General features: G+C 60.6%; 47 protein-coding genes and 2 tRNA genes (2 of these 49 only partly in view). 24 read left to right on the top strand and 25 right to left on the bottom strand.

The genetic code is table 11. The features are described from left to right. On the top strand, nucleotides 1–190 hold the 3' portion of the coding sequence (locus BMZ35_RS13290) for a DUF982 domain-containing protein (protein WP_341350635.1). It extends 164 nt beyond the left edge of the window; only the last 190 of its 354 coding nucleotides appear in the window; the start codon falls outside the window, past its left edge; its stop codon occupies nucleotides 188–190. A 126-nt stretch (nucleotides 191–316) separates the two neighbouring features. Beyond that, complete coding sequence (locus tag BMZ35_RS13285; protein WP_093094339.1) at nucleotides 317–556, top strand: hypothetical protein; 240 nt, start codon at nucleotides 317–319, stop codon at nucleotides 554–556. Nucleotides 557–659: 103 nt separating this feature from the next. On the opposite strand, the gene trpE is transcribed toward BMZ35_RS13285, so the two are convergent. The 5 genes from trpE to fabI all read right to left on the bottom strand — a co-directional run bounded on the left by trpE (nucleotide 660) and on the right by fabI (nucleotide 6736). Further along, nucleotides 660–2171, bottom strand: a complete 1512-nt coding sequence (gene trpE / locus BMZ35_RS13280) for an anthranilate synthase component I (RefSeq protein ID WP_093094338.1) — start codon at nucleotides 2169–2171, stop codon at nucleotides 660–662. Nucleotides 2172–2187: 16 nt separating this feature from the next. Beyond that, nucleotides 2188–4029, bottom strand: coding sequence for a peptidyl-prolyl cis-trans isomerase (locus BMZ35_RS13275; RefSeq protein ID WP_093094337.1), 1842 nt, complete (start codon nucleotides 4027–4029; stop codon nucleotides 2188–2190). Nucleotides 4030–4107: 78 nt separating this feature from the next. After that, complete coding sequence (locus tag BMZ35_RS13270; protein ID WP_093094336.1) at nucleotides 4108–5283, bottom strand: aminotransferase; 1176 nt, start codon at nucleotides 5281–5283, stop codon at nucleotides 4108–4110. Nucleotides 5284–5412: 129 nt separating this feature from the next. Beyond that, nucleotides 5413–5916: a xanthine phosphoribosyltransferase gene (gene gpt / locus BMZ35_RS13265; RefSeq protein ID WP_093094335.1), complete on the bottom strand. Its 504-nt coding sequence runs from the start codon at nucleotides 5914–5916 to the stop codon at nucleotides 5413–5415. Nucleotide 5917: 1 nt separating this feature from the next. Next, on the bottom strand, nucleotides 5918–6736 hold the full coding sequence (gene fabI / locus BMZ35_RS13260) for an enoyl-ACP reductase FabI (protein WP_093094334.1): 819 nt from the start codon (nucleotides 6734–6736) through the stop codon (nucleotides 5918–5920). A gap of 116 nt (nucleotides 6737–6852) precedes the next feature. Between fabI and pdxH the strand changes: the two genes are divergently transcribed. The 6 genes from pdxH (at nucleotide 6853) to BMZ35_RS13230 (ending at nucleotide 13453) form a co-directional block, all read left to right on the top strand. Next, nucleotides 6853–7458 (top strand): pyridoxamine 5'-phosphate oxidase, encoded by a 606-nt coding sequence (gene pdxH, locus BMZ35_RS13255; protein WP_093094471.1) that lies wholly within the window; start codon nucleotides 6853–6855, stop codon nucleotides 7456–7458. Between the two features lie 102 nt (nucleotides 7459–7560). After that, nucleotides 7561–8112, top strand: coding sequence for a cold-shock protein (locus BMZ35_RS13250; RefSeq protein WP_093094333.1), 552 nt, complete (start codon nucleotides 7561–7563; stop codon nucleotides 8110–8112). Then, nucleotides 8112–8591: a DUF192 domain-containing protein gene (locus BMZ35_RS13245; protein WP_093094332.1), complete on the top strand. Its 480-nt coding sequence runs from the start codon at nucleotides 8112–8114 to the stop codon at nucleotides 8589–8591. Before BMZ35_RS13250 ends, BMZ35_RS13245 begins: the two co-directional genes overlap by 1 nt. A 123-nt stretch (nucleotides 8592–8714) precedes the next feature. Further along, nucleotides 8715–8791: transfer RNA gene (locus BMZ35_RS13240), tRNA-Pro, on the top strand. A gap of 567 nt (nucleotides 8792–9358) precedes the next feature. Next, nucleotides 9359–13042, top strand: coding sequence for a vitamin B12-dependent ribonucleotide reductase (locus tag BMZ35_RS13235; protein ID WP_093094331.1), 3684 nt, complete (start codon nucleotides 9359–9361; stop codon nucleotides 13040–13042). 12 nt (nucleotides 13043–13054) lie between these two features. Next, on the top strand, nucleotides 13055–13453 hold the full coding sequence (locus tag BMZ35_RS13230) for a hypothetical protein (RefSeq protein ID WP_093094330.1): 399 nt from the start codon (nucleotides 13055–13057) through the stop codon (nucleotides 13451–13453). A 173-nt stretch (nucleotides 13454–13626) separates the two neighbouring features. On the opposite strand, the gene BMZ35_RS13225 is transcribed toward BMZ35_RS13230, so the two are convergent. Further along, on the bottom strand, nucleotides 13627–14097 hold the full coding sequence (locus tag BMZ35_RS13225) for an RNA polymerase sigma factor (protein WP_093094329.1): 471 nt from the start codon (nucleotides 14095–14097) through the stop codon (nucleotides 13627–13629). A gap of 277 nt (nucleotides 14098–14374) precedes the next feature. Between BMZ35_RS13225 and BMZ35_RS13220 the strand changes: the two genes are divergently transcribed. Further along, the gene (locus BMZ35_RS13220) at nucleotides 14375–14620 is read left to right on the top strand and encodes an EF-hand domain-containing protein (protein ID WP_093094328.1); all 246 of its coding nucleotides are present in this window, start codon (nucleotides 14375–14377) and stop codon (nucleotides 14618–14620) included. Between the two features lie 85 nt (nucleotides 14621–14705). On the opposite strand, the gene BMZ35_RS13215 is transcribed toward BMZ35_RS13220, so the two are convergent. The 4 genes from BMZ35_RS13215 to soxR all read right to left on the bottom strand — a co-directional run bounded on the left by BMZ35_RS13215 (nucleotide 14706) and on the right by soxR (nucleotide 18819). Beyond that, nucleotides 14706–16247 carry a trimethylamine methyltransferase family protein gene (locus BMZ35_RS13215; protein WP_207502974.1) on the bottom strand — a complete coding sequence of 514 codons (1542 nt, stop codon included), beginning with the start codon at nucleotides 16245–16247 and terminating at the stop codon, nucleotides 14706–14708. Nucleotides 16248–16466: 219 nt separating this feature from the next. Further along, nucleotides 16467–17642, bottom strand: coding sequence for a pyridoxal phosphate-dependent aminotransferase (locus BMZ35_RS13210; RefSeq protein ID WP_093094326.1), 1176 nt, complete (start codon nucleotides 17640–17642; stop codon nucleotides 16467–16469). A 107-nt stretch (nucleotides 17643–17749) separates the two neighbouring features. After that, nucleotides 17750–18238, bottom strand: coding sequence for a MaoC family dehydratase (locus BMZ35_RS13205; protein ID WP_207502972.1), 489 nt, complete (start codon nucleotides 18236–18238; stop codon nucleotides 17750–17752). A gap of 104 nt (nucleotides 18239–18342) precedes the next feature. After that, nucleotides 18343–18819: a redox-sensitive transcriptional activator SoxR gene (soxR, locus tag BMZ35_RS13200; protein WP_093094325.1), complete on the bottom strand. Its 477-nt coding sequence runs from the start codon at nucleotides 18817–18819 to the stop codon at nucleotides 18343–18345. Nucleotides 18820–18897: 78 nt separating this feature from the next. On the opposite strand from soxR, the gene BMZ35_RS13195 reads away from it, so the two are divergent. After that, complete coding sequence (locus BMZ35_RS13195; RefSeq protein ID WP_093094324.1) at nucleotides 18898–19272, top strand: VOC family protein; 375 nt, start codon at nucleotides 18898–18900, stop codon at nucleotides 19270–19272. Between the two features lie 129 nt (nucleotides 19273–19401). On the opposite strand, the gene BMZ35_RS13190 is transcribed toward BMZ35_RS13195, so the two are convergent. Continuing rightward, entirely contained in the window at nucleotides 19402–19746 is a 345-nt protein-coding gene (locus BMZ35_RS13190; RefSeq protein WP_093094323.1) for an MmcQ/YjbR family DNA-binding protein, read from the bottom strand. Nucleotides 19747–19969: 223 nt separating this feature from the next. On the opposite strand from BMZ35_RS13190, the gene cysS reads away from it, so the two are divergent. The 4 genes from cysS (at nucleotide 19970) to BMZ35_RS13170 (ending at nucleotide 24606) form a co-directional block, all read left to right on the top strand. Then, the gene (gene cysS, locus BMZ35_RS13185; RefSeq protein ID WP_093094322.1) at nucleotides 19970–21400 is read left to right on the top strand and encodes a cysteine--tRNA ligase; all 1431 of its coding nucleotides are present in this window, start codon (nucleotides 19970–19972) and stop codon (nucleotides 21398–21400) included. Nucleotides 21401–21488: 88 nt separating this feature from the next. Next, nucleotides 21489–23117, top strand: a complete 1629-nt coding sequence (cimA, locus tag BMZ35_RS13180; protein WP_093094321.1) for a citramalate synthase — start codon at nucleotides 21489–21491, stop codon at nucleotides 23115–23117. Continuing rightward, the gene (locus BMZ35_RS13175) at nucleotides 23117–23827 is read left to right on the top strand and encodes a class I SAM-dependent methyltransferase (RefSeq protein WP_242654794.1); all 711 of its coding nucleotides are present in this window, start codon (nucleotides 23117–23119) and stop codon (nucleotides 23825–23827) included. Before cimA ends, BMZ35_RS13175 begins: the two co-directional genes overlap by 1 nt. Continuing rightward, entirely contained in the window at nucleotides 23824–24606 is a 783-nt protein-coding gene (locus tag BMZ35_RS13170) for a squalene/phytoene synthase family protein (protein ID WP_093094320.1), read from the top strand. The genes BMZ35_RS13175 and BMZ35_RS13170 overlap by 4 nt, the downstream gene beginning before the upstream one ends. A gap of 79 nt (nucleotides 24607–24685) precedes the next feature. Here BMZ35_RS13170 and BMZ35_RS13165 read toward each other — a convergent pair whose 3' ends face one another. After that, the gene (locus BMZ35_RS13165) at nucleotides 24686–25894 is read right to left on the bottom strand and encodes an MFS transporter (protein ID WP_093094319.1); all 1209 of its coding nucleotides are present in this window, start codon (nucleotides 25892–25894) and stop codon (nucleotides 24686–24688) included. Nucleotides 25895–25988: 94 nt separating this feature from the next. On the opposite strand from BMZ35_RS13165, the gene BMZ35_RS13160 reads away from it, so the two are divergent. From BMZ35_RS13160 to BMZ35_RS13150, 3 genes are all read left to right on the top strand, one after another. Next, nucleotides 25989–26621 (top strand): DNA-3-methyladenine glycosylase family protein, encoded by a 633-nt coding sequence (locus BMZ35_RS13160; RefSeq protein ID WP_093094318.1) that lies wholly within the window; start codon nucleotides 25989–25991, stop codon nucleotides 26619–26621. Further along, nucleotides 26618–27283, top strand: coding sequence for an alpha/beta hydrolase (locus tag BMZ35_RS13155; protein WP_093094317.1), 666 nt, complete (start codon nucleotides 26618–26620; stop codon nucleotides 27281–27283). The genes BMZ35_RS13160 and BMZ35_RS13155 overlap by 4 nt, the downstream gene beginning before the upstream one ends. A gap of 184 nt (nucleotides 27284–27467) precedes the next feature. After that, nucleotides 27468–28052: an HNH endonuclease gene (locus tag BMZ35_RS13150; RefSeq protein WP_093094316.1), complete on the top strand. Its 585-nt coding sequence runs from the start codon at nucleotides 27468–27470 to the stop codon at nucleotides 28050–28052. A 140-nt stretch (nucleotides 28053–28192) separates the two neighbouring features. Here BMZ35_RS13150 and BMZ35_RS13145 read toward each other — a convergent pair whose 3' ends face one another. Both BMZ35_RS13145 and rocF read right to left on the bottom strand, forming a co-directional pair. After that, nucleotides 28193–29239, bottom strand: a complete 1047-nt coding sequence (locus tag BMZ35_RS13145) for an ornithine cyclodeaminase (protein WP_093094315.1) — start codon at nucleotides 29237–29239, stop codon at nucleotides 28193–28195. An 18-nt stretch (nucleotides 29240–29257) separates the two neighbouring features. Further along, nucleotides 29258–30184, bottom strand: a complete 927-nt coding sequence (gene rocF / locus BMZ35_RS13140) for an arginase (RefSeq protein WP_093094314.1) — start codon at nucleotides 30182–30184, stop codon at nucleotides 29258–29260. A gap of 122 nt (nucleotides 30185–30306) precedes the next feature. Between rocF and BMZ35_RS13135 the strand changes: the two genes are divergently transcribed. Continuing rightward, nucleotides 30307–30732 carry an Lrp/AsnC family transcriptional regulator gene (locus tag BMZ35_RS13135; RefSeq protein WP_093094313.1) on the top strand — a complete coding sequence of 142 codons (426 nt, stop codon included), beginning with the start codon at nucleotides 30307–30309 and terminating at the stop codon, nucleotides 30730–30732. Here the strand turns inward: BMZ35_RS13135 and BMZ35_RS13130 are convergent. Together BMZ35_RS13130 and BMZ35_RS13125 are read right to left on the bottom strand one after the other, a co-directional pair. Beyond that, a complete protein-coding gene (locus BMZ35_RS13130; protein ID WP_093094312.1) occupies nucleotides 30729–31199 on the bottom strand; it encodes a disulfide bond formation protein B in 471 nt (156 codons plus the stop codon). The genes BMZ35_RS13135 and BMZ35_RS13130 overlap by 4 nt on opposite strands. Continuing rightward, a complete protein-coding gene (locus tag BMZ35_RS13125; RefSeq protein WP_093094311.1) occupies nucleotides 31199–31777 on the bottom strand; it encodes a YqaA family protein in 579 nt (192 codons plus the stop codon). Before BMZ35_RS13125 ends, BMZ35_RS13130 begins: the two co-directional genes overlap by 1 nt. A 135-nt stretch (nucleotides 31778–31912) precedes the next feature. Between BMZ35_RS13125 and BMZ35_RS13120 the strand changes: the two genes are divergently transcribed. Continuing rightward, nucleotides 31913–31998, top strand: a tRNA-Leu gene (locus BMZ35_RS13120). 98 nt (nucleotides 31999–32096) lie between these two features. Here BMZ35_RS13120 and BMZ35_RS13115 read toward each other — a convergent pair. After that, complete coding sequence (locus BMZ35_RS13115; protein WP_093094310.1) at nucleotides 32097–33698, bottom strand: hypothetical protein; 1602 nt, start codon at nucleotides 33696–33698, stop codon at nucleotides 32097–32099. A gap of 119 nt (nucleotides 33699–33817) precedes the next feature. Further along, entirely contained in the window at nucleotides 33818–35884 is a 2067-nt protein-coding gene (locus tag BMZ35_RS13110; protein ID WP_093094309.1) for a mechanosensitive ion channel family protein, read from the bottom strand. 206 nt (nucleotides 35885–36090) lie between these two features. On the opposite strand from BMZ35_RS13110, the gene BMZ35_RS13105 reads away from it, so the two are divergent. Further along, entirely contained in the window at nucleotides 36091–37764 is a 1674-nt protein-coding gene (locus tag BMZ35_RS13105; protein WP_165610078.1) for an alpha/beta hydrolase, read from the top strand. A gap of 46 nt (nucleotides 37765–37810) precedes the next feature. Next, nucleotides 37811–44572, top strand: a complete 6762-nt coding sequence (locus tag BMZ35_RS13100; protein WP_093094307.1) for a CHAT domain-containing protein — start codon at nucleotides 37811–37813, stop codon at nucleotides 44570–44572. On the opposite strand, the gene BMZ35_RS13095 is transcribed toward BMZ35_RS13100, so the two are convergent. Together BMZ35_RS13095 and BMZ35_RS13090 are read right to left on the bottom strand one after the other, a co-directional pair. Continuing rightward, a complete protein-coding gene (locus tag BMZ35_RS13095; protein ID WP_093094306.1) occupies nucleotides 44569–45156 on the bottom strand; it encodes a nucleotidyltransferase family protein in 588 nt (195 codons plus the stop codon). The two genes, BMZ35_RS13100 and BMZ35_RS13095, sit on opposite strands and share 4 nt — an antisense overlap. 83 nt (nucleotides 45157–45239) lie before the next feature. Further along, nucleotides 45240–47657, bottom strand: coding sequence for a GcvT family protein (locus BMZ35_RS13090; protein WP_093094305.1), 2418 nt, complete (start codon nucleotides 47655–47657; stop codon nucleotides 45240–45242). A gap of 268 nt (nucleotides 47658–47925) precedes the next feature. Here BMZ35_RS13090 and BMZ35_RS13085 point away from each other — a divergent pair, with 268 nt between their 5' ends. Next, nucleotides 47926–50349 carry a GcvT family protein gene (locus BMZ35_RS13085; protein ID WP_093094304.1) on the top strand — a complete coding sequence of 808 codons (2424 nt, stop codon included), beginning with the start codon at nucleotides 47926–47928 and terminating at the stop codon, nucleotides 50347–50349. A gap of 4 nt (nucleotides 50350–50353) precedes the next feature. Here BMZ35_RS13085 and BMZ35_RS13080 read toward each other — a convergent pair whose 3' ends face one another. Then, the gene (locus BMZ35_RS13080) at nucleotides 50354–50764 is read right to left on the bottom strand and encodes a Fur family transcriptional regulator (protein WP_093094468.1); all 411 of its coding nucleotides are present in this window, start codon (nucleotides 50762–50764) and stop codon (nucleotides 50354–50356) included. 363 nt (nucleotides 50765–51127) lie between these two features. Here BMZ35_RS13080 and BMZ35_RS13075 point away from each other — a divergent pair, with 363 nt between their 5' ends. Continuing rightward, a complete protein-coding gene (locus BMZ35_RS13075; protein WP_242654792.1) occupies nucleotides 51128–52417 on the top strand; it encodes a DEAD/DEAH box helicase in 1290 nt (429 codons plus the stop codon). On the opposite strand, the gene BMZ35_RS13070 is transcribed toward BMZ35_RS13075, so the two are convergent. The 3 genes from BMZ35_RS13070 to BMZ35_RS13060 are packed head-to-tail and all read right to left on the bottom strand — an operon-like array spanning nucleotide 52414 to nucleotide 55274. Then, nucleotides 52414–53262 (bottom strand): PhzF family phenazine biosynthesis protein, encoded by an 849-nt coding sequence (locus BMZ35_RS13070; RefSeq protein ID WP_093094302.1) that lies wholly within the window; start codon nucleotides 53260–53262, stop codon nucleotides 52414–52416. The genes BMZ35_RS13075 and BMZ35_RS13070 overlap by 4 nt on opposite strands. 4 nt (nucleotides 53263–53266) lie before the next feature. Next, the gene (locus tag BMZ35_RS13065; protein WP_093094301.1) at nucleotides 53267–54526 is read right to left on the bottom strand and encodes a cation:proton antiporter; all 1260 of its coding nucleotides are present in this window, start codon (nucleotides 54524–54526) and stop codon (nucleotides 53267–53269) included. A gap of 55 nt (nucleotides 54527–54581) precedes the next feature. Further along, nucleotides 54582–55274, bottom strand: a complete 693-nt coding sequence (locus tag BMZ35_RS13060) for an endonuclease/exonuclease/phosphatase family protein (protein WP_093094300.1) — start codon at nucleotides 55272–55274, stop codon at nucleotides 54582–54584. A 130-nt stretch (nucleotides 55275–55404) separates the two neighbouring features. Here BMZ35_RS13060 and BMZ35_RS13055 point away from each other — a divergent pair, with 130 nt between their 5' ends. After that, entirely contained in the window at nucleotides 55405–56280 is an 876-nt protein-coding gene (locus BMZ35_RS13055; RefSeq protein ID WP_093094299.1) for a DMT family transporter, read from the top strand. Here BMZ35_RS13055 and BMZ35_RS13050 read toward each other — a convergent pair. Further along, nucleotides 56277–57373, bottom strand: the 3' portion of a protein-coding gene (locus BMZ35_RS13050) for a protein adenylyltransferase SelO (protein WP_093094298.1). It continues 313 nt past the right edge of the window; the window shows 1097 of its 1410 coding nt (coding positions 314–1410); its start codon lies beyond the right edge, outside the window — the gene reads right to left on this strand; its stop codon occupies nucleotides 56277–56279. The two genes, BMZ35_RS13055 and BMZ35_RS13050, sit on opposite strands and share 4 nt — an antisense overlap.

Genomic DNA, 57373 nt, shown 5'->3' with positions numbered 1-57373 from the left:
GGCAGCCTATTGGCTGCGAAACAAATGGCCCGTTGCCGATCAGTGTCGAGACAGCGCCATTGACCAGATTGATGCTGCTATGTCCTGCCTTGTGTCGGTCTGCGCGGCGCGTACTGCCTTTATCTCTGCGGCAGAATCGGCTGGTTTCACGCCAGATCGGACGGTCACGGGCGATTTCGAACTCGCATGAGACCGCCTAGCTGGCACCAGTCCGGCAGGGTTCATGCCCGAGTTCCAGAAGCAGGATACTTTGGCGCGTGTCATGTTTGGCGGAGTGGTGCACCAAAGGGGAGGTTTACGTAGAGGAGACGTAAAAATGACCAAGCTTACCAAGACAACATTGTTCAAACCGACACCACCGCGCGCGGAAACGCTGATGGACAAGACCACCCGTATCGTGCGGGGAATTCTGGACGATGAAGCAGAGCAGCGAGAAAACAAGACGGCCCGTCTCCGCAAGGCGCGTCTTGAAAGGGAGGCGGCCACGCGCGCCGAGCCGGTTTCTGCCAAGCCAAGCCGTTCGCGTGCCAAGGCCCGGACCACGATGCCCAAATAGGGTGCGGTGAGCGTGCGTGGGTTGCAGTGTTCTAATTGCTGAACGGTCACAAATTTCGGTTTGAGCCAGCCTGACTGCCTTGATGCGTGACCAAAGATTCGCGTCAGTGGTTCCCATTGCCCGAGAAACGTGCGGCATCGGCGGCGGCGCGGCGGATGGCGTTGGATTTGTGCACGGTTTCCATATACTCGGCCTCGGGATCGCTGTCATAGACCACGCCGCCGCCGGCCTGGATATAGAGTTTCTGATCCTTCACGATCGCGGTGCGCAGGGCGATACAGATGTCCATGTCGCCGCCCGAGCTGAAATAGCCCACACCGCCGCCGTAGATGCCGCGTTTTTCCGGCTCGAGCTCGTCGATGATCTCCATCGCGCGCACCTTGGGGGCGCCCGAGACGGTGCCGGCGGGCATGCCTGCAAAGAAGGCATCGAGCGCGTCCTTGTCCTCGGCCAGTTCGCCGACGACGTTGGAGACGATGTGCATCACGTGGCTGTAGCGTTCGATGATGAATTGCTCGGTCGGGCGCACGGTGCCGATTTTCGAAACACGGCCGGTGTCATTGCGGCCCAGATCGAGCAGCATCAGGTGTTCTGCCAGTTCCTTTTTGTCCGCGAGCAGATCGGCCTCAAGCGCGTTATCCTCTTCGGGTGTGGCGCCACGGGGGCGAGTGCCTGCGATCGGGCGGATGGTGACTTCGTTGCCAAAGACCCGGACAAGGATCTCGGGGCTTGCGCCAATGACCTGATAGCCGCCGAAGTTGAAATAGAACATGAAGGGCGACGGGTTGGTGCGCCGCAACGAGCGGTAGAGCGCGAAGGGGGGCTGGCGGAATTCCTGCGTCCAGCGCTGTGCCGGGACAACCTGAAAGATGTCACCGGCGCGGATGTAGTCCTTGGCCTTCTCGACGGCGGCCATGTAGCCTTCCTTGGTGAAATTCGACACCGGGGGCGCGATTTCATGCGCTTCGCCCAGATCGCGCGCGGCCTGTGGCATGGCGCGTTCCAGATCGCGCACCGCGTCCATCACCCGTTCGGCGGCCTGCGCATAGGCGGCCTTGGCCGATTGGCCGTCGCTGACCCACGCGGGGGAGACGACCGTGACCTCGCCCTTGACGCCATCGAGCACGGCCACCACGGAGGGGCGCATCATGCAGGCATCGGGCAGGCCAAGCGGATCAGGGTTGATGTTGGGCAGGTGTTCGACGAGCCGGATCATGTCATAGCCAAGATAGCCGAACAGGCCCGCCGCGGCCTGCGGCAGGTCCTCGGGCAGGTCGATGCGGCTTTCGGCAATCAGAGAGCGCAGGTTGACCAGAGGATCGCCGTCCTGTGCGACGAACCCGTCAGGATCGAAGCGGGCCGCGCGGTTGATCCGGCTTTCGGTCCCGTGACATTGCCAGATCAGGTCCGGCTTCATACCGATGATCGAATAGCGCCCGCGCACTTCGCCGCCTGTAACCGACTCGAGCATGAAGGCGTCTTTGTGGGCGCCCGTGAGCTTGAGCATCAGCGACACGGGCGTGTCGAGATCGGCGGCCAGACGGGTGTAGACGACCTGATTTTGCCCGGCGTCATATGCGGGAGCAAACTCTTCGAAAGACGGGACGAGATCCAAGGGGCGGCCTTTCTCGTTACTGGAGCTGCGAATGCACGGCGTTCAGCGCCTGCTGGTTCAGGTTGACCGGATAGGCAGACTGCAAGCTGTTGGCATAGGCGTCAAAGATGTCCTGCGCGATACCAGCGGAGACCTGCTGCGTGATGCTGCCTGCGACGGCGGCAATCTCGGGGGCGCCGGTGCTGGGCGCGTTGATTGCGTTCAATCGCACGAGGGTCAGGCCCGCGCCGTCCGGCATGGTGCGAATCTCGCCCGGTGCCATGTCAAACACGGTCTGCATGAAGCCTTGGGGGGTGCCGGGGACAAAGGCGCTGCGGTCCTGTCCGGTTTCCTCGATGGCGTTGAAGCCGAAAGAGGTGAAATCGGTGCCTTCCTCAAGGCGCGGCATCAGCGTTTCGACCAGCGCGTTGAGGGCCGTGGCGACCTCGGCGGCGCGCCATGCGGCGGCGGCTTCTTCGCGCACCTCGTCAAGCGGGGCCGGGTGGGCCTCGGTTTCGCCATCAAGGCGCAGGGCAAAGATGCCGCCATCCTCAAGCACTTCGATCTGCGGGAAATCGTCCTTGGTCACGACGCCGACCACGGCGCGGAAAGCTTCATAGCCCGCGATCGGGTGTTCTACGGTTTCGTGCCAGTCCAGCGTGCCAGTCTGCATCTCGGTTTCCTTGGCCAGTTCCTCGAGCGTGGCCCCGGCGGCCAGAAGATCGTCGATATCGCCGATCTGGGCGTCGATCACGCGGCGCGCGCGTTCGGCGGCCAGTTCCTCGCGCAGGTCGGCGCGGGCGTCTTCAAAGCTTGTGGACTGGGCGGGCAGGATGCCGTTGGTGCGGAACAGGGCCGGGCCAAGGTCGGACTGAACGGGACCTGCAATGGCGCCGGTGGGCACCTCGAACACGGCGGCACCGGCCTGACCAAGCTCGGCCATGGAGACATCGCCCATATCGATATCCGACAGTTCCAGGCCACGGCTCTTAACCAGGGCTTCAAACGTGGTCTGGCCATTGTCAAGCTGTTTTCGCGCGACTTCGGCGGCTTCCATGTTGGGGAAGACCAGCCGTTCGACAAGGCGGCGCTCGGGGCGGTTGAACTCGTCATTGCGCTCGTCATAAAGCGCGCGCAGGGCCTCTTCGTCCACCTCCACGGAGTCGATGATCATCTCTGGGCTGAGCCACGCATAGGTGATCTGGCGGGTCGCCGGGACCATGAAATCATCGATGTTGGCTTCGTAATAGGCCGAGATCTGGTCTTCGGTCGGTTCTGGGATTTCGCGGGTCAGGTTGTCCTCGGAGAGGCGGGTCCAGGTGAAGTCGCGCTGTTCGGCGACATAGCCGATCACCGTGTCGGCATAGGCGGCGGGCATGGCGATGCCCGACACGACAGCGCCCTGCAGCAGCGAGCGCGCAGTTTCTTCGCGCACGCTGTCTTCGAAATCGCTTTCGTTCATGCCAGCCTGGTCGATGGCAAAGGCATAGGCTTCGCGGTCGAAGCCGCCGTCAAGCCCCTGGAAGGCCGGGATCGAGATCAGCTCACGACGCAGGTTTTCATCCCCGATCGAAATGCCCAGCCGGGTGTTTTCCGCGTCCATCGCGCGGCGCACGACAAGTTGCCCGAGGACGGCGCGATCAAGGCCGAGCGCCTGCCCCTGTGCGAAGGACATGGGCTGTCCTGTCTGGGCCTCGATGGCGCGCAGCTCGTCCTGAAGGGCGCGGGCATAGTCGTTGATCGAGATTTCCTTGCCCCCGACATCGCCGATGGTGCGCACGGCGCCCGAGAGGTTGGTCACGCCAAAGCCGCCAAGGCCAAGGATGAGCATGGCCATGAGGATCCAGACCATAGTTTTCGAGGTTTTGCCCTTGGACATGCGCGCCCCCTGCAAGGTGGTGTTTCTATTGGTTGCGCGGATGTCTACGCGGTTGCTGAGAGGGGGGCAAGAGGCAGCTTAGCAGGAGACTTGCGCCAGCCGGTCGAACAGGGTCGAAATGCCCTGTCGGTCGACATTGGCAAAGGCGATCCGCAACTGGGATGCGCCTGCCGGATCGTCGGCGGGCATGAACATGGTGCCGGGCAGACACAGCACGTGATGATCGCGCACCAGCGCCTGTGCCAATTGGTCGGACGGCATATCGAACGGGTGCGAAACGTAAGCGAAATAGGCGCCGGCCCCCATCAGGCGCCAGCCTTTGTCGGCAAGTCGGGGCATGTTGTCGGCAATCGCGGCGCGCCGGTCGAGGATCTCGTCGCGCTCGCCGGCAAGCCACTGACCAAGATTGCGCATGCCCCATAGCGCGGCGTGTTGCCCCAACTGGTTGGGGCAGATGGTGACGGTATCGAGAAACTTCTCGACCTGCGCCAGAAGAACCGGATGCGCAACCATGGCACCCACGCGATGCCCGGTCAGCCTGTATGCCTTGGAAAAGGAATAGAGCTGGATAAGGGTGCCGCTCCAGTCGGGAACGGCAAAAAGGTCATGCGGGGCCCCGGTGCGGGCGTCGAAATCGCGATAAGTCTCGTCCACGATCAGCTTGAGACCGCGTGTCTGCGCCAGCGCGTAAAAGGCGCGTACAAGGTCCGACGGGTATTCCACGCCCCCCGGGTTGTTCGGCGTGACCAGCACGATCGCCCGCGTGCGCTCGGTGATCAGCGCCGCCGCGCGCTCTGGGTCGGGCAAGAGTGCTGCGTCGGTCGCCAATGGCACCGCCCGCACACCGCTCATATCGAGCCACATTTTATGATTGAAATACCATGGGGTTGGCAGGATGACTTCATCGCCTTCACTGCAAAGCGCGGTGATCGCAGCGCAAAAGGCCTGGTTGCAACCCGATGTGATCGCCACCTGCGACGATGCAATCTCGCCGCCATAGGCGTGCGACCACTGCGCCGCCACTTCCGCACGCAGGTCCGGGAGGCCCAGAACGGGGCCATAAAGATGGGCGTCTGCCACATTGAGCGCCGTATCGGCAATATGCTGGCGCAGGCTTTCAGGGGGAGGATCGACCGGTGCGGCCTGGCTGACATTGATCAGCGGTTTGGCGTCCGTGAAAGCCACGCCTTCCAACCAGCGGCGCGCCTCCATCACCGGGGGCGCAAATGTTGTGGCTGTACGGGGCAGGGACATGGGAGCACCTCACTCAAACGACTACGGGCGACCCTAGTGGCCGCCCGCGAAAGGGGCAATTCCCCCTGTCTTCATTTTGCCAAAAATACTCGCGCCGCAGGTGTCCTGCCCGTGCGACACGCGCAGCCCTCAGTCGGTGCCGCGATAGGGTTCGACATATTGCAGCGCCATGTCCCACGGGAAGAAAATCCACGTGTCCTGCGAAACCTCGGTGATGAAGGTATCCACCATGGGGCGGCCCTTGGGTTTGGCATAGACGGTGGCAAAATGCGCTTTGGGATAAAGCTTGCGCACCAGCTCGAGAGTTTTGCCCGAATCCACCAGATCGTCGATGATCAGGATGCCAGTGCCGTCGCCCATCATGTCCTTGTCCGGGGCTTTAAGAACGATGGCTTCGCCCTGGCTCTGGTGGTGATAGGATTTCACGCTGACCGTGTCGACAGTGCGGATGTCCAGTTCGCGGCTGACGATCATCGCAGGCGCCATGCCGCCGCGGGTGATGGCGACCACGGCCTTCCATGCGCCGTCATCCGGGCCTTGCCCGTCCAGACGCCAAGCCAAGGCGCGGCTGTCGCGGTGAATCTGGTCCCAGCTGATGTGGAAGCCTTTTTCATGGGGCAGACGTTCACTCATCTCATTTTCTCCCGGTTGCGACGTCGATATCGGGCGCATCGACAGCTTTCATTCCGACGACGTGATAGCCGGCATCCACATGCAGGTTTTCGCCCGTGGTGCCGCTGCCCAGTTCCGACAGCAGATAGAGGGCCGATTTGCCCACGTCCTCGATGGTCACGTTGCGGCGCAGCGGCGAGTTCAGCTCGTTCCATTTCAGGATATAGCGGAAATCGCCGATTCCCGAGGCAGCCAGTGTCTTGATCGGGCCGGCGGAAATGGCGTTGACTCGGATGCCGTCCTTGCCAAGGTCTTCGGCCAGGTATTTGACCGACGCTTCCAGCGCGGCCTTGGCCACGCCCATGACATTGTAATGTGGCATGACCTGTTCAGCACCGTAATAGGTGAGGGTCAGGGCGCTGCCGCCGTCCTTCATCAGTTTTTCGGCGCGCTGCATCACCGCCGTGAAGGAGTAGACCGACACATCCATGGTCATCAGGAAGTTGTCACGCGAGGTTTCAAGGTAACGGCCGCGCAGCTCGTTCTTGTCGGAAAAACCGATGGCATGCACGATGAAGTCGAGCCTGCCCCATTTCGCTTCGATCTCGGCAAAGGCCGCGTCGATCGAGGCCGGGTCCGAGACGTCGCAGTCAATCAGGGTATCTGAGCCGAGCCGCTGGGCCAGAGGTTCGGCGCGTTTCTTAAAAGCGTCCCCCAGATAGGTGAAGGCAAGCTCCGCCCCGGCATCTGCGCAGGCCTGTGCGATGCCCCAGGCAATCGACTTGTCATTGGCCAGTCCCATGATCAGGCCGCGCTTGCCCGCCATCAGTTGATTTGACATCCCGTCCACTCCGTCCCAATTCCTTGTTGGACCCCTTTAGGCGATAGAAACTGTTGCATCAAGGGCAGGAGCGGGCATGAATGGCGCGCAAAACACCTCAGGCGTTGGAGAAAGACATGAGCGACAGAACCGGGATTTTTGCAGGGGACGACCCTTTTGTCATCGCACGCGCCTGGCTGGACGAGGCAGAAAAGAGCGAGGTTAACGATCCGAACGCCATTGCGTTGTCCACGGTCGACAAGGATGGTCTGCCCAATGCGCGCATGGTGCTCTTGAAGGATATCGAGGACGCGGCCTTTGTCTTTTACACCAATTACGGCAGCGCAAAGGCGCAGGAAATCGAGGCGGCGGGCAAGGCGGCCTTCGTGATGCACTGGAAATCGCTGCGCCGCCAGATCCGGGTGCGCGGTGTGGTCACGCGGGAGGACGGGCCGCAGGCGGATTCGTATTATGCCTCGCGTTCGCTCAAGAGCCGACTCGGGGCCTGGGCCTCGAACCAGTCGCAGCCGCTGGGATCGCGCACAGAACTGATGGCGGAAGTGGCGAAAGTAACAGCCAGGCACGGCCCCAATCCAAAACGTCCGCCGTTTTGGGGTGGCTTTCGGATCACACCGCTGGAAATCGAGTTCTGGGCGGACGGTGCGTTTCGTCTGCATGACCGGTTCCGCTGGCGCCGCGAAACCTCTGAAAATGCGTGGGAAATTCACCGGCTGAACCCCTGACATTCACGTGACGTGAATTGCAAAGCCTTGAAACAAGGTGCGTTTTGACCTTGCAGCGGGCAGGTGAATGCCCCAGAGTCCGCCCCATCATGGGGATGATAAATGACTAAGGTTGAGACTTTGGCGCAAGCAGAAAAAGGCGCCACGAGAATCGTTGGTGAGGTTAAGTGGTTCGATCCGGTAAAGGGATTTGGATTCGTCGTGGCCGAAACAGGAGGCCCGGATATTCTGCTGCACGCGAACGTGTTGCGGAATTACGGGCAAAGCTCGGTCGCGGATTCCGCGCGGATCGAAATCTCGGTGCAGGAGACCGAGCGGGGTGTGCAGGCGGTGGAAGTGTTCCGCATCGATCCGCCAATGCACCAGACCACCGTTCCGCTGACGGATTTTCAGGAAATGGACGAAGAGTCCATTCGCGCCGCGCCGCTCGAACCGGCGCGGGTGAAGTGGTTCGACAAAGGCAAGGGCTTTGGCTTTGCCAATGTATTCGGCAGATCCGAGGACATTTTCCTTCACATCGAAGTATTGCGGCGTTCGGGATTGGCCGATCTGCAACCGGGCGAGGCACTGGCATTGCGGGTGATCGACGGCAAGCGTGGCCGTATGGCGACAGAAGTGCTTGCGTGGGAAAACGCGGTTTCGCTGGACGATTGATGCTGCGGCGTACCTTGGTTGGGCTGGTGGCGATGCTGACCCTGTGGTCAGTCTCGCCAGTTTTGGCCGAGGGTGCCTGCACGCCGACATCTCTGGAGATTCGCGGTGACTGGGGGCAGGCGCGCTTCAATGTCGAGGTTGCCGATACCGAACGGGCGCGGGCGATCGGTCTGATGTACCGTGAAAGGCTGCCGCGAAGCGCCGGGATGCTTTTCGTCTACGAAGAAACCGGACCGGTGTCGTTCTGGATGCGGAACACGCTGATCCCGCTTGATATGCTGTTCGTCGACCAGTTCGGGGTCATCAGCCATATTCACCACGATGCCGTTCCACTGGACGAAACCCCGATTCCGGGGGGCAGGGCGGTGCGATACGTGTTGGAGATCAACGGTGGGCTGGCAAAAGCGCTGGGGATTTCGGTAGGGAGTGAAATGCGCCACCCGGCCATGATCCAGAGCATCGCGAAATGGCCTTGTTGAGGCGTGCCTCCTTTGATCCGAGGCATGGGGAAGGTGGGGCAGGCTGAAACCTCGCGCTGTTTTCCGCGGAGCGCTTTTTAGGCTTTTCAATCCGGCGCGGCTTGGCTAAACAGCGCCACGGTCCGGGGCGTAGCGCAGTCTGGTAGCGCACCTGTTTTGGGTACAGGGGGTCGCAAGTTCGAATCTTGCCGTCCCGACCAGTTCATTCACATCATGAAAAAACATCCGACGCGGCGCGCGAATCGCCCGCTTCGTAGGCAGTGATTGTGACGAAAACATCTCTGTGACATATATGTTGTGTGACACGCGCAGTTATCCCCAGATGTTGTGGATATCTACGGCCGGGTCAGGCCTCATCCGGATTTTTGGTTAGGTTCCAACAGCTTCTCCGGGGTGGTTGAAATACTGCCTGAACCCGGGGCTGTGGATGTTAACCTTTGGAATCGGAAACCGGACCCGATGGGTCAAGAAAGGCCGAACAGGTCAACAGCCAAAATCTCAAAAATCGGTAAATAAATCCGTTGACCCATTAGGGGTGAATACGTCAGGTTGTGGGGGCGGTTCCGGAGAGCCACTAGATATAGTGGGGTGGGGCCGGATAGGGACAGACAGCACTTACATTCCGCTTGGCCGGGACAAAGAAAGCGACACATCTCGTGATGGGGCGCTCGGGGATACTTGTCGCTTATTCGACCCGCTTGGGGACCGCATCAATGGCGCGCGCAAGACGCGTGGATGGGGACACTAAGCTGGGACGTGAGGCAGCGATGAAAATCGAAAGAAGATTTACCAAGGCAGGGCAGGACGCATACGCGGAGCTGGATTTCGTGACGACGGAATCCGAGATTCGGAATCCCGATGGTACGATCGTGTTCCGTCTGGATGAGGTTGAAGTTCCGGCAAGCTGGAGCCAGGTGGCCAGCGACGTGATTGCGCAGAAATATTTCCGCAAGGCTGGCGTTCCAGCTTCCATGAAGAAGGTGCGCGAAAAGGGTGTTCCAGAGTTCCTGTGGCGCTCGGTACCCGCAAATGACAACACCGAGATAGGCGGCGAAACCAGCGCGAAGCAGGTTTTCGACCGTCTGGCCGGTGCTTGGACCTACTGGGGATGGAAAGGCGGTTATTTCTCGACGGAAGAGGATGCGCGCGCCTATTTTGATGAGATGCGTTATATGCTCGCGACACAGCGGGCGGCGCCGAACAGCCCGCAGTGGTTCAACACCGGCCTGCATTGGGCCTATGGCATCGATGGACCGGGGCAGGGTCACTATTATGTGGATTACAAGACCGGCAAGCTGACCAAGTCGAAATCGGCCTATGAGCATCCGCAGCCCCATGCCTGCTTTATCCAGTCGGTTGCCGACGATCTGGTGGGTGATGGCGGCATCATGGACCTGTGGGTCCGCGAGGCGCGTCTGTTTAAATATGGATCTGGTACCGGCACCAACTTCTCGTCGCTGCGGGCGGACGGGGAATCGCTTTCGGGCGGTGGCAAGTCGTCGGGCCTGATGGGATTCCTCAAGATCGGTGATCGGGCGGCAGGCGCGATCAAGTCGGGCGGCACCACGCGTCGCGCGGCCAAGATGGTGATCGTTGATGCGGACCACCCCGATATCGAGGAATATATCAACTGGAAGGTCAAGGAAGAGCAGAAGGTTGCGAGCATCGTGGCCGGTTCGAAGATGCACGAGCAGAAGCTCAACGGCATTTTCGCAGCGATCAAGGCATGGGACGGCGCCGAGGCGGATGCCTATGATCCAAAGGTGAACGAAGGGCTGAAGGCGGCCATTCGCGACGCGAAAAAATCCATGATCCCCGAGACTTATGTCAAGCGGGTGCTAGATTACGCCAAGCAGGGTTATGCCAGCATCGAATTCCCGACCTATGACACCGATTGGGACAGTGAAGCCTATGCGTCTGTGTCGGGCCAGAACTCGAACAACTCGATCCGCGTCACCGACGCCTTTCTAAAGGCCGTCGAAGAGGATGCCGATTGGGAGCTGATCCGTCGCACCGACGGTACCGTGGCCAAGACCATCAAGGCGCGCAAACTTTGGGAAGACGTGGGCCATGCGGCATGGGCCTGTGCCGACCCCGGCATCCAGTACCATGACACCGTGAACGCATGGCACACCTGCCCGGAAGATGGAGAGATCCGCGGCTCGAACCCGTGTTCGGAATACATGTTCCTTGATGATACGGCCTGTAACCTTGCTTCGATGAACCTGCTTTCGTTCCTGAAAGACGGCGAGTTCCAGGCCGAGGATTACATCCACGCAACGCGTCTGTGGACCGTCACTCTGGAGATCTCGGTGACGATGGCACAGTTCCCGTCGAAAGAGATCGCGCAGCTCAGCTATGACTTCCGCACGCTGGGTCTTGGTTATGCCAATATTGGCGGGCTGCTGATGAACATGGGCTATGGCTATGACAGCGACGAGGGCCGGGCGATGGCTGGGGCGCTGACCGCGATCATGACCGGTGTGGCCTATGCGACAAGTGCCGAGATGGCGAGCGAGCTGGGCGCGTTTGATGGCTATGCCCGTAACAGCGGTCATATGCTGCGGGTGATCCGCAACCACCGTAACGCGGCCTATGGCAAAACAGAAGGCTACGAAGACCTCGCAGTCAAGCCGGTGGCGCTGGATCATGGCAACTGCCCGGATCAGAAGCTGGTGGCGCTTGCGCAATCCGCGTGGGACGAGGCGTTGAGCCTTGGTGAGAAACATGGCTATCGCAACGCACAGACCTCGGTGATCGCGCCGACCGGCACGATTGGTCTGGTCATGGATTGTGACACCACCGGGATCGAGCCGGACTTTGCGCTGGTCAAGTTCAAGAAGCTGGCTGGTGGCGGATACTTCAAGATCATCAACCGCTCGGTGCCTGCGGCGCTTGAGAACCTTGGCTATTCGTCGAGCCAGATCGAGGAAATCGTGTCTTATGCGGTGGGTCATGGCAGCATCGGCAATGCGCCGGGGATCAACCACACGTCGCTGATCGGGCATGGCTTTGGCCAGAACGAGATCGACAAGATCGAAGCGTCGCTGGGCTCGGCCTTTGATATTCGCTTCGTGTTCAACCAGTGGACGCTGGGCGAAGAGTTCTGCACCAATGTGCTGGGCATCCCCAGCGAGAAGCTGAACGATCCAAGCTTTGATCTATTGGCGTCGCTGGGCTATTCCCGCGCGGATATCGAAGCGGCGAACGACCATGTTTGCGGCACGATGACCCTAGAAGGCGCGCCGTTCCTCAAGGAAGAGCACTATCACATCTTTGACTGTGCCAACCCTTGCGGGAAAAAAGGCAAACGTTATCTGAGTGTTGAAAGCCATATCACCATGATGGCCGCGGCCCAGTCGTTCATTTCAGGTGCGATCAGCAAGACGATCAACATGCCCAACGATGCCACCATCGAAGACTGCCAGAAGGCCTATGAGCTTTCGTGGTCGCTGGGCATCAAGGCGAACGCGCTTTATCGCGATGGCTCGAAGCTGAGCCAGCCGCTGGCGGCGGCGCTGGTCGAGGATGACGACGAGGCGGCAGAGGTGCTGGAAAGCGGCTCGATGACAGAGAAGGCCGCTGTTCTGGCCGAGAAGATCATCGAGAAAATCGTGGTTAAGGAAGTGGCCCGTGGCCGCGAGAAAATGCCCGAACGCCGCAAGGGGTACACCCAGAAAGCCATTGTGGGCGGCCACAAGGTCTATCTGCGGACCGGGGAATACTCGGACGGCAGCCTGGGCGAAATCTTTATCGACATGCATAAAGAGGGCGCCGGGTTCCGCGCCATGATGAACAACTTTGCCATCGCGGTGTCGGTTGGTCTTCAGTATGGCGTGCCACTGGAGGAGTTCGTGGATGCGTTCACCTTCACCAAGTTCGAACCGGCAGGCATGGTTCAGGGCAATGACAGCATCAAGAATGCGACCTCTATCCTTGACTATATCTTCCGCGAACTGGCCGTGAGCTATCTCGACCGGACAGACCTTGCCCATATCAAGCCCGAAGGCACGACCTTTGATGACTTGGGCCGTGGTGAGGAAGAGGGTGTTTCAAATGTCAGCGAGCTGAGCGAGAGCGCGGCGTCGCGGTCGCTGGAGGTGCTCAAACAGATCTCGTCGACGGGTTATCTGCGCAAGCGTCTGCCGCAGGAACTGGTGGTGCTGAATGGTGGCGGCGCCGGTGGCGCGGTTCTTGGCGGAGTGGCCGATCCGGTGGCAACCCTGCAGACATTGGTGCCCGAAACGGCGACGGCTACGGGAACGGTGGCGGCGATGAGCACAACCACGACCGCCGTGGCAAGCGGCTCGGTCAGCATGGATGCGCGCACAAAGGCCAAGATGCAGGGCTATGAGGGCGATCCCTGTGGTGACTGCGGAAACTACACGCTGGTGCGCAACGGCACCTGCATGAAATGCAACACTTGCGGGGCAACCAGCGGGTGCAGCTGAAGGAGTCCAACAATGAGTAGCGGGATAAAAATGAGAAACGTTGGCAGTGCCAGCTTTTCGGATGTGCACATTGACGGCTTCGAAACTGGTGTGGACGCAAAAGATGTAGGCAGGCTGGCAATGCGTTCCGTCAGTGTAGTTGAGGCAATAACTGCGTTCAAGTTGGACACGATTTCCGAACTGGAAGTTTCGGAAACAACGTTGACTTCGCGAGTTGAGAAACTGGTGTCGAAACTTGAGAGTCATCAAGAAACGAAGGAACTTCTGAAGAATGCTAGAGAAGAACTGGCGACTGCCAGCGGCACTCAGGATGCTGTTGACAGACTAAAGCGAAGTGGGTTGGGGAGATGGCTTGCAGGTCAGCAATTCGTTGCATGGCTAACTCTGGCAGTCGCACTTATGCCTTCTTAGAAAGAGATCCCGGGGGGGAACCTTGGGTAGGGGGCTCCGGCCCCCGACGAAACACAGAGACACGGGGCGGGTGCGCTCGCCTCGACGACATTCAGGCCGCAGGCAAAAAACATCGAGCGGTATATAGAGTGAGCCTGAATGGCGAAACTGGGGGGCGGGACGCCCCCCATTTTTTATGCGTCGGTCAGATCGCGCAGCCGTGCGCGGGCGCGGGCCAGACGGGAGTTCACGGTGCCAAGGGGCAACCCGGTCAGCATGGCGATCTCCTGCGGGCTTTCGATGCCATCCCGCACGAGGCGCAGAAGAGATGCGTGATTTTCGGACAGGGCGTCGATGGCGGCGAGTGTTTCCTTGATCGCAAGCAGATCACTGGCATCGGTTTCGGTAATGGACATGTGATCCTCAAGTTCTTCGGTTTCGACCTGTCGTCGCCAGCGGGACCGGGTGAGGTTGCGCAGGGTGGTCATGGCGTAGGCTTCGAGATCGCGGATGTCGCGGTCCTCGGACAGGTGCGCGCACAGGCGCAGCATGGTTTCCTGAACGAGATCCTCTGAATCCGGACCAAAGCGGCGCGCGCGCTGCTCGAGCTTGGGCCTGAGTTGGGCGATCTGGGCCGGGATATTTGGGGATAGGCGGCTGTCCATGGGGTGGTGCTCCGAAGCTTGATATTGTTGCGGCGCAACATGACGCGTTGGAACCCATTGAAAAGATGGGGGTTTTCCGCCGGTGGCCGGACGAGGGGCTTTTTGGGCAATCGCTTGCCCATAGGTCTGGCTGAAAATGGCGGGTTTTGGCCGGTTGCCGTCGGGCCCAACCTGTTGAGGAACGCAAACCGCGTTTGCAGTGTCCTACCTAGTGAAGGCGCCACAGCGGCGTTTTCGATCCGAAAACAAGACATGATTGAAAACAGGAGAACCTGAAATGAAACGTATTGCGATGACCGTATTGATGACTTTGGCCGGGGCTTCGCTTCCCGTTCTGGCAGTTGCTATGGGCGCGGATGCAGACGGTAACGGCGTGTTGAGCATGGAAGAAGTCAAGGCGATGTATCCTGAGATCACCGAGTCGGTGTTCGCCGAGATTGATGCCGACGCAGATGGCGCCTTGTCCGAAGCGGAGTACGAAGCGGCGGTGAAGGCGGGCCTGCTGCCGTCCTCGGACGGGTAATTCGATTGGCGCCCCGGTCGCCCACCCTTATCCCAAGATCGGGGTCCAGTTGGGCCGGGCATGCGAGGACATGCCCGGCCTGACATCATTTTCTGGGCAGGTGAATGTTGAACCGGTCGCGCAGGGCACGATCAATATCTTCCGGGAAGCACGCGGCCGACGCTTCGGACAGGATCTGTTCCTTGCGAGCCGTGGCCTTGGCGATTAGGTCGGGTTTGTCCTTCTCTGCCCATTCTTTGGGTGAGGTTCGGTCCGCAAGAGATGGATAAACATGATCTTTTTGCATGCGCCCCAAAGTGGCATCCGTGCCGAGGTAATGCCCGGGCCCGCCCATGCAGACGGCGCGAACCTGATCGAGTGCAAGGGTGTCGTCATCCACTTCGATGCCGCGCACACATCGCAGGGCCTGTCCGATGAGATCGTCGCTGAGGATCAGGGACTCGTGGCAGAAACCCAGAAGCGAGGCATGCATGCCTGCCGCTTCATAGACCATGTTGAGGCCCGAGAGCCCGGCCATGACGTTGGAACACATCTGCTCCCAGCCGGCCTGCATGTCGGGCAGCTTGGAATCCGATGCACCGCCTGCCGCGCCACCGGGCAGTCCATAGAACTTGTGCATCTGGGCACAGCCTGCCGACAGAAGCGCCTGTTCGCCGGACCCCACTGTCATGGCGCCGGTCCGCAGGTCGAGGCCAAAGGGCCAGGTGCCAAAAATAGCCGGATGACCGGGCGTGATGGCGTTGACATAGACGAGGCCCGCGAGGCATTCGGCGGTGGCTTGCATGATGGCCCCGGCGATGGTTGACGGGGCAGTGGCGCCGGACATGCCCGCCGAGAGCAGAAGCACGGGCATGCCGCCGCGAATGCAGGCTTCCATCACCTCGCAGGATTCAGTTGCGAATTTCATCGGCGGCACAACGAAACAGTTGGAATTGCTGACAAAGGGCCGTGCGCGCCATGCGTCTTCTCCGCCCGCAATCATGTGCAGCATCTCGAACGCGTCGGCGACATAGCTGGGATCGGTGAACGAAGTGCCTACGTGTTTCGTGGTGCCTGAACAGCAGGCATAGATGGTGTTGAGGTCCATCTCGCGGTTGTCGGGGATGTCGCGGGCCACCATTGGGCGCTGAACGAAATGGATATTGTCGAGCACATCGCAGATGCGCGCCGCATCGTGCAGGTCCTGTACCGTGCTTTCGCGATAATTGCGCCCCAGTCCGTCAACCATGTGGACTGCGGCGCCAGCTGTTCCGAAATGGACGCGATGCCCGGAAAGATGGAGATCATTTTCCGGATTCCGCCCGGGTAAAGTGATTTCTTTACAGGCTTTTGCGAGCGTATCTTCAACCAGCGCGCGGGGGAAGCGCAATCGGCCATCGTCGCCCAGTTCCGCGCCTGCGGCGGTCATGATGTCGATACCGCTTTGCGGGGCATCGGCGAGGCCGATCTGTTCCAGCGCATCCAGAGCGGTTTCGTGAATGCGCTGCATCTGCGCATCGGTCAGGGGGCGGTACTGGCCGCCTTCGAGGCCGGGGCGCACGGGGCGCACATTCGCGGCGAGCGGCGCGGCGCGGGCGGCGCGGCGGGCGGAGCGTCCGCCGGAACGGCGGGAGGCTGGGGTGGTCATTTTTTGTGGTATCCTCGGTTTAACTGCTTGTTTTATTTTTAAAAAGCAGTTCTGGGGCGTCCGCGCGCGGCACGTCCGCGTTCGGCTCCGATGGTGAGGATCACCAGTTGAATTTTGCTTCGATCACCTTGCATCGTGTCTCCTCTTGGGGGAAGCGTGCATAGGCGACGACGGGTTGTCTGACATGTTTACGACATATGTCGTTTTTGGACCTTGAAGTCAGGTGGCAAGGCTGATCGCGTGGTCCACCAGGGTTTGCAGGGACGCGGCAAAACGCGAGTCATCCACCGTCATCGCGACGCGGACATGACCCGCCGCGGACGCGCCGAAGCTTTCGCCAGGCATGACCGCGATGTGATGCGCATCAAGCAGGGAATGGGCGAAGTCCTCGCCCGAGAGGCCGGTCGCGCGGATGTCGAGCATGAGGTACATCGCGCCTTGCGACGGGATCATCCCCACCGTGTTCTGCCCCGCAAGGATAGCCTGCGCGAGGTCGCGGCGACGGCGGAATGGCTCGGCGATTTTCTCTTCGAGTTCAACGCCTTGGGCCAGCGCAAACTCGGCAGCATCCTGAATGAACCCGGCCACGCCATAGGTGGTGTGTGTAGCCAGGTTGATCAAATGATCGACCACGTGTTCGGGCGCACAAATCCAGCCGATCCGGCTTCCTGTCATGGCGTGGGATTTGGACATGGAGCCAATGACCAACGTACGATCTGCCATGCCGGGCAGGGCGCGGGGGCTGATGTGCTGTCCGTTCCAGATCTGCGTGTCATAGACCTCGTCCGAAATCAGCCAGAGGTCATGCGCGATCGACGTTTCGGCAATCCCGGTCAGCGTTTCGCGATCATAGACCGTGCCAGTCGGGTTGTTGGGGGTATTGATCAGAAGCGTCGCGGCGCCCTTGGCCGCTTCTGCCGCGATGGATTCGGACTGGGGCAAAAAGGCCTCGCGCGCGCGGGTCGGGATGGGGACGGGAATGCCTCCGACACTGCGGATGGTTCCGGGATAAGTGGCGTAATAGGGGTCGATGAAGAGCGCGCGATCCCCGGCGTTGCAGGTGGCGAGATGGGCGGCAAATAGCGCCGACTGTCCCCCCGGAGTGATCAGGATGTTGCGATAGGTGGTCGCAACGCCTGTGCGGTCCTGAATGCGGGCGGCGACGGCCTTGCGCAGGGAGGTGATGCCCGGAACGATGGCATAGCCCGTGTGCCCACCCGTGGCTGCCCGATCCATCGCGGTGAGGATCGCAGGATCCGTGCCAATGTCATGTTCACCGATGGTCAGTTCGGTCACGGAAGTGCCTTCGGAGATCAGGCGGCGGGCCTTGTAGAAAACGTCCCAGCCGTCCGAACCGCCGCCGGTAATGTTGGTAATTCTCTGGGAAAGCTGCATTTCAGGGTCCGACAATTGAGGGAGGTTCGCTCTCAGGGGGGCAGAGGCGCCGGGATTCGTCAAATGAGAATTTGTGATTGGCCGGATCGCGACCCGTCATGCCGGGGTCAGCCAGCTGCAGAGTGGCCCGGGGTGCTGCGGGGGAAGATACCCTTGCTGGTGAATGTCATCACCTGATCGCCGTTCTGGTTGCTGACGATGGTGCGGCTTGTCACGAAACCGATTTCGGGGCGGCTTTGCGAGGGTTTCGTGGCGAGAACGGTCATCTCGACGCTGAGCGTATCGCCCGGATAGACCGGCTTCATCCATCGCAGGTCGTCAAGACCGGGAGAGCCGAGGGACCGGCCGCGGGTTTCCATGTCTTCAACCATCATGGCCATGGTCATGGCACAGGTGTGCCAGCCGCTGGCACAGAGCCCGCCGAAAAGCGAGGACTTGGCCTTTTCATCATCGAGATGGAAAAATTGCGCGTCGTATTTCGAGGCGAACTCGATGATCTCGTCCCGCGTAACTTCGTAGGCGCCAAAGCGGCGGACCTGGCCCACTTCGAAGCTTTCGAAGGGGATGAAGGGGATTTCGTCCGGGGAAGTCATCATGATGCTCTCGGTCCTCGTCTGGAAGTCTTCGGATGAGGGTGCAGAAGCGCAAGCGCAGGGACAAGAGGGTACGGCGGGACGTGACGCCGCGTTTTGGCGGCTGTTCAGGGCGTTTGGGGCGGCGGCGTGTCTCCCATCAGGTAGCGTGGTCCGGTGCCACGGGTGCGGGCGCGGTCGTCAGGGTTGTAGAGCTTGCAGTTCTGCAAGGAGAGGCAGCCACAGCCGATACAGCCGTCAAGCTTGTCCCGGAGCGCGGTCATCTGCGCAATCCGGGCGTCGAGATGGTGGCGGAAGCGGGCCGAGATACGTTCCCAGTCGCGCTTGGTGGGGGTGCGGTTCTGCGGGAGCGTTTCAAGGGCGGCGCGGATTTCGGCGATCGAAAAGCCGAGGTTCTGCGAAATCATGACGAAAGACAGGCGCCGGATGTCGGCGCGGTCGAAACGACGCTGGCCACTGTCGGCGCGAAACGGGTGGACGAGACCCTGTTCCTCGTAGAATCGAATGGCCGACGGGGCGAGTCCCGTGCGGGCAGAAATGTCGCCGATACTCAGACCATGTTTTCGTGATGCACTGTTTTTCATGGAAAATTTACATTTGACTTCAAGTTAACTTGAGAGATTACGCTTGGATGAATGAAAAAGCAATCGAAAGGACGAGCCATGAAACTTGAACATGTGAATATCTGTGTGCCTGACGCCAAGAGCCATGCGGCGGTGTTGATGGACCTGTTTGGCTGGAAGGTGCGCTGGGAGGGGCCGGCCAAGGATGACGGGTACACGGTGCATGTGGGCGACGATGAGAGCTATCTTGCGTTGTACACACCGGCATGGGCGCTGAAGCCCGAGGCGCAGCGCTATCATCATCAGGCAGGGCTGAACCATGTGGGGGTGGTGGTCGAGGATCTCGATACTGTGGAAGCGCGTGTCAAGGCGGCCGGATACATGCCGCATAGTCACGCGGATTACGAGCCGGGGCGCCGGTTTTACTTCGACGGGCCGGATGACGTGGAATACGAGGTGGTCAGTTATGACTGAGTGGATGATTTTGGGGCGGCGCACGCGGGCACGGCTGATGCTTGGGCAACTGCCCGTGGGCAGTTGCGTTCATGAGTCGGGCGGGGTGTGCCAGATGGTCCCGGTGTCAAAGCTGCCGGGACGGGAAGCTCAGTCGCGGGGCGGAAGGGCGTCCTGGCGCTTTTTCGGCAAGCTGGCCCGGATCGTGTCATATGACGCGTGGATGCGGTGGGCCAGCTCATCGGCCTCGGCATCCAGCGGCAGGTGAATCCAGCTGCGATGAAAATACGGGGCCTTGGTGCCGACCCCGGCGTCGATCAGCATTTGCGCGGTGTCGATGTCGGGGGTCTTGACCGAGACCCCGGTGCCTTGTGCACCGATGGCGGCAAAGATCTTGTCTCCGACTTTCCAGACGTCATGGCCCGGGCCAAAGGGCTCGGACCATTGGGCGCCGGGCAGGGCGCGGCAGATGGTATTGATGGTATCACGGCTCATTGTGGGACAGTGCCTGTGGGCGCGTGCCCGGGTCAAGCCTTTGGCGTCTTTGATCTTGACCGGGCGGTCTCTCTGGTCTTAAGGGTGGGATCATGAAGACTGCACGCACCATTATTATCTGCTGCATTCCCTGCTGAGACAATTGGCGGGCCGTTCTTCTATTTCCAACATGATCTGAAGTTGTTAAGCCCGCCGCGAGCGTAACTGCGCGTGAGGACGAGACATGACGACGATCAGACTGCACAATAACAGAACCCGCAGGAAAGAGGTTTTCGAGCCGATTGATGCGCAGAATGTGCGGATGTATGTCTGTGGGCCGACAGTTTATGATCGGGCCCATATCGGCAACGCGCGCCCCGTGGTGGTGTTTGACGTGCTCTACCGGTTGTTGCGCCATGTCTATGGGACCAAACACGTCACCTATGTGCGCAATTTCACCGACGTGGATGACAAGATCAACGCCCGCGCCAAGGAAAGCGGGCGCGCGATTGGCGAGATCACGGCGGAAACGACGCAGTGGTATCTGGATGACATGGGCGCGCTTGGGGCGCTGGAGCCGAACGCGATGCCACGTGCGACCCAGTACATTCCCCAGATGGTGGCGATGATCGAGAAGCTGATCGCGGATGGTTATGCCTATGAGGGGGACGGTCATGTGCTTTTCCGTGTGCGCAAATACGCCAAGTACGGCGCGCTGTCGGGGCGGTCGGTCGATGACATGATCGCCGGCTCGCGGGTCGAAGTGGCGCCCTATAAGGAAGACCCGATGGATTTCGTGCTCTGGAAGCCGTCGAGCGCGGACCTGCCGGGCTGGGACAGCCCGTGGGGACGGGGGCGTCCGGGGTGGCATATTGAGTGCTCGGCGATGTCTTATGAGTTGCTGGGAGAGTCGTTCGACATCCACGGCGGCGGCAATGACCTGATGTTCCCGCATCATGAGAACGAGGTGGCGCAGAGCTGCTGTGCCCATCCCGAGGGCGAATTCGCGCGCTATTGGCTGCACAATGAGATGCTGCAGGTCGAAGGCAAGAAGATGTCCAAGAGTTTGGGCAACTTCTTTACCGTGCGGGATCTGCTGGATCAGGGGGTGCCGGGCGAGGTAATCCGGTTCGTGTTCCTGTCGACGCATTATCGAAAGCCGATGGATTGGACGGCGAAAAAGGCGGCGGAGGCCGAAGCGACGTTACGCAAGTGGCGTTCAATGGCGAATCCCGCGGACGAGTCAGGTCTGCCCGATCAAAGAGTCGTTGACGCAATTGCGGATGATCTGAATACGTCGGGTGCGATATCTGTTTTGCACGAAATGGCCAAATCGATTCAATCGCGTCAAAGGATCGACGTCGATCAAGCGGAGGTCGCTAATTTTGCGGCATCAGCCCGATTGCTTGGTCTGCTTTCTGACAATGCCAACATGGGTGCATGGGTCTTTGGCGGAGCAGTAGAAGCAATGTCTGTCCCACTATTGCTGAAAGACTTAGAAGCTACCCTTTCCGACATTCGTGTCAAGGCTATGGAAACTAAGGATTTCTCGGAGGTGGATCGGCTCAAGGCGGCGTTGGCTGCGGCGGGAGTCGAGGTGCGGATGAGCAAGGCTGGTGTGGAGTTGCTGCCTGCGGCCGGGTTTGACGCGGCCAAGCTGGAGGGTCTGTTGTGAAAATCGCGCAAGGGGGCGCTGCCCCCGTCACACGGAGTGCGACTCCCCCGGAGTGTTTTTGGCAAAATGAAGAAGCGGGTGTGACGGGATGAAAGAGCGTTTGTATATCTACGACACCACGTTGCGCGATGGGCAACAGACGCAAGGCGTGCAGTTTTCAACGCCGGAAAAGATGCAGATCGCCGCTGTGTTGGACGGGCTTGGGGTCGATTACATCGAGGGCGGCTGGCCCGGGGCGAACCCGACGGATAGCGAGTTTTTTGACGCCCGGCCCAAGTTGAAGGCGACATTTGCGGCCTTTGGCATGACCAAACGCGCCGGGATGAGTGCCGAGAATGATGATGTTCTTGCCGCCGTGATGAACGCCGGGACACAAGCGGTTTGTCTGGTGGGCAAGACGCATGATTTCCACGTTGAAACCGCGCTGGGGATCACGCTTGAGGCAAACACCGAAAATATATCGCGGTCGTTGGCCTATCTTGTCGCCCAGGGGCGCGAGGCGCTGTTTGACGCGGAGCATTTTTTCGACGGCTACAAGGCCAATCCCGCCTATGCATTGGAGACGGTAAAGGCGGCCTTTGATGCGGGGGCGCGCTGGGTTGTGTTGTGCGACACCAATGGTGGCACGCTGCCGGCGGAGATCGGGGAGATCACGGCGGCGGTGATCGGTGCGGGGATTCCCGGCGATCATCTGGGCATTCACACCCACAACGATACCGAGAATGCCGTGGCCGGGTCACTGGCAGCGATTGACGCGGGTGCACGGCAGGTGCAGGGGACGCTGAACGGGTTGGGGGAACGCTGTGGCAACGCCAACCTGACAACGCTGATCCCGACGCTGTTGCTCAAGGAACCTTATGCCAGCCGGTTCGAGACCGGGATCGCGGTTGAGAAGCTTTCTGGGCTGACGCAGGCGAGCCGGTTGCTGGACGACATCCTGAACCGTGTGCCGGTCAAGCAGGCGCCCTATGTGGGTGCGAGCGCCTTTGCGCACAAGGCCGGGTTGCATGCCAGTGCGATCCTGAAGGACCCGACGACCTATGAGCATGTTGCGCCGGAAGTGGTGGGCAACAGCCGGATCATTCCGATGTCGAACCAGGCGGGCCAGTCAAATCTGCGGCGCCGGTTGAGCGAGGCGGGGCTTTCGGTTGAAAAGGGCGACCCGGCGTTGGGACGCATTCTGGACGTGATCAAGGCGCGCGAGGCTGATGGGTATTCCTATGATACGGCGCAGGCCAGCTTCGAGCTTTTGGCGCGCGAAGAACTGGGGCTTCGGGAGCGGTTCTTCGAGGTGGAGCGCTATCGGGTGATTTCCGAGCGGCGGCGCAATGCGCGGGGGCATCTCGTGGTGGAATCCGAGGCGGTTGTGACCGTGCAATTGCCCAGTGGCGAGAAGCGGACCTCGTTCTTCAAGAACGAACACGCGCAGGAGATGAGCGACGACGGCCCGGTGAACGCGCTGTGGCAGGCGCTCAAGCAGGACCTGGGGCCGTATCAGAGCCTGATTGACGATGTGCGGCTTGTGGATTTCAAGGTGCGGATCACCAATGGGGGGACTGAGGCGGTCACGCGCGTGATCATCGACTTTGAGGATGATGCCGGGCGGCGATGGGCCACGGTGGGCGTGTCGGCCAATATCGTGGACGCATCCTTCGAGGCATTGCTTGAGGCGTTGAACTGGAAATTGACGCATGACGGGGCGGTGCGGGCGGTCTGATGGATATGGAGGCGTTCTTTGCCCTGCATTTCGACCTGCCGCGCGAGGGGCCGGGAACGGAGGCAGATGTGGCCTGGGCCTGTCAGCTTGCGGGAGTTGGGCGCAATGCAGCGATGCTGGATGCGGGTGCGGGACCGGGGGGCGATGTGAACGCTTTGCTGGCCGCCGCACCGGAAGGATCGGTTTTGACCGTGGACAGCCATGCCGGGTTTACCAAAACCGCGCGGGCCCGATTTGCCGGGGATGCGCGGGTGACTGCGCGGACCGGAGATATGATGGCGCAGTCGGGGCCGTTTGATCTTATCTGGTGCGCCGGGGCGATCTATTTCATTGGTGTCACCGAGGCACTTAGCGGCTGGCGGTCTTGTCTGGCACCGGGCGGTGCGGTGGCCTTTTCGGCCCCGTGTCTGTTTCAGGACGCCCCACCGGAGGCCGTTGTCGATCTGTTCGAAGGATATCCGGTGCCGAATGCGGACGGGCTGGCAGCACAGGTTGCGGCTGCGGGTTTCACGCTCTTGGGAACGCGCGTGGTGAGTGATGCGGGCTGGGAGGCCTATTATCAACCAATCGAGGCGCGGATTGCAGAGCTTCGGCCGGATGCGGATGCTGCGCTGGTCGCGGTGCTGGATGAGGCGGCGACCGAGATTGCGACGTGGCGTGCGTATCGAGACGCGTTTGGATACCTGATCTGCGTGGTTCAACCAGAATGAGTAACGGAGTGACAGACGATTTTGTAGCTTGCGCCGGTCTTGTCGAACGGGGCGATCCGGACCGGTTCCTGGCGGCGATGGCCGCGCGGCCCGCGGCGCGGGACGTTTTGTTTCCGATCTACGCTTTCAACATTGAAGTGGCGCGTGCCCCGTGGGTGACGCAGGAGAGCATGATTGCCGAAATGCGGCTTCAATGGTGGGCCGATGCGCTTGACGAGATTGCAACGGGCGGCGTGGTGCGTCGGCATGAGGTGGTCACGCCGTTGGCGCTGTCGCTGGATGCGGCAGGGGCCGAGGTGCTCGGGGCGCTGGTGGAGGCCCGCCGTTGGGATATCTACCGCGACCCGTTTCAAGATGAGGCCCATTTCGCGCGCTATCTCGACGCCACGGCGGGCGGGTTGATGTTCGTGGCAGCACGCGCCCTTGGGGAGGTCCCCGAGGATGTGGCGCGCGATATCGGCGTGGCGCTTGGGCTGGCCAATTGGTTGCGTGCAATCCCGGCGCTGGAATCCCAGAAACGGGTGCCGTTGGTGGATGGTCGCCCGGAAGCCGTGGCGGCTTTGGCTGAGGATGGATTGTCGCGGTTGAAACGTGCGCGTGCAAGACGAGGAGACGTGAGCTCTCAGGCGGGGCAGGCGTTTCTGGCGGCGTGGCAGGCCGAGGGACTTCTGAAGCAGGCCGCCGAGGAACCCGGGCGCGTTGCAGAAGGCGCTCTCGGGCTGAGCGAATTTGCGCGCAAGGCCGGGTTGATGGCGCGGGCTCTGAGCGGGCGTTGGTAAAAAGGGGGGCGGTGCCCCCCGTCGCCAAAGGCGACTCCCCCCCGGGTATTTTTGGAAAAAGAAAGTGCGCTGGTTGCGTTCAGTTTTCCTGAGGGCGGAGCACCAGCCAGATCAGGGCCCCGCCAGCGAGCATCAGGAAAGGCGCCATGGCGAGGTTGACGCTTGTCCAGCCGGTAACGGCATCGCCACCGGAACAGTTCATCAACCCACCCGACGCCAAGGACGCCACGGTCACACCGCCAAAGACGATCAGGTCATTCATGCCCTGCATCCGGCCGCGTTCGTGTGGTTCATGCGCGCCTGCAAGCATGGTCGTGGCGCCAATGAAGCCGAAGTTCCAGCCGACACCCAGAAGGATCAGTGCGACAAAGAAGTTTTCGAGGTTCACGCCCTGAAGCGCGACGGCGCCCGCACCGGCGAGGATCAGCAGGCCGGAGGCGACGATCTTTTCCACGCCAAAGCGGGCGATCAGGTGGCCGGTAAAGAAGGATGGTGCGAACATGGCAAGCACATGGGCCGTGACCACGTCGGCGGCATTGTTCTGGTCGAAACCACATCCGACTACGGCGAGGGGCGTCGAGGTCATAACAAGGTTCATCAACGCATAAGAGACCATGGCGCAGATTACCGCCACCGCGATGCGGGGCGTGGTGATGAGTTGCCAGCGGGTGCGGCCCTGAGGTGCGTCTGCGGCGGGGGCCTTGGGTTTGGGGATGTTGATGAACAGGAACAGCGCCGAGCCGATCACGTTGATCAGGATCACGCCGAGGTAGGTGCCCATGAAGGGGATCACCATGCTGTCCGCCGTCACCTTGACCAGTTGTGGGCCGATAATGGCCGAGGCCAGCCCGCCTGCCATGACATAGGAAATGGCCTTGGGGCGATAGTCGTCGGAAGCGGTGTCGGCCGCAGCAAAGCGGTAAAAGCCCTGTGCGCTCATGTAGATACCGGTCAAGAAGGACCCAACGAGGAAGATCGTAAAGGAGTTCTGGTAGAGACCGAAAGCGCCGATCGCGCCGCCCAGAGCACCGCCGGCGGTGCCGACGAAAAAGCCGACGCGACGGCCATATCGTTGCATGATGGTCGAGAGCGGCGTGGCCGCGAGCATCGAGCCAACCACGATCAGAGAAATCGGCAGCGTGGCAAAACAGGCATTGGTCGCCAGCGATTGCCCGGCCAGCCCGCCTATGGTGAAAATCATCGGCATCTGGGCGCCAAGAAATGCCTGGGCCAGTACCAGAATCAGCACCGTGCGGCGCGCTTTGCTGTCGTCAATATCGTGGCTCATGGGCAAAGCGTTAGCTTGTTAAGCGATGAAGGTCCAGAGGTTGCCGATGTCGCACGGGCGGGCTTATGGTGGCGGGCGCGACAGGGAGCAGTGAATGGGTGTTGGGCGGATCATCAAAACGGATGCCTGTGTGGCGGAAGGGGCGGCCTGGCTGGCCGCGCAAGACGCGCGTTTTGCGCGCGCTTTGGATGAGATCGGGCCGTTGCCGTTGCGGCTGCGCTCGGACGGGTTCGAGCAGCTATTGTCTGCGATTATCAGCCAGCAGGTAAGCGTTGCCTCGGCGCAGGCGATTTGGCGGCGGCTTGAGGCCGCGCGCTTGACCGGGCCGCGCAAAGTGCTTTGGGCCAGTGAAGAGGATTTGCGGGCCTGTGGTCTCAGCCGTCAGAAAATTCGCTATGCCAAGGCGCTGGCCGAGGCGCGGATTGACTACCCGGCGCTGCGCGAGGTGCCGGATGCCGAGGTGGTGTCGGTTTTGACGGATGTGACGGGGATCGGGCTTTGGACGGCTGAGGTTTATGCGATGTTTTCGCTGGGGCGTGCAGATGTGTTTGCGCCGGGCGATCTGGCGCTACAGGAGGCCGCGAAACTGTTGTTTGAGCTTGAGGCCCGGCCGAGTGAACGGGCGCTGCGCGCCATGGCCGCAGAGTGGACCCCGTGGCGATCGGTTGCGGCGCGGCTTTTGTGGGCGTACTACCGGGTGGTCAAGGACAGGGAAGGGATACGATGACTCGCGTTTTGCAGACAGGCCGCAAAGAGCCGAAATCCGGCACCACAAGATCAGCAGTGATCTTTTTGCACGGCTATGGGGCCAATGGGGCCGATCTTTTGGGTCTGGCCGATCCTTTGGGAGAGCATCTGCCCGATACCTTGTTCCTCTCCCCTGATGCGCCCGAAGAAATTCCGGGGATGCCGTTTGGCCGTCAGTGGTTCCCGATCCCATGGATCGACGGGTCTTCGGAAGAGGAAAGCGAACGGGGCATGCGGGCGGCGGTTGACGATCTCAACGCCTTTCTGGACGCGGTGATGGTGGATGAGGACCTGTTGCCGGAACAGGTGGTTCTGTTCGGCTTCAGTCAGGGCACGATGATGAGCTTGCATGTCGGGCCGCGCCGCGAAGACGCGTTGGCGGGAATCGTGGCGTTTTCAGGTCGTTTGATGTCACCTGAGTTGCTGGAGGACGAGGCCCGGACAAAGCCGCCGATCCTGCTTGTGCATGGCGACATGGACGATGTTGTACCGGTGCAGTCGCTGCCCGAGGCCGCCGAGGCGTTGCAGAAGGCCGGATTCACGGATGTCTATGCTCATATCATGAAGGGTACGGCACACGGGATTGCGCCGGATGGATTGAGCGTGGCCTTGGCCTTCATGCGCGACAAGTTGCATTTGTAAGCGCTTGCCGCGCATGATGATCCGTCATGCGTCTGTTACGAAACCGCTTTAGCTATTGTGATGTCCGCCATAGATCGTGAGGCTTGCCAGATGCAGGCCACGAGATATAGTGGAGTAAAGTGCTGGGGCGGGGCTCCTGCTTCGGTACCGGAAGACGGGCAGACCGGGCGGAGAGCGACTCATCATGGACGGCGATTTCAGGACGGAATTCACGAGGCACCCTTCAGGGCTGCGCCAGCATCCTGCGCTGGTCCTGAATGCGGATTACCGACCGCTTTCTTACTATCCGCTGTCGCTCTGGCCTTGGCAGGATGCGATCAAGGCGGCCTATATGGATCGGGTGGATATCGTTGCCGAATATGACGAGGTGGTCCGCAGCCCCTCGACGGTGATACGGATACCGAGCGTGGTTGTCCTGAAAGACTATGTGAAACCTCAAAAGCGCGTGGCCTTCACGCGCTTTAATTTATTTTTGAGGGATGAATTCCGTTGCCAGTATTGCGGCAGCCGGGGGGATCTGACCTTTGATCACGTGGTGCCGCGTGCGGCGGGCGGGGTGACGAGCTGGCAGAATGTCGTTGCGGCCTGTTCGCCTTGCAACCTGAAAAAAGGCTCCAAAAGCCTGCATCGGGCCGGAATGCATCTGAGAAAACCGCCCCGACAGCCCGGTGCGGAAGAGTTGCGGAACCTTGGCCGTAAGTTCCCGCCGAATTTCCTGCATGAAAGCTGGATGGATTTTCTCTACTGGGACGCGGAATTGCAGGCGTAATTCAATCGTGCGCCCGCAGTGCGGGCACACAGGGTTTGCGCTGACGCGCGGGTTTCGGGGGCGCTGCCCCGTCGCAGCAGAGCTGCGACCCCCCGGGGTACTTTTTGAAAAAGAAAGACAAGGGGGCGTGACGCCGGGCCTCAGGCCTTGGCGCGCTGCAACATTCCGAAGAGATCGCGCGGATCATCCGGGTCGGCAAGCATGTCGAGATCGATGTGATAGGGGGTGTCGCGGACCTTGTCGCGGATATAGCGCAAGGCCGAAAAATCCTCGATCGCGAAGCCGACGCTGTCAAACAGGGTGATCTGGGCGGGGTCGCGGCGGCCCTGTGCGCTGCCGGTGATGACCTGCCAGAGTTCCGTGACTGGGAAATCGGCGGGCATCTGCTGAATTTCGCCCTCTATGCGGGTCTGTTCAGGGTATTCCACGAACGTGTCTGCACGGCTCAGGATGCCGGGGGCGAGCTCGGTTTTGCCCGGGCAGTCTCCGCCGATCGCGTTGATATGCACACCGGCCCCGACCATGTTGTCGGTCAAAATCTTGGCATTCTGCTTGTCGGCGGTGCAGGTGGTGATGATCTGGGCGCCCTGGATGGCCTCCTCGGGGCTGCTGCAGATCACCACGTCAAGGCCGCTATCTGCGAGGTTGCGGGCGGCCTTTTGGGTCGCGGCGGGATCTTTGTCATAGAGACGCACGGATTTGAGCCCGAGAATGGCTTGCATGGCGAGAGACTGGAATTCCGACTGGGCACCGTTGCCGATCATCGCCATTGTGTCGGCCCCTTTGGGGGCGAGGTACTTGGCGGCAAGAGCGGACATGGCGGCGGTGCGCAGGGCGGTCAAGAGGGTCATTTCGGTGAGCAGAACCGGGTAGCCGGTGTAAACATCGGCCAGAAGGCCGAAGGCCGTCACGGTTTGCAGCCCTTCCGCAGTGTTCTTGGGGTGGCCGTTCACATATTTGAAACCATAGGCCTCGCCATCGGAGGTGGGCATGAGTTCGATCACGCCGACATCGGAATGGGACGCGACTCGCGGGGTTTTGTCGAACAATTCCCAGCGGCGGAAATCTTCCTCGATATAGGCGACAAGATCCTGCAGCATCTGGTCTATGCCGATGTGATGTACGAGGCGCATCATGTTGTCGACGCTGACGAAGGGCACAAGGGCTTTGGCGGAAGGTTGGGTCATGGTTTTCGTTTCTGTTGATCAGGAGAAGCTGCGAGTGGTGCGGTCGAAGACACGGCGCCCCAGTGCAGAGGCGGCGAGATCGACCATGAGCTTGGCGGTGCGGCCCCTTTCATCGAGGAAAGGGTTGAGTTCGACGAGGTCCATCGACGTAAGGAGGCCACTGTCATGCAGGAGTTCCATGACAAGATGGGCTTCGCGCACGGTGGCGCCGCCCGGAACGGTTGTCCCGACAGCGGGTGCCACGGACGGGTCGAGGAAATCGACATCGAGCGAGACATGCAGCAGGCCGTTGGCTGCCGCGACCTTGGCGAGAAAGGCATTGAGAGGTTTCGCAATGCCGTGTTCGTCGATTTCGCGCATGTCGTGGCAATGGATGCGGGTGGCTGCGAGGGCCTCGTGTTCGGCGGCATCCACCGAACGCAGGCCGATCATGCAGATATTTTCTTCGGGCACCGGGTTTTCGACCGTAGGAAAACCGTCAAACCCGTCGCGGCCTGCGAAATAGGCCACCGGAGTGCCGTGCAGGTTCCCGGAGGCCGAGCTCTTGGGGGTGTGAAAATCTGTATGGGCATCCAGCCACAGGACGAACAGGGGGCGGCCCTCACGCGCGGCATGGTTGGCGACCCCGCGCACCGAACCGGCAGACAGGCTGTGATCGCCTCCAAGGAACAGGGGAAAGCCGCGCGTCATGGCGGTTTCGGCGGCATCGCTGAGCGCGGCTGTCCAGCCGATGGTTTCATTGAGCGCATAGGCCGGGCTGTTGGGGTGATCCTGATCATGGGGCGCAGGCGCACAGTTGCCCAGATCCACGACCGCATGGCCGAGGTCGCTCAGGCTCTCGGCGAGCCCGGCGGTGCGGTAGGCATCCGGGCCCATCAGGCAGCCGCGACGACGTTTGCCGGAATCGACCGGGGCGCCAATCAGAAGGCAGGTTGTCGGAGTCATGGAAGAATTACCTGTCGCGTGTTTCGTTTCCCTATAGATGCTTCCGAAATGCGCGTATTTGGACTGGATATTTTGGTCAAAGAGGTGGTAAATCGTCCGAAACGAATGGGAACCTTGCCGATATGGATGATGTGGATCGCAAACTGATCTCGGCGCTCAGGCATGATGCGCGCGCGTCGCTTTCCGATCTGGCGATTCTGTTGGGCGTTTCGCGTACCACCGTGCGGGGGCGGATTGAACGGCTCCGTCAGCGGGGGGATATCGTCGGATTTACGGTGGTCCTTCAGGACGATACCAAGCGTGATCCGGTGCGCGGGTTGATGATGCTGGGAATCGAGGGGCGCGGTACGGACCGGATCGTGCGCCAGCTGTCGGGCATGACGGCGGTGCGCGCCATTCACGCAACGAACGGGCGTTGGGACCTGATCCTGGAAGTGGGCACCGAAACGCTGGAAGAGTTGGACGGCGTATTGGGGCAGGTGCGTCGGCTTGATGGCGTGGCCAACAGCGAGACAAGCCTGTTGTTGTCGACACGCAAGTCCGGTTAACGGGTCGTCATCCGGGCGACGATGATCCACAGAACTGCGGCACCCAACGAGAAGATCGCGTTGAGATTAGCCATTGTGACGCCCAGCATCTCCCACGGGATTTCATCGCAACGCACCATGGGGGCGCTCATGATCTGGTCGAAGAGTTCATCTGCGGACAGGCCGTCGATGCTTGACGAGGTGCAGGTGGAGGGGCCTTCCCAAAGTTTGCGCTCCACGCCGCTGTGAAAGACGCCGATGATGCCCGTGATCGCCGCAGAGAGCGCGGCGAGATAGGGGAAGATGCTGCCGCTGATGCCCAGTGCCAGTAGACCGAACCCGGCGGCGGCCCAATGCGGATAGCGCTGATAATAACAGAGTTTACATGGCGGGTAGCCAAAGACGTATTGGAATACCCATGCGCCGAGAATCATCGAGATCGAGAAAGCGGTCAGCAAAAGGATCAGGTTGCGACGGGAGAGAGTCATCAGAGATACCTCACGAGCAGGAAGCCGCCGAACAGCAGCAAAAGAAAGACGGTGGCGACGAGGCCAAGGCGGTTTTCGATAAAGTCACGCACCGGCGCGCCAAATTTCCAGAGCAGAGCCGCCACAAGGAAGAAGCGAATGCCTCGGGCGAGGATCGAGGTGGCGATGAAGGTGCCAAGGGGCATGGATGTCCAGCCCGACATGATCGTGATGACCTTGAACGGAAAAGGGGTCACCCCAGCGCCAAGTACGGCCCAGAAGCCGAAATCGTTGAAGCGGGTGTTGAATTCGACCATGGCGTCGGCCTTGCCCAGTGACGCCAGGATCGGCTGGCCGATCTGTTCAAAGGCCAGAGCGCCGATGGCATAGCCCAAGAGACCACCGAGCACCGACGAGACCAGCGCAACCAGCGCAATCAGCCACGCGCGCGAGGGGCGGGCGAGAATCATCGGGATCATCAGAACATCCGGTGGAATCGGGAAGAAGGAGCTTTCGACGAAGGAAACAATCGCCAGCGCCCATATCGCGCGGGGATGATCCGCGAGACGCATGGTCCAGTTGTAAAGCCCTTGCAGCATTGGGTTTCCGATTTCCTGCCTGTTGCTCTTGCCTAGGGAACTGGGCGCGAAGTGCAAGCAAATAATCGGTATGTCACGCGGGTGTCATTTGGGCTGGACGTTGCCGCAGAGCTTGGGTAGATCAGGGACAAAGAGGCCCAAGTGGCGGAATGGTAGACGCAGGGGATTCAAAATCCCCCGCCTTTGCGGGCGTGCCGGTTCGAGTCCGGCCTTGGGTACCAATGACCTTCGGGTCATGCCTCTTATCCAGACAAAACAGCATCAGTGCCATGGACTTTCATGGACAGAAGCCTGCTTGCGCCGGGGCGCCGCGATTGCGTCAGGCGCTTTGAGCCGCGCGGTAGGCCGTGATTTTTTCTTCGAGATACTCGGTCGCGCTCACGCCGCGTTGACGCGATTGATAGGCTGCCGGACGGGCCAGTGGGACCGCGTGCATCTTCGGATCAAGCTGTTCCATGATCTCGTTGTAGAACTTGGTGCGCATCCGTTGTTTGCCATCCACCCGCATCGACGTCTTGAAAATAAGGCGGTCGCTTCCCGGCGCGACATAGAATTGCCGGTTGTAGCCATGGAAATTGGCCTGTGGCGGGGCCGTGGTCAGATCCATGTAGGTGAAATCGTGGAAGTGGCGTTCGAAATCATATTCAAAGCTGGCCGCCCACTCTTTGAGCTGCACCATTTTTCGGGCGCGATCCGCGTCGTCACCCAGACCGATGCGGATGCGTTCCAGCGTGAATTCCAATTGTTCTTCATAGGTTTCCGCCCGGCGGGGCCACCAGCGGGCGGTGGCAATCTCGAGAAAGTTGCCACGCAGCCAGACGCCGCCGGGATCAAGTTTGCGGGCGAAACCGCGTTGCCACCAGTCGTCACCCATGTGCATCAGCCCCGAGGCGACCGCAAAACGGTGGCGCAGTGGTATGGCGCGGCGTTTGCGGGGCAGGAAGCTTCCCCGGAACCCGTCGTCGGGAACCTGTGCGAGGATCGGCTGGCCGACAAGCGCGGCCAGTTCCTCGGCCACGCGCAGATCAAGCGTGGTTATGTAGTTGTTGGCGTAGCAGTAGAGCTGGACACCAGAGTCGGACAGGTCCGGGCAGGCTGCCAGCAACATGCGGGAATCACGCCCGCCGGAAATCGCGAAAAAGCCCGACAGGTTGGTGCAGAAGGCCGCCATGAGCTGCCGCATGCGGTGCGTCACGATTTCTGCGGCTTCGCGCATGTCCATCGGGGCGAAATCTTCGTCACCGGGCCAGAAACGGTGCTCGGTGAAATCAGTGAGATCGACATAGCGGTTGGCGAGAAGACGGCGCACGCGCGCATCGCAGGTTTCGCCGAAACCGAAGCCGCCGGGGGGTAGGTTTGGGTCGAATGAGGGCAGAAGGGCCGCAAGCGGTTCATCGGCCAAGATGTCGTCATGCAGACGGTAATTTGGGCTTGGATCGATGTCGCGGTCAAGACAGAGGAGCAGGCTTGAGGCCAGTGTCCGGGTTTCGGGGTCGTAAACGACACCATAAGAGCCGACGGGGTCGTGATAGGCCCGTCGTATCGGATTGGCGCCGGGAAGATCGAGCAGCACGACATAGCGACCGCTCAGCCAACGCACCCAGTCCTGGACCTTGTCACCAAGGGCGTCGTCATGTTCGGAAAGGTCAAGGCGGTGGCGGGCCGCAAGCAGCGTACCTTCGGCATCGACTGCATGACCAAGAACCAGTCCCAGCGGCGTGCCTTCGATCGAGGTGATTTCGCACAGGGGAAGGTCGGGGCACAGGTAGAGGGTGCCATCTGCAAAGGGTCGCCGGCCAAAGCCGGGCAGGGCGCGTTCAGACGGGGAAAGAACGAACTGGTAGTGGAAGGTGGACTCGAACTGAAGCCCCAGCGTGTCGCAATATTTTTGTCCCAGAAACAGGGAGGGAGTGCCTGACATAACCTGTACTTTTTAGCCGCTATTTTTTTTGGTGATCTTTGCACAGGCAGGTGATTTCAGCCAGAAAAAAATGGGAGTCGCACCCGTTTGGCGGGGGTGGGCAGGGGCAGCTTGATGGCTCAGGGTGCGTCGCTGGGGTTTGTCTGAGCCTGGATCGCTTCGGCAAGAACCTCGGCGCTTGCACCCGCGTTTGTACTGTTGCTTTCTATGGCATTGGTGGCGCGCACCCGGACTTCGCGCACGGCGACGTCGATGCCTTCTTCACGGAACATGCGGCGGACCGCCTCGTAGACCACCCGGCGAAGCTGGAACTGTTCCCCGGGGCGGCATTTGAATTTGGCGCGGACGATCATTGCGCTTTCGTCCATGCGTACGACACCCGCCGATTTGAGTGGTTCCACGAAGAGATGACCGTGCACCGGGTCTTCGCTGAGCTGCTGGCCCAGCACCTTGAATTTCTTACGCAGGCTGTCCGTGTCCGTTTCGAAAGGCACGCGGAAATCCATCTTGAAAATGGCCCAGTCGCGAGAGTGGTTCGAGATCGTCTTGATTTCGCCAAACGGTACCGTGTGAAGCGCACCCTCGGTGTGGCGGATGCCGAGGCTTCGAATGCCTGCGCGTTCGATGGTGCCGATGGCCACACCTGTATCGACGAAATCCCCGACGCGGAACGCATCATCCAGCAGGAAGAACACCCCTGAAATCACGTCGCGCACGAGGGTCTGGCTGCCCATGCCGATGGCGAGACCCAGCACACCGGCCCCGGCAAAGAGGGGAAGCACATCGACACCGATGGCCGAAAGGCCAATCATGCCTGCGATAATGGCGATAGCGACAAGGGTGATATTTCGGATCAGCGGGAGCAGCGTAGCGACACGTGTCTGTCGTACTGCGTCGGTTTCCCCGGATTGCGAAGCACTGCGTTGAAGCATGCGTTCGGAACCGATGGCAACGAGTTGCCAGAGCACGTAGGCGATGAACAGGGTGACGCAGAGTTGCGTGAGGGCCGGCACGATCGTCCCGGCGCGCCCGGTTACAAATCCGGACCACGGTCCGCTCCAGAGGCGCAGCAACACCAGAAGTGTGATCACCGTGGCGCTTGCCCGACCAAGGCGGGCAAAGAACTGGGCAAAGCTTGGCATGTCTGGATGTTTTTCGCGTTCGGGTGCGCGGGAATCCACGCGCGCGGCCCAGTCATCAAGCGCAAGGCATGCGGCGGTCAGCGCCATGAGGGCAAAGAAGCTGAGCACCGCAAGGCGGTTTGCTTCCATCCGGCCCAGCAGCAGGAGGATTGAAGCAGCGAACCATGAGACCACCACGTAAAAGCTTACCAGAAGGTGCCAGATACCGGCAAAGGACGACCATCCCCGCCCCCGATCACGCCCATCGGCCCCCTTTCGGAAGAAACCTGCAATGGCGCGGCGATTTGCAAAGCACGCAAGGATGACCGCCAACGCAACGAGGGTTCGTGTGATCAGAACGAAGATCAGGATCGCGTTGCGCTCCATGCCGCCGGATTGGAACAGCGTTGCGGTTACGACAAAGAAGATCGCCCACGCGGCGATCAGAAGCGCGTGCCAGTAGAGGCGGCGGGCATCGGCATCCGATAACATGACAAGGCGCATCTCGGGCTTGAAGGGGGCAAGAACCTGTCGCGTGCCGATTGTGAAGAGCCGCACGCCGAGGATGGCCGTGAGATAGGTTACGACGACGGTTTGAGCGACGGGGTCGGATTGCGTGCTCATCAGGAGCGGCCAGCCGCCCAACACGGCAAAGATCAAGAGTCCTACGAGATTGGCGCCCAACCAGCCGAGGCGATGGCCAAGGCGGATACTGCCGTCGCGATTGCGGGAAAAACTGATGCGGTTGAGGATGGTGCGAAACAGCAACTCTGCGAAGACACCAAGTCCGAGGTAGAACGCGGCGCGCCACAACAGGCCGAGGGTCGAAAAGCCGCTGGCATCGAGCCGTTCGAAGAACAGGGCGACTTCTGAGGGGAACCGCCCGAAATCATCGACCAAACCTGCCAGCTGAAGCGCGGCGCGGGCGGAGGCGGTTGTCAGAAGGTCAAAAACCGCGAGCGTGTTGCCGAAGAAGTCGTCGGTGGAGACTTCGGGTGTCGTTTCTGCGGCCAGCGCGGCGCCCACAGGCAGCAGCACAGCCAGCACCAGCATGATTAGGCGCATTTTCCGAGTGTCCCCATATTCCGTCCCGATGCCAGAACGCTAACCACAAACCTTTGATGGGACAAGATAAACTGTTTTGCCAACGCGGGGCTGCGTGTTAGCGTCGCTTCAGGAGGACGCGCAGTGGCCCGGATCCGGGTCGTTTTGAACAGGTGTTTTCCATGAAAATGGCATTGAACGGGAACCGGACTTGGGGGGATTCCTTGATGCAGCGTGTTAAGGCCTTTGCGCTGATCCTTGGTGTTGTCAGCGCCAGTATAGCGGCGGCTCAGGACGTATCGAAAGTGCCGCAAGTGGCTCTGCTTGAGGCGTTTGCAGAATTTGAAGAAACGCGGAAAAGCGATCCGCAGGCTGCCTTTGAGATTGCGGACAAAATATTGGCAGAAGCCGAGGATCCCGACCTGAGGTTGGTTTTTGGCCGTGCAGCCTTGAACGCGGGTGACGGGGCGCGGGCACGTGCCTATCTGGAACCTCTGGTCGTGCAATTGGAACGGACTGACCCGAGGTTGACCGAGGTGCTGGATCTTCTGGTAGCGGCGTTCGATCTTCTGGGGCTGGAAGAAGAGGCGCTTCAGCATGCGCTGGCAGCCTATGACACGGCTGAAGCGCGACTTGGTGCGGAAAACCCGGCCCTGCTGGCGCGGCTTGACGCGCTGGAACCGCGGGCGGAAAAGCTGCAACCAGACCTTCTGCCGCTGATCGCCCAGTTGCGCGATGCAATCCCGACCGAGCCTCCAGCGCCGGGAACGGTCCGGGCCGAGGGCGATCCGACGGCTGTCGAAGTCTGGTATGGCACCAACCGGGTTGCGACCGGATCAAAGGATCCCGCGCAGTTTTACGGTACCGAGCTTGGCGCATTGCGCGTTGGAACCTTAACGGTGACGATCCCGCCAGGGCATCTGGCCGGGTTGATCGAACGCCCGGAAGGGTGGTTTTTTACAGATCACCTCGATCCGGACAAACATGTGGTTCTGGCCGGATTGCAGGAACTGACCCGTGATGCCTTTGCAGAAGGGTGCTGTGGTGAACAGGACCGACTCCTGTTCGTACACGGGTATAATGTTTCGTTCCATGACGGAGCGCTCAGAGCGGCGCAGCTTGCGTTCGATCTCGAATTTCCGGGGCAGGCGATGTATTACAGCTGGCCCTCGAAGTCGTCGCTTTACGGGTATCTGAGCGACTCCAACAATGTCGTGCCATCGCGCCCGGCGATGGAAGCTTTCCTTGAAATGGCCACACGTGGGAATGGGAAGCTGCACATCATCGCGCATTCCATGGGCAACCGCTATACGCTCGAGGCGTTGGAAACCTTCCTGTTGCGCAACCCTGATAGGCGCATCGGACAGTTGATCCTTGCTGCACCCGATGTTGACCGGGCCGAGTTTCAGGCGCGGTTCGGCGGTATCCGGGACAAGGCGGATGGCGTGACGCTTTATGCCTCGCGGCACGACCTGGCGTTGCAGGTGTCGCGCCGGGTGAACGGGGGGTATCGGCTTGGCGATGCCAATGGAGATGTGGTGCGTCTTGCCGGGTTGGACACGGTTGATGCCTCGCAGATCGAGGCAGATTCCCTCGGGCATTCCTATTTCGGTGACGCCCCTCAGTTGCTGGGAGACATTCTTGGCGTGGTGCGGCTTGGCTGGGCCCCGCGCGAACGCTGTGGTGTGGCGGAACGGGAAAGTGGTGAGGGGGGCAATGTCTGGGAGGTGCGCCCTGATGGGTGCCCGGTAGAACAGATCCGCACGGCGGGTGATCTGATCCGGACCTATGGTGGGGATGCTTTGAAGGAGGCGCGTCGGCGCTTTGACAAGGCTCCGGGTGACCGGATGGATTTCTGGCTGGGTGTTCTGGACGTGATGGAGGCCCGTTTGGGGGAATAAGCGCGCGCATGTGCGCACCGGAAGACTGGAACGATTGGAACTTGCAATGAAAAAGACAATCTGGGCGGCGTTGTCGGTATTTGTTCTGACAACACAAGGGACAGTCGCGGCATCGGAACCTGATCCCACGGGGGCGGTGTCAGCGGATGGGGTCTATACCGCGCCGAATGTCAGGGAGTTGCAAGGCGCGTTTGTCGGGGCCAACGCCGACGCGGCGGACGCACGCATCGGCCAGTGGATTGCGCTCAAGAACGCAGGGCAGTTTCGCGGGCTGATCTCGGCGACAGAAGCGGACATGCGTTCGGATACGCCGCATCCCTATGCCCCGCATGTGTGGAGCTGGGCGCAGTGGAAGCTGGGCAGTCTGACCCCCGATACCTTGCCTGAAATCCCGATGGACCTTTCGGAAACCCTTGGGTTGGCGTCGCGTGCGTTTGCCTATGAACAGGCGGACCGCGACGGTCTGCTCGTGGGGTTGGCCGACGACATTCTGGCGCGTCCCTCACCGGATTACTGGTTGGATTACGAGGTGGCCTATGCCGCCTGTTCGACGGATTTCCTATCTTTGTGCCGGGATATCGGGCGGCGTTTGGTGGAATTTTTCCCAAACGATTTTGGCGCGGCGTATCTTGTGGGCGATTATGCGCCAGGTGACCCCCTAGGCACGATGGCATGGCTTGATGGGCGACCCGAACTGAAAGAAACACCGGCCGGTAGACTGATCCTGTGGATGCTGTCGCGACCGGATGACACGGCAGCGGATCGGCTGGCCTTGTCCGAATACTGGCTGGAACAGGCGTCACAGGACCCCAACGCACTGCGCCGCCTTGGTTATCAACAGGAAACTTTGAAATACCTCGATGCTGCGCTTGGGTCGTTCCGGAGAGAAGAGGCGGTCTATCCGTTCCGTGATGCGCAAGAGCGGGTCGGCCGGGTTCTGGCCGCCCAGCGCAGGTTTGATGAGGTTGTGAGGGAAACACGCGATTGGGCGACCAGTGTTGAACCCGAGGGAGCGGTGTTGGGGCGGACGGCGCGTGTTCTATTGCGGATTTACACCCATGCCGGGGAATATGGGCTGTTGCGCGAAGTCGCCATCAAGGCGCTTGAAACAGAGCCTCAGGATGATCTGCTTCGCGTGTTGTTTGGCAAGGCTTTGCGTCAGGAGGGTTTCCCCAACGAGGCGGTGGTGACATTGGCGCCGGTGCTGGAGAAGACACCGACCCATTATGAGGCCGCCAATCAATTCATGCGCGCGCTGGACGCGGCGGGTCGGCCTCGGGAAGTTTTGGATGCGGTCGCGCGGTATCGTGCGGCAGGCGGGTTGCCCAATGACGGCGTACTGAATTATTGGCACGAAGCTTTGCTTGACCTTGAGCGCGAGGAAGACCTTGCCGAGGTTCACCAGATCTTCAAGCAGGAGTTGCCCGAGGCCTCCTGGTTGCAGGGCAATGCGGCCTGGGCGCTCAACAAGTATGGGCGCGCCGATGAGGCGCTTGCCGAGATGCAGCGCATTGTCATGCAGGATCCGGCTTCGAACTGGCGGATCGACCGAATGGGGGACTATGCGCGTGCGACACTTGGGGATTCGGCGGCGCGTGATCTGCTTGCGCAATTCCTTGGCCGCTACCCGTACAAAAAAAGCGGATGGCAGCAGTTGATCAAGTCGGGTGTTCCGGCGCTTGAGGCGTGGGAGCTGGCGATTAAGAAAAATCCGAGAAGCGGGTTTGCGGTCGTGGAACTCGCGCGAGCGATGGAAAAGGCTGACCCGTCCAACTGGCGGGCAACTCAGGACCGTCTACGGCGCGAAATCGAGCGGTTGCAATCAGCTGGTGCGCCGGATTCCGAGGTTTCCCTTGTTTACGCTGAGCGCGGCAGCCAAATCGACGACGCATTGCTCAACAACCATGCCCACGATCTTTCCCTGATTGGGCCGGCGAGCGCCGACCTAGACCGCGCGCGTGACCTGGGGATAGGGCTTGATGAGTACTGGAAGTACCGCTACTATCTGCTGAGCCGTGCCGGAGCATCTCCGGAACTTACCTTTGCCGCGTTGCGCAGGATCGACACGCACCCTGATGACCGTGACTCCTATGCCCATCTGTTTACCGCGGCGCCTGCGGAGCACCTTGGCAACGACGCGCAGGCTTTGATCTATTTTCATCGGTACCTCAATCGCCAGCCGCGATCATCCAAACGGCTCAAGGAGATGGCACTTCGACATAACAAGTACGGCGGATCGCCTGTCGTCGCGCTTAGCCTGTTGGACCGAGCCAAGCGATGGGATCCGGACGTGGATGTCGATGAGGAAACCGAGAACGCCTATGGGGCACTAGGTGCGCATAAGCGCTTTTTTGATACCCGCTACAACCGCGGGACGCGGGTTTCGAACTCGCTGCGCTATGTAAACTGGTTCGAACGGGCGCGTGCCGACACCGGTAACGAACAGCTGACCGTCAAATCGCTTGATTTCGAGACGATGACAGTGGTTCAGATCCGTCCGGACGGGTTGGAATGGGAACGTCGGTATCATCCGGTCACGGGGCGGCTGCTTGGGTTTCGTCTGGGCGCAGTTACCGGCGAAGTTCGCTATACCGAAGATGGCTATTTGCAGGCCATGCAGATCGGGCGAAATGCAGCGATCGAGCTTGGCTATGCGCCTCTTGGCGAAGAGGGACTGGAGCGGTTGATCACCTCGATGCGGGTGGCCGATGGCAGCGAGTTTACGATGGAATATGGGCAACTTGGGAAACCCACGAAGATCACCGTGGTCGGGATGGGGCATTTGGACATCACTTATGATGACAGCGGCGAGATCGCCAGCGTCAATGCTGTGATGGATGATGGATCGGAGAGCGGGTTTGGCTTGTCGAGCAGGATCAACGCGGCCTTTGGTCAATTGAGCACCCAAGCTCGCACCCTGCGCGAAGTGCAGCTGGGCGATTTTTCCGGGTTGAGTGCCGATGATCCGCAACTGGATGCGTTGCGCGCGGCACAGTCTGACGTGTGGAATGCGCCTGATTTGGCATTCTCGGAGAGAGTCGACGCCGATCTTGCGCTGGCGCGCGCCTTGCTGGAGAAGGTGGCCGATCACCCGGATCACATGGGCGAGGCAGAACGCACCCTGAGCGAGGTGTTCTTTGGCTTTTCCTACATGGCTGCCGAAGGAAACATCTCTGCGGATGACCTGCCGACGGCACAACGTCAGGTCATCGAAGCGGTACGCCTGTGGCGCGGGCTGATGATCCGGACGCGGCCCGGAGGTGTGCCGCGCGATATCTGGCAGGTCTGGGGAGAAATGCGCGATTGGGTCGGGACATTGTCGCCGCAGGATCCCGAAACCATCGGGGCGCTGGCCCGGTTGCGGGCCGAGATGGATCAGGGGGGCTTGCGTGTGTTGTCCGACGTCGGCTGGCTCAGGAAGACCCACCTGACAAATCCCGGCTTCTGGCGGATGCACCGCACGGACGAGGTGTTCCCTCGAGTTCTGAGCGAACGGGGCGTGCGGCTGCGCGACATTCTCGTGCGGCGCAATGGCGACGTTGTCGTGGTGAGTGACAAGGGTTTTGCCGTGCTGCGGCGCGGGTTCTGGGAGTGGTTCGGCCATGACGCGCAAGCCAATAGGTTCTCGGCCTCGGCGGATGTGTCCGAGTTGAGCGGATCGTCCAACCTGTCGGCGGTCGTGGAGGACGAAAAGGGTCGGCTTTGGCTTGGGGGACGGTCCGGTCTCTTCATGCTGGAGGGCGACTATGATGCGCCGCCAAGGCTTTGGCGAAGCGGTGAAGATGGGTTCCCCGCCGGGAGTGTTGACGCGCTCGCGATCAATGCAAGAGCGGTCGCTGTGGGCACCAATACCGGTTTGGCTGAGGTGGATATCGAGACGCTTGAGCATGCCATGGTCGAGTCCACACCGGTTGAGCGGCTGCGTGCGCATGACGGCGGTTGGTTGGCAATGGGGCGCGACGGGATGTGGTGGCAGTCAGACGACACCCGCCGCACATTGACCAACTTTCATGTCCGTGACGTCTTGGGGGACAAATGGTCGGAGCGGCTTTTTGTTCTTCGTGGCGATACCTTGCTGGAGGCGCCCTGGGACAATTCCGCGACGGAGTTGCTTGAAACCCGCATTGTTGAGGGGCAGGAAACCATCGAAGCCAGCGATGCTCCCTTTGGCCTTACAAGGGTGGCGCTTGATGAACACGAAACAGCGTTGGCGGTTCTGACGGATCGGGGCGGGGCCGTCATGGGCGACGGGGTGTTCGAGAGTTTTTCCCAGCCCGGAGCAGATCGACCCGTGGGCATCGAGAAAGCCCATGAACGTGATGGTCGGCTTTACATGATCACGTCGCAAGGGGTCGCCGGGATCGTGCGCGGGCAGGCCACTTATGCAACGGCTTCGCGGGTGCACGACCTGCTCAGCGATCCTGAGCTTGGGGTGACGTACGTCGCGCTGGAACACGGGATCGACGTGGTGGATCATGCCGATGACAGCGCGGAGGCAGAGTATTTTTCCGGCGTGAATGCCCGCATTCTGGAACTGGCCCCGGATGGTTCGCTGATCACGCATGATGACCTGACAGTATTGCGGTTCGATCGCGGTTCCCTTAGCCCAAGAGAATTGTTCTCGGCAGAGCAGACCGGGCCGGATGGTCCGCGATATGCCGAAATCCAGGACATACTGGCGGCAAGCGACGGCACGATCTGGGCCGTGGCGGGAGCGAGCGTCTTCCGGTGGCGCGAGGGTGAGGACATACGGGAATTTTCGATGTTCCTGAATGACCCTGATTATCCGGTGCGATCAGACATGTTGTACGCGATTCACGAACATGCGGATGGACGCATTCTCTTGGTGGCGTCGAACGAGGGGCATCGTACCTATCGCAACCGCAACATGATCGGGGGACTGTTCGAGCTTCGGGGTGATCAGTTCGTGAAGGCCGATGTGGATGTTCTGGGCAGCTGGTTCATGCGCAGTTTGACGCGAATTGATAATGATCTCTCGATTGCGGGCACCGCGAGCGGGTTCGCCCGGTTGCGCAAGGGGGCGTTGGATGAGTACGACCGGATCGAGGACAGTTCCTATCTTGCTTTGAAGGACGTGCAGCCCGCGTTGTATCTGGGCACTGAGGGGGCGCGATTGGGCAAGGACCTTTGGTTGTTTGGTTCGGCAGGTGGCGTGGTGGCCTACAAGGCGGGGACCTGGTTCCACGCGGATCGCCTGAACTGGATTTTGCCGCGCGCTGACCTGGCCAATTACGGTGCGCGCACGGTGCATGCGATCGAGACCGATCCGCGAGGCCGGGTCTATGTTGGGACGGATTTCGGGCTCACGATCTATGACCCGGAGGGCGCTGGGGCCGAGTCTTTCCTGATTTCGGAGCAGCGGGGGGATTATGCCTTTTCTGCTTTGGAGCAGGACCAGATGCAGAAGGTCAACGATATCCTGCTGGACGCGCTTCCCGAGGACAGTGAGGCAGGCAAGGTTGCCACGGCGTTCCGAAAGTCACGCAAACAGATCGTGGCCTTGGAGGAACAGCTGACCCAGGCGCAGGCTTCGGGCGCGCCGCAGGCGAGCAAGATCGAGAAAAAGCTACTCAAGGCGCGCCAGCGCGACATTGCAATACTGGCACGTCTGGAAAGGGACCAGCCGGCATTGTTCAACATGTTGCAGCTCAATCCTCTGGACCTGCGCGCGCTTGGTCAGCGTTTGCCTGATGACGTGATGGTGGCGCAATACCTGCCCACGGACGAAGCCCTTTACATCAACCTTGTGGGGGCGCAGGGGGCCGTTCTCAAGACCGTGACCCTCTCCAAGCGCGACCTGGAGGCACAGGTCAAAAGCGTCGTTGGGGCGATGGCGGCGCAGGCGCGGGGGCAGTTGCGTGGCTTTGGCACCAAGGTCGGCAAGGCCGCCAGCACCGAGGACGCACCGCGCGCTGCAGAATCTCTGGAAGACACGGCGGCGGCGGTTGCGACAGTTGAGACCGGTGCCGCTGCGCTCGAGGCGGGGCTGCACTGGCTTTACGAAGCGCTGTTGCGTCCAATCGAGCATGACGTTCCAGACGGAACGACGCTGGTGGTTTCGCCCAACGGAGCGCTGGCCTATTTGCCCTTTGCCGCGCTGGTGCGCGAGATCACGGAGCAGGGGCCACAATATGCGGTTTCGCATTTCGATCTAGCCACCGCGCCCAGCCTTTACGCGGTCGACATGATGATAGACGCGGTGCCGTCGGCGGCGTTCTCACATGTGGTGTTTGGTGACCCTGACGGAAGCCTTCCCCACGCGCGCGAAGAGGCCGAACAGATTGCCGAGATCCTGAGCGAAGACATTGTCGAACTCAGGATTGGAGAGGAGGCAACCTACGAAGAATTGCTCGACTATGCCGGGGATGCGCGGTTCGTGCATTTGGCGATGCATGGTAAGCTGGATCATCGCTCGCCCAAGGACAGTTATCTTCTTCTGGCCGACAACACGCGGATGAGCATTCCCCAGATCATGACCCTTCCCATGCAGGAAGCGGAACTCGTGTTCCTGTCCGCATGTGAAAGTGGGTTGGGGACCGATGGACTCGAATACAGGACGATTGCCCATGCCTTTGCGCATGCCGGGGCGCCGGCGGTGATTGCGACGCTGTGGCAGGTGGATGATGCCGCGACACGCACGCTTGCCGAGTCTTTCTACAGTTCCAAGATGGAAGGAGAAGGCAATGCGGCGGCCTTGCGCGCCGCGCAGCGGGGCATGATCGAAGCGGGAGGCAAACATGCACGGCCCGGCTATTGGGCGGGGATGGCCCTGTTTGGCAAACCCTAGGGCCGCGCGCGCCACGCGGCCCAGTCTTCGGGGGTGTCGAGATCAGTCAGGGCGTGGGTGCCGGGCAGGGGGATCATCTGTGTCTCTCCCTGAAAGCGGCGCAGCACGGGTCTGGCGCCGGTGTCGCCGCTGATCCGCTTCAGCGCGCCAAAACAGTTTTCGGGAAAGATCACCGGATGACCGGGGATGCCGTCGGCGCTGGTGGCTTGCAGCAGCGCGGTGGGCGCAGCGTTATGGGCTTCGATCATGGTCATGAGGTCGTCTCTGGTGATCTCAGGCATATCCGCGGGCAGGATCAGCGCGGCGGTGCAGTCAGCGGGCAGGGCAGCGATCCCGGCGCGTATGGAATGAGCCATGCCGAGATCGGCGTCATCGACAGGCACCCGCAAGACCGGAAGGCCCGACAGAGCGGCGTGCCGTTCACCGGGTTCGGGTGGCAGGCAGACCGCGACGGGACAACCGGTGGCCTGCGCCCGTTTGGCCATGGTTGCTATCTGCGGTGTTCCGTTGACGTCCTGCAACAGCTTGTCCGCGCCACGCATGCGCGAGGAACGTCCGGCGGCTAGGAGCAGGATGGTCAGCATGTAAGCATGATTGGCCTGTGTTGCGCCGGAGGCAAGGGGTGGATGCCTCCGGCGGGAGTATTTTGGGCAAAATGAAGAGCGGATTAGCCCCGCATCCGGGCGCCGTCGGAATCAAATAGCGGGTCGGTGATCAGCGTAGCGTTGCGCATGGCGCCGAGGATTTCGATTTCAACCTCCAACCCGGCTTTGGCCTGTGACGTGGGCACGAAGCCCATGGCGATGGATTTCTGCGCGTGGTGGCTGTAGCCGCCGGAGGTGCAGAAACCAACCACTGAACCGTCAAGCCAGATGGGTTCATAGGCGTTGACGTCTGCATCGTCGGCATCAACCACGAAGGCACATAGATTGCGCGCGGGTCCGTTTTCGCGCTCTGCTTCGGCAGCGGCGCGACCGACAAAGTCAGTTTTCTTGGCGAAAGAGATGAACCGGTCCAGTCCGGTTTCTGCTGCCGTGTAGTCGGGAGAGAATTCGCTGAGCCATGAGCCGAAGAACTTGTCGAGGCGCAACGACATCATTGCCCGCATGCCAAAGGGCTTCATGCCAAGGGGTTCGCCTGCGGACCAGAGTGTGTCCCAAAGGCTGCGTTGGGCCATCGGATCGCAGTAGATTTCAAAACCGAGATCGCCGGTGTAGCTGACACGTTGCACGAGGCAGTCGACCATGCCCACCGTAAGGTGACGCAGGTCCATGAAGCGCATGTCGGACATGTCCGTACGGGTACAAGCTTGCAGAACTTCGCGTGCCTTGGGGCCCGCGATCTGGAAGCCGTTGAGACGGTCGGAGATGTTTTCGACTTTGACGCCATCGGCCTCGTTCTGTTCGAACCAGCGCATGTGATACGCTTGGCTGCCGTAAGATGCGGTCAGTTGGAAGGCTTCATCGCTGAGGCAGGACACTGTGAAATCCCCGATCAGGCGGCCTTTGGCTGAGAGCATCGGTGTGAGCGACAGGCGGCCCGGTTTCGGGATGCGGCCTGCCATGATGTGATCCAGCCAGTTGCGGGCATCGGGGCCGGTAACGAGGTATTTGCCGAAATTGTGCACTTCGTTGATGCCCACGCCATTTCGCACGGCCGAGACTTCGCGCGCGGTGGCGGCAAAGGCGTTGGAGCGGCGGAACGACGGAGTTTCAAAACGCGGTTCGCCCCCTTCTGCAAAATAATTCACTACTTCGAGCCCGTATTGATGGCCCCAAACGGCGCCCATGCGGTCGAAGACATCATACATGGGGGTTTGACGGAAAGGCCGCGCGGCAGGGAGTTCTTCGTTGGGATAGGAGACAGAGAAGCGTTTCTGGTAGTTCTCGATCACTTTTGGGCGCGTGTAGCCGGGGGTGATCCAGTCTCCGAACCGGGCGCAGTCCATGGCGAAGGTGTCGCGTTCGCATTCGCCTTCGACCATCCATTGCGCAAGCATCAAACCGACGCCACCGCCCTGGCTGAAGCCGGCCATGACGGCGCAGGCGGACCAATAGTTGCGCATGCCATGTACGGGACCGACCAACGGGTTGCCGTCCGGGGCAAAGGTGAAAGGGCCGTGGATGACGGATTTGACGCCGGCTTTTTCCAAAGCGGGGAAGCGTTTGTAGGCGAAGGCGATGCTGTCTTCGATCTTGTCGAAATCATCCGGCAGCAGCTCATGGCCGAAATCCCAGGGCGTGCCGTCGACCGCCCAGGGACGGCAGGGTTGCTCGTAAAAGCCGATACAGAGGCCGCGCCCCTCTTGCCGAAGATAGCTTTCACCGGCCGGGTCCATCACATGGGGGTGTTCGCCGCCCGCGTCGATGATCTCGGCGATCATCGGGATTTCATCGGTAACGATATACTGGTGTTCCATTGGGTGCAGGGGAAAGTAGATTCCGGCCATTGCACCCACTTCACGCGCCCACAGGCCCGCGGCGTTGACTACGTGTTCGGCGTGGATCGTTCCCTTGTCGGTGACGATATCCCAGGTGCCGTCGCTGCGTTGGTTCGTTTCGATCACCTTGGTGTGGGTCTGGATCGTGGCGCCGCCCATGCGGGCGGCCTTGGCATAGGCATGGGTCGTGCCGGAGGGATCAAGGTGGCCGTCGAGCGGATCATAAAGCCCGCCGATGATGCCGTCCGTATTGGTGACAGGGGCAATTTTGCGGATTTCCTCGGGGGTGACGATCTCGGTTTCGAGCCCCATGAAGCGGTGTTTGGCCCGCTCGGCAACAAGCATATCGAAGCGATCCTGGTTGTCGGCCAGCGTCACACCACCGACATGGTGCAGGCCGCAAGACATGCCGGTGATGTCTTCCAGTTCCTTGTAGAGGCGGATCGTGTAGCCTTGAAGTGCGGCCATGTTGGTGTCGCCATTCAGGGTGTGGAACCCGCCCGCCGCATGCCATGTTGAACCTGATGTCAGCTCGGAGCGTTCGAGCAGCATGACATCGGACCAGCCGAGTTTCGTGAGGTGATAGAGCACGGAACAGCCGACAACGCCGCCGCCGATCACGGCCACTCTTGTGGTGGTTTGCATGGGAGACCTCCGGGATGGTTTTGATCATGAAACGGCCAAAGTGGACCGTGCGGCAAGTCTGAAAACGACAATGGGTGTCGTTTCGAATGAGCCTGTTTGGCAGGAAGGGGCATCGGAGCGTGCAATTGGGTGACTGTGGCCAATGAGAACGGGCAAGTCGAATATTGTTTGCGGCTTGTGGGCTGGCGACGAGAAGTGTCGCAATCCGGCAATTTCATGGTGGCAGGCGGCGTAACTCTTGGGGAAACTCTTGAGGTCGGAGGCGCAAATGCGGACCCATGCTCAGGCCGTCGTGATCGGCGGCGGTGTCATCGGATGCTCTATTCTATATCATCTGACCAAGCTTGGCTGGTCGGACGTCGTTCTTCTTGAGCGCAACGAACTGACCAGCGGCAGCACGTGGCATGCGGCGGCCAATATTCACGGGCTGCATGACAGCGCGAATATCAGCCGCCTTCAGCACTACACCATGCGGCTCTACGATGAGCTGGAGGCCGAGACTGGGCAGAGCTGTGGCGTATTCCGGCCCGGTTCCCTGTACCTTGCGCAGACCGAGAACCGCGAACACCAGCTGCGGCTTCAGGCGGCGAAAGCCAAGCTTTACGGGATGAACTTCCACGAAGTGAACCGGGATGAGGCCGAGCGTCTGCATCCTTTGGTCAATTTCGACGGTATTCGCTGCATCATGTGGGAGCCGGATGGTGGCAATGTCGACCCGTCGGGTGTGACCAATGCCTATGCGGTGGGTGCGCGTCAGCGCGGTGCCGAAATCCACCGTTTCACGCCGGTGACGGGAACCGAACAACAGCCGGATGGCAGCTGGATCGTGCGCACACCGAAAGGGGACATTGCGACGCCCTGGGTGATCAACGCGGCCGGACTCTGGGGGCGCGAGGTTGCAAGACTGGCTGGGGTCGAAGTGCCCCTGCAGCCCACAGAGCACCAGTATTTCGTGACAGAGACCATTGCAGAGATTGATGCGATGGACCGTCGACTTCCCTCGGTCGCAGATCGTGACGGCGAGTATTACCTGCGACAGGAAGGTAAGGGGCTGCTCATCGGGGCTTATGAGCGCGACATGCGGTTCTGGGCCGAGGAGGGCACGCCGCTCGACTTTGCGCATGACCTGTTCCCGGATGATCTTGAGCGGATCGAAGAAAACATGATGCGCGCGATTGATCGGGTGCCGGTGGTTGGCACGGCGGGGATCAAGCGGGTGATCAACGGGCCGATGATCTGGTCGCCGGACAGCAACGTGATCCTTGGACCGGTGCCCGAGAAGAAGGGCTATTTCATGTGCGGCGGCATTATCCCCGGTTTCAGCCAGTCGGCGGGTATGGGGCTTATGGTGGCGGATTGGATCGTCGAGGGCGAGATGCGCTATGACATGTTCGCCTGGGACGTGGCGCGGTTTGGGGAATGGGCAAATGATCGGGATTTCGTGAAGGCCAAGGTACGCGATGTTTATGCGCATCGTTTTGCCATTCATTTCCCGAACGAGGAACGCGCCGCGGGGCGGCCTCTGCGTACGCGACCCGCGTTTGAGAGGCAGACGGAGATGGGTGCGGTCTTTGGGCTGAACTATGGCTGGGAGCATCCCTTGTGGTTTGCCGGTGAACAGGGCGTGGTCGATACCAACGGGTTCACGCGGCAGAACTGGTGGGAGCCGGTAGGAGCGGAATGCCGGATGTTGCGCGATCGGGCCGGGATCATCGACATCTCGAACTTTGCCAAGTATCGGGTCAAGGGGCTGGGGGCCGAGGACTGGCTCAATGCGGTGTTTGCGAACCGGATGCCGAAAGAGGTCGGGCGATCCTGTCTGACGCCGCTGATCGGGGTGCGGGGCGGCATTGCTGGCGATGCAACTGTAACGCGTCTGGCCGAAGATGAGTTCTGGGTTGTCAGTTCGGGCATGGCAGAACGCTATCACAAACGCTTCTTTGATGCAGTGCCGCTTCCCGAAGGGACAGTCTTTGAAAGCCTGACCGACAGCGTGTGCGGGTTCAACGTGGCCGGGCCGAAGTCACGCGAGTTGTTGCAACGGTTGACCAATTCGTCGCTGGCAACCGACGACTTTCCGTTCATGTGCTCTAAACGGATCGAAATTGCCGGGGTAGAGGTCATGGCGCTTCGGGTGAGTTTTACCGGAGATCTTGGCTGGGAACTGCATTGCGCAATTGCAGACCAATTACGTCTTTATGAAGCGCTTCTGAAGGCCGGGAAAGCCTTTGGCGCGGGGCCAGTTGGTAGCCGCGCCCTTATGAGTTTGCGCATTGAAAAGGGGTATGGCAGCTGGAGCCGGGAATACAGCCCGGAATACTGGCCCCAGGAAGTGGGGTTGGAACGGCTTTGCAAGATGGACAAGGATTTCCTCAACAACGCGGCGGTGGCCGTAACGCTTGAGAAAGCGCCTCGGGAAAAGCTGGTTCTAATGCACCTTGAAGACGCAGACGTCAGTGCCTCGAACGCGGATGCCACGGGTGGGGAACCGATCTTCAAGGATGGCAAAGGAATTGGGCGGGTGACGTCCGGTGCCTATGGCTACACGGTGGGCATGTCGCTCGCACTTGGGTTCGTCAAGGATGCTCAACCGGGGGACGCGGTCGAAGTCATGGTGCTTGGCCGTCCGCATCGCGCGGTAATCCTGGCCGAGCCGCCGTTTGATCCGAAGGGCGAAAAATTGCGCGCCTGATCCGCTACTTGCGGATCGGCACGCCGTAGAGTTCGAGCTTGTGCCCCTTGAGGCGGTAGCCGAGCTTTTCGGCGATCTTTTCCTGAAGGGCTTCGATCTCGGGGTCGACGAACTCGATTACCTCGCCCGAGTTGATGTCGATCAGGTGGTCGTGGTGTTCGCGCTCGGCATCTTCGTAGCGCGCACGGCCATCGCCGAATTCGAGCTTGTCGAGAATGCCGGCCTCTTCGAACAGCTTTACCGTCCGGTAAACCGTGGCGAGGGAAATCCCTGAATCGCGGGACGAGGCACGGGCATAAAGCTCTTCCACGTCCGGGTGATCGCGGCTTTCCTGCAGAACACCCGCAATGGTGCGGCGTTGTTCGGTCATGCGCAGCCCCTTGGCCTCGCAGCGTTCCAAAATCGTGTCGGTCATGCCCATCGCGGTCGTTCGGTTCCCGTGTCTGACTTACTTCTCTATCCAATGCGACTGGCTGTGACCACCGCTTTTCTGGGGGTTATCCACAGGAGAACGCCCTTGACAGGCGCCTCACAAAGCCCCATGTGACCCCAACTGTCTTCTGCCGCGTGAGCAGCAGGGCCGCATTGACCGAAGTCATGGCCCAACACGAGACAGTGATTTGATCCCAAAATCACGCGTGGGGCCAGGGTCTGGATCGGCTCATCTGCATCAGGCAGAGAGTTGGGATTCACGGCCGACCACACCAAGGCTGCGCGCGATGCGTGGCGAAATCAAGGGTCCCTGCGGGTAACGCAAGGGGGCCGGAAAGACTGTATTTTGACGACTTTTACTGAACTGGGCTTGCCTGAAAAGATGGTGGCCCGTCTGACTGAAACCGGATTGACCACGCCGACCCCGATCCAGGAACGCGCTATCCCGCATGCGCTGGACGGGCAGGACGTGATGGGGCTTGCCCAGACCGGCACCGGCAAGACGCTGGCTTTTGGCCTGCCTCTGATTGCGCGGATGAAAAGCTATGGCCAGAAGCCCGAAAGGCGCACCGTGCGTGGGCTGGTTCTGGCGCCGACACGGGAACTTGCCAATCAGATCTGTGACAGCCTGCGCCAGCAGGTCGAGGGTACGCCATTCAAGGTGGGGCTGGTTGTCGGGGGCGTCGGCATCAACCCGCAGATCAAACGTCTGGAGCGTGGTACGGACATTCTCGTTGCAACACCGGGGCGCCTGATCGACCTGATGGAGCGCAATGCGTTGGATCTCGATCGGACCGATTTCCTTGTGCTGGACGAAGCCGATCAGATGCTGGACCTCGGGTTCGTTCACGCCCTGCGCAAGATCGCAGCCTGGTTGCCGAGCGATCGCCAGACCATGCTGTTTTCCGCTACGATGCCGAAACAGATGTCGGAGATTGCCGCAGCCTACCTGAAGAACCCGGTGCGGGTGCAGGTGTCGCCTCCGGGCAAGGCAGCGGACAAGATCACGCAGGAGGTGCATTTCATTGCAAAGACCGAAAAAACCGCTTTGCTGATCGAATTGCTGGACGCGCATCGCGACGAAGCGGCCATCGTGTTTGCGCGCACCAAACACGGGTCGGAACGACTCATGAAAGCTCTGGTCAAGGCCGGATATGCGGCGGCTTCGGTACATGGCAACAAGAGCCAAGGTCAGCGCGAGCGCGCGCTCAAAGGGTTCCGCGATGGCGAAACCCTTGTCCTGGTGGCCACGGATGTAGCGGCGCGGGGGCTGGACATTCCGCAGGTGCGACATGTCTACAACTTTGACCTGCCCAATGTGCCCGAAAACTACGTGCACCGGATTGGCCGCACCGCGCGCGCCGGGATGGACGGGGCGGCGGTGGCGTTCTGTGCCCCGGATGAAGTTGAAGAGCTGAAGGCGATCCAGAAAGTCATGAGGCTTGACATCCCTGTGGCGTCGGGGCGTGCGTGGGAAGGGCTTGAAGCACCGGCCAAGAAGGGTGGAAACCGTCGCCGGGGCGGCAACGGCCCGCGCGGTGGCACAGCAGCTCAGCCGGGAAAACCGGCAGGCAACGGGCAGCGTCGCCGCCGTCGGCGTCCTGCACGCGGCAAGGGCGCGCCCAAGGCGGCCTAAGTCCGATAGGTCAATTGACCTTGCATGACGCGCAGCGCGGTGCCCGAAATGGTGACGGCATCGCCCTGCGTTTCCAGACCGATCCGGCTGGGTCGGCCCATGTCGTCCCCTTGGTGGATGATCAATTTCTGGTCACGCCCTTCGATCCGGCGCAGAAGCGCGCCAAGGGTCGCACAGGCGCTGCCCGTGGCCGGGTCCTCGGGGATGTTGTCGAGAGGTGCAAACATGCGCGCGTGGATCACGTTTCCGTCCCGTACATAGGCAAACTGAGCGAAGTCCAGACCCGAGGGATAGACGGCGTTACCTTTTCGGAAGGCGCCGATGTCGGGCAGCAGGTTCGCCAGCACTTCCCGGCTTTTCAGTTCAGTGATCGTGAAGGCAAGTCCAAGTGAGGCCATGGCTGGCGCGTGGTTTTCTAAGGAGATGTTCTCAGGACTGGTGCCAAGTGCCGCCGCCACCAGATCAGGATCGGGCTCTGCGGTGATTTCGAGAGTTGCAGATGTGGTAAAGCGAGCGGCTCCGCCTTCGGCCCTGCAGGTGATCGGGCCGATCCCCAGTTCCAGAACCATATCCGGTCCAGCGCCTTCATCGGACAGCGCAACGGCTGTTCCGATCAGCGGATGGCCCGCAAAAGGAACCTCCATCGTCGGCGTGAAGATGCGCACGTGGGCTGTATGGTTGGGTTCCCAGGCGGGATAGACGAAGGTCGTTTCCGAGAAGTTGAACTCTCTGGCAATGCGCTGGAGATCTTCCTCTGGCAGGCCCGCCGCATCAGGAATGACGGCCAACTGGTTTCCACCAAAGACTTTTTCCGAAAATACATCATAGACAAAATAGGCGGTCATGGGTTCATACCAGATCGGGTTCGCGTCCGACCCGGTTCGCCAGTGGCGCTACGGTCAGACCCTGAACGATGATTGAGAAGACAACAACGATATAGGTGCTGGTCAGGATCAGCGGTTTCCATTCATTGTCGGGCAAGGAAAGGGCCAGAGCGACGGAAATGCCGCCCTTGAGCCCGCCCCAGGTCATGATCGGAACGACGCCGCGACTGAAGCTGCGGAACGGTTCGAGGATCAGAACCGGCACGGCAACGGCGGCAAGTCGCGCGACAAGCGCGAGTCCAATGGCCATGACACCTGCCAGCAGGAACTGAATGTCAAAGGCCACGGCAAAGACTTCGAATCCGATCAAGAGGAACAGAACGGCGTTCAGAATCTCGTCGATCAGTTTCCAGAAGGCATCCACGTATTCACGAGTCTGGGCACTCATGCCGTGCTTGGTGCCGATATCCCCGATCAGCAACCCGGCGCAGACCGCCATGATCGGGGCCGAGACATGCAGCCAGACGGCGAGTTCATAGCCGCCAAATGCGAGGCCAAGTGTCAGCAGAACCTCGAGCGAATAGTCGTCAATCAGGCGCATCACGCGGAACGTGAGCCAGCCCAGAACGATGCCAAGTACAGCGCCGCCAAATGCCTCTTGCACGAACAGAAAGGCCGCGTCGTCCAACTCGGATGAGCCGTGATCCGCTCCGTGCCCGCCGCTGGCAAAGGCAATGCCCGAGATCACGAGAAACACAACGTATCCCACACCGTCATTGAAAAGGCTTTCGCCGGCGATCTTGGTTTCCAACGATTTTTGCAACTTGGCCTCGCGCAGCACTCCCAGTACGGCCACCGGGTCGGTCGGTGAAATTAGCGCACCAAAGACCAGCGCCACCATAAGCGGCATTCCGGTGATCCAGCTGAAACCGAAGCCGACGATGGCGGTCGAGAGACCCACGCCAAGGGTCGCCATGAGCGCAACCGGAATCCATTGGGCACGCAAATCGGCAAGCTTCACATGCAAAGCCCCGGCAAAAAGCAGGAGGCCCAACATGCCCTCAAGCAGTGCGTCGGAAAAATCGATCCCTACAATCAGGTGACGGGCTGTGTCGGCGATTTCGAGCTGTGGCCAGATGAGATCGATACCAAGCACGCCAAATGAGGCAAAAAGCGCTACGACCAGAATGCCAATGGCCGAAGGGAGTTTCAGGAAAAGGTAATTGATGGCGCCAAAAACGCCCGCAAGAACAATGAGAAGAGACGTAATCTGTAAAAAATGCACGCGCGAAATCCCCTTCGGTGATTGCACTTGCGTAGCATGGGGATTGGGGCACTGGCTAGGCGCGTTTGACTTCGATCCAGACGGGCAGATGGTCAGAGGCCACACGGGCCGGACGGCGGCTGTGGACCGCCTTGTTCACGGGCGTGAGGGTCTTGTCGAGCGCAAACCCATCCAGCCCGGCAATTGGGCGCGCGGCGGGAAAGGAATGGCCCGGTTCCACGAAATCAAGACCCGGCGTCGCCACATCCAGCGCGCGCTTGCTGCCCCATTCGTTGAAATCGCCGGCAAGAATGGTCGGCATCGGCGCGAGCCTGCGCAGGTGGCGGGTAATGGCAGAAAGCTGCATCAGGCGATAGCGGCGCAACAGGCCAAGATGCACTCCGATCACCCGCAATGGGCCAATCGACGTGTCAAGATCCGCGCGAATGGCGCCGCGCGGCTCAAGACCGGGCAAGTCGAGCGCGTCGGTTTCGATGATCGTCGCACCGTTGCGCACAAGCATGGCGTTGCCGTGCCAGCCAAGTGACCCTCCGGGTTGCCCGAAGTCGACGATATCGAACCCGTGTGTTTCTATGAGATCGAAAGGGAGTGCGGTGGGACGCGGAGGAAGGCGTTTGTCGGCTTCCTGCAATACAACCACGTCCGCCCGCAGAGCGCGGATGACCAGCAGGGAACGGTCGGGTCGCCTTTGCATATCGAGGCCGACACATTTCTGCAGGTTGTAACTGGCAAGGCGAAGCGATGTCATGGCGGGCCTTCATTGTCTGTCCCAAGCATGTAAGGTGGCGCAGGGCGGGCGACCAGCAGGTTTTTCGTCGCTGCGGCATTTGTGGCCTGGGTCGCTTGACTTTCAGGCGCTAACAGCGCCGAGTGCCGGAATGGCACGCAAAGAACATATGGATGGAATTGGGGCGATCTGGCTGACGCTTTTTGCGCTGCTGCTGGCGTTCAACCAGGTTGTGATAAAGGTCACGGTAGGCGGCTTTGGTCCGGTCTTTGCCGTTGGGATGCGCTCGTTCTTTGCGATTGGCGTGGTCGCGATCTGGATGGCGCTGCGTGGGCAGCGGATGAACGTGTCGCGGCGCATGTGGGGGCCTGGCCTACTTGTTGGCGCCTTGTTCTCTTTTGAATTCATAGCTTTGTTCAGCGCACTTGACGTCGCAGATGTTGCCCGCGTGAGCATTATTTTCTATTCCATGCCGGTCTGGCTTGCGCTTGCATCGCATGTGTTGTTGCCGGGCGAACGTCTCAACCAGACGCGGATCATGGGGTTGGCGTTCGCCATGACGGGCGTAGTGGTTGCCCTGTCGGACCGCGCGGGTGGAGAAGCGCGCCTGTTGGGGGATGTCCTGGCGTTGTGTGGCGCGATTCTTTGGGCGGGGATTCCGCTGACTGTCCGGTTGACCGCGCTTTCCGAGACAAGGCCGGAAACTCAACTGATGTACCAGCTTGTGGTTTCGGCGTTGATCCTCCTGCCGCTGGCGCCTGTTTTAGGTGCCACGTTCAGAGACCCGGAGTTGATCCACTGGGCGGGCATGGTGTTCCAGGTTGTCGGAATTGCGTCTCTGGGTTTCCTGGCCTGGTTCGTCTTGCTGACGATCTATCCCGCCGCGTCGGTGGCGTCGTTCAGCTTTCTGTCACCGGTGCTGAGCGTCATCCTTGGCTGGTGGCTGCTTGGGGAGACAATCGGTCCGGCGATCTGGCTGGCGCTGGGTCTGGTAGCTGTGGGGTTGGTGTTGATCAACCGCCGCTAAGTGCCACAGAAGGTGGCGTGCACGCGTTCGGATTCGCTGGGCGGGCGAGTCAGGTCGGCGTCGTCTCTGGGATCAGTAAAGGGAGTCGACAGGGCGCGCATCAGGCGGTCAAAGGGGCGGTAGTCTCCGTTGACAGCGGCGGCAATCATCTCCTCGATACGGTGATTGCGCGGAATCAGCGCCGGGTTGGCTGCATTCATCGTGGCAACCGGGTCCTGTGTTTCGCTCTCCAACCGGGTCCGCCAACGGGTGTTCCATGCATCAAAAGCGTCGCGATCGACGAACTGATCTCGCGCTGTCCCATTGTTCAAGGCGCGGAAACTATTGGTGAAATCGGTGCCTTGCTCGGCCATCAGCGACAGATATTCGGTGATCAAGGCCATATCGCCGTCCGTCACCGCGGTGAGGCCGATCTTTGCGCCAAAGCGTTGTTGCCAGGCGGCATTTAGAAGGCCTGGCATTGCGTGGACCGAGTTGGTGAATTCGGCAACCGCCTGGTCTGCGTTGGGCATGAGCGGAACAAGTGCGGTGGCCAGCTGGGCAAGGTTCCAGACGATAATGTCGGGCTGATTGCCGTAGGCATAGCGTCCCTGCCTGTCGATCGAGGAAAACACGGTCATCGGATGGTAGGCATCCATGAAGGCGCAGGGGCCATAGTCGATGGTTTCACCGGAAATCGCGCAATTGTCAGTGTTCATCACGCCATGAATAAAGCCGACAGACATCCACGCCGCAATGAGTTCAGCCTGTTTTTTAATAACAGAATCAAGGAATTCTGTTGGTGTGGTTACGTCAGGATAATGGCGCTCTACCGCATGTTCAAAAAGCGCCCTCAATCCAGCAATGTCCTGTCTGGCGGCGAGCGCCTGAAAGGTGCCCACCCGGATATGAGAGGCCGCAACGCGGGTCAGCACTGCGCCGGGCTGCAGGCCGTCTCGCATGATGTCTTCACCGGTCTCGACGGCGGCAAGAGCACGGGTCGTGGGGATGCCGAGGGCGAACATGGCCTCTGAGACCACGTATTCGCGCAGCACTGGCCCAAGCCACGCGCGCCCATCGCCGCGTCGTGAAAATGGCGTACGGCCAGCGCCCT

Origin of the sequence: Shimia aestuarii, assembly GCF_900114635.1 — a bacterium.
Classification (GTDB): Bacteria; Pseudomonadota; Alphaproteobacteria; order Rhodobacterales; family Rhodobacteraceae; genus Shimia; species Shimia aestuarii.
Note: the sequence above shows the minus strand (reverse complement) of the source record. Positions and strands in the feature narration are given on the sequence as shown.

What these genes read in the sequence shown, in the direction of transcription:
- BMZ35_RS13125 (WP_093094311.1), bottom strand. Translation starts at nt 31,777, where the DNA reads ATGCTGCAAGGGCTTTACAACTGGACCATGCGTCTCGCGGATCATCCC.
- BMZ35_RS13195 (WP_093094324.1), top strand. Translation starts at nt 18,898, where the DNA reads ATGAAACTTGAACATGTGAATATCTGTGTGCCTGACGCCAAGAGCCAT.
- BMZ35_RS13135 (WP_093094313.1), top strand. Translation starts at nt 30,307, where the DNA reads ATGGATGATGTGGATCGCAAACTGATCTCGGCGCTCAGGCATGATGCG.
- BMZ35_RS13155 (WP_093094317.1), top strand. Translation starts at nt 26,618, where the DNA reads ATGACTCGCGTTTTGCAGACAGGCCGCAAAGAGCCGAAATCCGGCACC.
- BMZ35_RS13230 (WP_093094330.1), top strand. Translation starts at nt 13,055, where the DNA reads ATGAGTAGCGGGATAAAAATGAGAAACGTTGGCAGTGCCAGCTTTTCG.
- rocF (WP_093094314.1), bottom strand. Translation starts at nt 30,184, where the DNA reads ATGACTCCGACAACCTGCCTTCTGATTGGCGCCCCGGTCGATTCCGGC.
- BMZ35_RS13060 (WP_093094300.1), bottom strand. Translation starts at nt 55,274, where the DNA reads ATGACATCGCTTCGCCTTGCCAGTTACAACCTGCAGAAATGTGTCGGC.
- BMZ35_RS13145 (WP_093094315.1), bottom strand. Translation starts at nt 29,239, where the DNA reads ATGACCCAACCTTCCGCCAAAGCCCTTGTGCCCTTCGTCAGCGTCGAC.
- BMZ35_RS13110 (WP_093094309.1), bottom strand. Translation starts at nt 35,884, where the DNA reads ATGCGCCTAATCATGCTGGTGCTGGCTGTGCTGCTGCCTGTGGGCGCC.
- cimA (WP_093094321.1), top strand. Translation starts at nt 21,489, where the DNA reads ATGAAAGAGCGTTTGTATATCTACGACACCACGTTGCGCGATGGGCAA.
- BMZ35_RS13055 (WP_093094299.1), top strand. Translation starts at nt 55,405, where the DNA reads ATGGCACGCAAAGAACATATGGATGGAATTGGGGCGATCTGGCTGACG.
- BMZ35_RS13170 (WP_093094320.1), top strand. Translation starts at nt 23,824, where the DNA reads ATGAGTAACGGAGTGACAGACGATTTTGTAGCTTGCGCCGGTCTTGTC.
- BMZ35_RS13225 (WP_093094329.1), bottom strand. Translation starts at nt 14,097, where the DNA reads ATGGACAGCCGCCTATCCCCAAATATCCCGGCCCAGATCGCCCAACTC.
- BMZ35_RS13175 (WP_242654794.1), top strand. Translation starts at nt 23,117, where the DNA reads ATGGATATGGAGGCGTTCTTTGCCCTGCATTTCGACCTGCCGCGCGAG.
- BMZ35_RS13085 (WP_093094304.1), top strand. Translation starts at nt 47,926, where the DNA reads ATGCGGACCCATGCTCAGGCCGTCGTGATCGGCGGCGGTGTCATCGGA.
- fabI (WP_093094334.1), bottom strand. Translation starts at nt 6,736, where the DNA reads ATGTCAAATCAACTGATGGCGGGCAAGCGCGGCCTGATCATGGGACTG.
- BMZ35_RS13105 (WP_165610078.1), top strand. Translation starts at nt 36,091, where the DNA reads ATGCAGCGTGTTAAGGCCTTTGCGCTGATCCTTGGTGTTGTCAGCGCC.
- BMZ35_RS13100 (WP_093094307.1), top strand. Translation starts at nt 37,811, where the DNA reads ATGAAAAAGACAATCTGGGCGGCGTTGTCGGTATTTGTTCTGACAACA.
- cysS (WP_093094322.1), top strand. Translation starts at nt 19,970, where the DNA reads ATGACGACGATCAGACTGCACAATAACAGAACCCGCAGGAAAGAGGTT.
- BMZ35_RS13160 (WP_093094318.1), top strand. Translation starts at nt 25,989, where the DNA reads ATGGGTGTTGGGCGGATCATCAAAACGGATGCCTGTGTGGCGGAAGGG.
- BMZ35_RS13190 (WP_093094323.1), bottom strand. Translation starts at nt 19,746, where the DNA reads ATGAGCCGTGATACCATCAATACCATCTGCCGCGCCCTGCCCGGCGCC.
- BMZ35_RS13210 (WP_093094326.1), bottom strand. Translation starts at nt 17,642, where the DNA reads ATGCAGCTTTCCCAGAGAATTACCAACATTACCGGCGGCGGTTCGGAC.
- BMZ35_RS13220 (WP_093094328.1), top strand. Translation starts at nt 14,375, where the DNA reads ATGAAACGTATTGCGATGACCGTATTGATGACTTTGGCCGGGGCTTCG.
- BMZ35_RS13235 (WP_093094331.1), top strand. Translation starts at nt 9,359, where the DNA reads ATGAAAATCGAAAGAAGATTTACCAAGGCAGGGCAGGACGCATACGCG.
- BMZ35_RS13245 (WP_093094332.1), top strand. Translation starts at nt 8,112, where the DNA reads ATGCTGCGGCGTACCTTGGTTGGGCTGGTGGCGATGCTGACCCTGTGG.
- gpt (WP_093094335.1), bottom strand. Translation starts at nt 5,916, where the DNA reads ATGAGTGAACGTCTGCCCCATGAAAAAGGCTTCCACATCAGCTGGGAC.
- BMZ35_RS13095 (WP_093094306.1), bottom strand. Translation starts at nt 45,156, where the DNA reads ATGCTGACCATCCTGCTCCTAGCCGCCGGACGTTCCTCGCGCATGCGT.
- BMZ35_RS13115 (WP_093094310.1), bottom strand. Translation starts at nt 33,698, where the DNA reads ATGTCAGGCACTCCCTCCCTGTTTCTGGGACAAAAATATTGCGACACG.
- BMZ35_RS13150 (WP_093094316.1), top strand. Translation starts at nt 27,468, where the DNA reads ATGGACGGCGATTTCAGGACGGAATTCACGAGGCACCCTTCAGGGCTG.
- BMZ35_RS13215 (WP_207502974.1), bottom strand. Translation starts at nt 16,247, where the DNA reads ATGACCACCCCAGCCTCCCGCCGTTCCGGCGGACGCTCCGCCCGCCGC.
- soxR (WP_093094325.1), bottom strand. Translation starts at nt 18,819, where the DNA reads ATGAAAAACAGTGCATCACGAAAACATGGTCTGAGTATCGGCGACATT.
- BMZ35_RS13090 (WP_093094305.1), bottom strand. Translation starts at nt 47,657, where the DNA reads ATGCAAACCACCACAAGAGTGGCCGTGATCGGCGGCGGCGTTGTCGGC.
- BMZ35_RS13270 (WP_093094336.1), bottom strand. Translation starts at nt 5,283, where the DNA reads ATGTCCCTGCCCCGTACAGCCACAACATTTGCGCCCCCGGTGATGGAG.
- BMZ35_RS13070 (WP_093094302.1), bottom strand. Translation starts at nt 53,262, where the DNA reads ATGACCGCCTATTTTGTCTATGATGTATTTTCGGAAAAAGTCTTTGGT.
- BMZ35_RS13080 (WP_093094468.1), bottom strand. Translation starts at nt 50,764, where the DNA reads ATGACCGACACGATTTTGGAACGCTGCGAGGCCAAGGGGCTGCGCATG.
- BMZ35_RS13130 (WP_093094312.1), bottom strand. Translation starts at nt 31,199, where the DNA reads ATGACTCTCTCCCGTCGCAACCTGATCCTTTTGCTGACCGCTTTCTCG.
- BMZ35_RS13285 (WP_093094339.1), top strand. Translation starts at nt 317, where the DNA reads ATGACCAAGCTTACCAAGACAACATTGTTCAAACCGACACCACCGCGC.
- BMZ35_RS13275 (WP_093094337.1), bottom strand. Translation starts at nt 4,029, where the DNA reads ATGTCCAAGGGCAAAACCTCGAAAACTATGGTCTGGATCCTCATGGCC.
- pdxH (WP_093094471.1), top strand. Translation starts at nt 6,853, where the DNA reads ATGAGCGACAGAACCGGGATTTTTGCAGGGGACGACCCTTTTGTCATC.
- BMZ35_RS13205 (WP_207502972.1), bottom strand. Translation starts at nt 18,238, where the DNA reads ATGATGACTTCCCCGGACGAAATCCCCTTCATCCCCTTCGAAAGCTTC.
- BMZ35_RS13165 (WP_093094319.1), bottom strand. Translation starts at nt 25,894, where the DNA reads ATGAGCCACGATATTGACGACAGCAAAGCGCGCCGCACGGTGCTGATT.
- BMZ35_RS13250 (WP_093094333.1), top strand. Translation starts at nt 7,561, where the DNA reads ATGACTAAGGTTGAGACTTTGGCGCAAGCAGAAAAAGGCGCCACGAGA.